The sequence below is a fragment of the Sedimentibacter acidaminivorans genome (assembly GCF_017873955.1).
Classification (GTDB): domain Bacteria; phylum Bacillota; class Clostridia; order Tissierellales; family Sedimentibacteraceae; genus Sedimentibacter; species Sedimentibacter acidaminivorans.
Genome location: NZ_JAGGKS010000001.1, coordinates 1 through 57,671 on the forward strand (window position 1 = coordinate 1; position 57,671 = coordinate 57,671).

The window sequence follows — 57,671 nt, forward strand, 5'->3', positions numbered from 1 at the left end:
TCGTCGCCTTGGTGAGCCATTACCTCACCAACTAGCTAATCAGACGCGAACTCATCCTATACCTCTTAATCAATTTGACTTACTCACCATGCGATATGTAAGTGTTATATGGTTTTAATCCCAGTTTCCCGAGGCTATTCCTTTGTACAGGGTAGATTGTTCACGCGTTACTCACCCGTCCGCCACTAAGTTTATTCCGAAAAACAAACTTCGTTCGACTTGCATGTGTTAGGCACGCCGCCAGCGTTCGTCCTGAGCCAGGATCAAACTCTCGTTTAATATTTTTCCTGATGCCCAAGCTTACGCTTAGCATTACTTCATTGTTTATTACTTTTTTGTTCAAATTTACTTTAGAACTCTCAAAGGTTTTTCTTATGCTGTTTTATTGTCTATGTGCTGTTTGTTATTTGTTTGTTGCTGTTCTTTATTGCGACAGCTTAGATAGTTTATCACGCTTGTCGTTATTTGTCAAGAACTTTTTTTATTTATTTTTTCTTTGTTCCAGTCACTCATCAAGAGCAACTTTGTTAGTCTATCATATGATTGTCTAATTGTCAATCACTTTTTTCAAACTATTTTCAAACTGTTTTTTTAAATTGATAATTTATTTTTACTCCATCGCTGAAGTGCTTTTGTATTATAGCTCACTTATTAACCTTTGTCAATCCCTTTTTTTGAATTTTTTTTATTATTTATAAACATGATAATATACTACTCTATTTCCATTATAATATCCATATTTTAAGAATTCCATACCTAAACTTTCTAAAGATTTCAATGCTTTAACATTATCAGGATCTGTCATAGCTATTATTTCATTTATTTTCAGTTTTGTTAATCCATAATTAATTATTGCTATACCCAATTCTGTAGAATACCCGTTTCCCCAATAATCAGGAATTAATTTTGTTCCTATTTCAGTTTTCCTTATTGTTGATAAATGCCTAAACCCTGTAACGCCAATGAATTCATTTGTACTTTTCAAAAAAACAGGCCATCTACCTAAATTGCTTGTTTTATAATCATAGATATACTTTTTTATTTCTCTCCTACATTCATGTAAGGAAAGTACTTTACTTCCTGGAATATATTCAATTACTCTCGGGTCACTTTCTAATCTATATAAATCGTCGACATCTTGGAAAATAAATTCTCTAATAATCAATCTATCAGTATCTGCTATTATTTTCAACTTAATTGCCCCTTAATAATATTTGTCAAACATAATTTTGTCATATTTGTTATTATGCTTGTCATATAACTATGTTATGAATACGATTAATTTTTGTTAACTATAAAATCAAAACGAGATAAATAAAAAAACAACCACGTTACCATGATTGTTTTTCTAAAAGATTTTATTAATTAAAGTTTTTAATTGCCATAATATCAGATTTTAATAACCTAGCCAAAAAATCAGCCATTTCATCTCTACTAGCAACTTTAACAGGAAATATGGCTTTGCTTTCATTTGCAAGAATGTTATTTTGAGTAAAATATGATATTGCTTCTACTGCATAATCAGATATATTATTTTTATCAACATATCCATCAACCACAGAACTATCTATATCTGTATTAATCATATTTAAAACTTGCATTGCCCTATATGTCATAACAAAAATATCTTGCCTAGTAATTTGACCTTCTGGATTAAATTTATTATCCCCTACTCCTAATATCAATCCATTTTTTCTAGCTGTAGCTAATTCTTTATAATAATAATCTTCAACTGAAACATCATCAAAACCAGTTAGTCCTTCCAAACTTTCAATTTCAAATAATCTTGAAAGCATTAAAACAAAATCAGCTCGTTTAATACTTTGCTCCGGATTAAATCTACCATCGTAACCAACAACAATACTCCTAGAAGCCACATATTTTATATTTTCTTCGTATGGATTATTTTCAATATCACTAAAATACGTTCCATCATTTGTCGGATCTTCTTTATTCGATGTTTTTAACATTGCATACAACTTATCATTTTTCAAAAACGATTTATATGAAAACATACAATATCCATTAACAAAACTACTATTTCTATTTAAATCAATTTGCCTTTTTATTTCAGACCCACCATACCAGATGCTACTTGGTTCTACACCAACAGTTCTATATGCCGCTTGTCCTATATAAAGTTTCACTCCCGTACCCTTTACTACATCACTCCACCACGATACCAAAGTTTCGTAATCAGCAATTCTAAATCCAATATTCCAATAAATTTGTGGTACAATGTAATCTACATATCTCTCTTTAACCCAATATCTCGAATCAGCAAATTGATTCACATATGTTCCCCAACCATCAGTATCACTTCCAAGATGCGAGGTTGATTTATTTGCCCAAATACCTGCTGGGCTCACTCCAAATTTTACTTTAGAGTTTTTAGTATGTACTATTTCTCCAATTTCTTTTATTAATAAGTTGTTATTATTTATTCTCCATTGATTTACATCAGTAAAATCGCTACCATATTTAGCATATGTATCTTCATCTTCGAAATTTTTATCCGGATAAAAATAATCGTCTAAATGAATTCCATCAACATCATAGTTGTCCAAAATTTCTTTTACGCCACTAATTATCAACTCTCTAGCACGCGGCTCTCCTGGATTAAAATATAACTTACCATCAGAATGAAGAACAGTTAATTCAGGATTTAATACAGCTGGATTAGTAGCATATAATTTAGAATTATCGGTTGGTGTTGCCGTTATTCTATATGGGTTAATCCAAGCATGAAGTTCTAAACCTCTTTTATGTGATTCTTGTACGAAAAATTCAAGGGGATCAAAACCATTTTCGGGCGCAACTCCTTGAGTTCCTGTTAAAAATCTAGACCATGGATAAATATCTGACTTGTATATCGCATCTGAACATGACCTAACTTGTAAAAAAACCGCATTGAATCCCATATCTTTTATATTATCCAACATCTCAATAGCATCTTTTTTCAATTTATCTTCATCTGTTGTTGCCTTGCTTGGATAGTCTATCCCCCAAACTGTGGAAACCCACACACCTCTAAATTCTTTTTCTACTGCATTAATTTCACTTGATGTTACAGTGCTAAAAACAAACACCGTCATCAACAACATCAGCAATGAAGTGCTGATTATTTTTTTGTTTAATTTACGCATACTCATCTCCTTATTATCCAATTCTTTTCTATGGTGTTCTATATCAATTATACAATTTTCTACAATTTTTTTAAAGAGGTAAATAATTGATATTTACCAACGAAGCAAATATCAATTGAATTAAATACAGAAAAAATGTATTTTTAATTCAAGTTATAAACAAACATAAAAAAACACAGAATATTAAACTTGTATATACGGGCTATATTTGATATAACTCATATTAATAAAAAGTTCATTATTCTGTGTTAACTGTTAGTTGTGACAAAAGTCACATATTTGGTGCGGATGACAGGAGTTGAACCTGCACGTCATAAACGCTAGATCCTAAGTCTAGTGCGTCTGCCAATTCCGCCACATCCGCAAAGTATATGTCCAACAGCAAGATTTATTATATTACATAGAATACACTTTGTCAAGCACTTTTTCAAAAGATTTTTCTTTAAATTTTTCTAAAGAGTCAAAGCTATTTATAATGTCTATATTTTCTTGGTAAACTGATTTTTCTTGACTGAAATCCGTTGAAATATCAGCCATACTTGTATATGCTACTGGTTTGTTGTATGTATTTGCAAACCTAACGGTATGTGATGTACCACCTTTTTTTCCGCCTTCGATTACAATTATTCCTTCCGATAAAGCAGCTATTATTCGATTTCTTTCAATAAAAGTATGCATTTCTGCTTTTGCATTTGGTGGAAGTTCAGAAACTATAGCCCCATTATTTAAAAGTATCATATTATAAAGAGTTTTATTTCCTTTAGGATATATACAATGATGACCTGATGGTATTACTGCAATAGTTTTTCCTTTAGTGGAAAGGCAACCTCTATGAGCAGCTTCATCGCATCCTGTAGCAAAACCACTAACTACACAACATTCTTCTTCCGCAAGCCTTTCTGCAAGTATTGAACTCACTTCGTATCCCTTTTGAGACGGTTTTCTTGTTCCAACTATTGCTATGTTATTATAGTCATTTAAAATTTTCAAATTTCCATCAACATATAAAATCAAAGGTTTATCTTCAATAGCTCTTAACTTGTCAGGATATTCTTCATCATATATTCCAACTACATTAATTTTAGATTTTCTACATAATTCAAATATCTTTGATGATTCTTCCTCTATTTTTTCTAAATCAAATTTTAGTTTTTTTACTCCTAATGATTTTATAAGTTTAACAATTGATGAAAAATCATTTAGTTCCATGTTCTGAGAATCTATATAACTCAATATCTTACTGATTGTCTTTCTACCCAGTCCGTTAACAAGTTGTAACCTGATTATATTTTCATTACTTACCATTTAGTTTGCTCCTTATTTATTATTCTTGGGCAACAGAACATATCTAATGTTAGTGAATAAATATGTTCTACAAAATATATTGTAACATATTATCTCAAATAAAAAAACTCTTCTTTTTTAGTAAAGAGGAGTTTTTTATTTGAAATAATAAATATATAGTTTTACTAATTAAGCTATTGTAACTAATATATCACCTGTGCTTACTGCTGTTCCTTTAGAAGTATGAATTTTGGCAATTGTTCCATCAGTAGGTGCTACTAATTCATTTTCCATCTTCATTGCTTCTAATATTAATATAATATCTCCTGCTTTTACAGCTTGACCTTCTGATACTTTAATATCTAATATAGTTCCTGGCATTGGTGCTTCCATTGATTCCCCTGCTACTGGCGCTGATGGTGCCGCTTTAGGTGCAGGTGCTGCTTGTTGTACTGGTGCTGGTGCTGCCTGTGGTGCAGGAGCTGCTTGTTGTACTGGTGCATAAGTAAATGTTGGTTGAGCTGAACCTACTTCTTCTACTTCAACCGCATAAGCTTTTCCATTAACTGTTACATTAAATTTTTTCATTTTATTCCTCCATATTATCATAATTATTGTTGTAATTACTATTTTTTATCTCATTAATTTTGTTCTTCCTGCATATGCCCATATAGAGTCTAATTCAGGTGTTCTTCTTATATTTCTGACTACGAAATCACTTGTACTTTTTCCAAGCATACAAGCTATTGCCGCTGATATGGCTGCAACAGTTTCTTCATCATCCATCGATGCTAATACAGCTGCAATTACCGCTGTTATTTCATCTTCATCAGCATTGGAATGGTTTGATTCTATTTTACTGCTTGAAGGTACAACTTCTTTTTTATTAAATAAATTTTTAAACAAACCCATTTCATCACTCCTATCTTAAAGGGGAATATTTCCATGCTTTTTCTCAGGTCTTAGTTCTCTTTTTCCTAACAACATGTCAAACGAACTAATTATCCTCTTTCTTGTATCGGCTGGTTCAATTACTCCATCTATGTAGCCTCTAGCTGCAGCAATGTATGGATTTGCTACTGTATTTCTGTATTCAGCTATTTTTTCACTTCTCTTAGCAATTTTATCTTCTGATTCTTCTATTTCTTTTTTAAATATAATATTTGCAGCTCCATCAGGTCCCATAACTGCTATTTCCGCTGTTGGCCACGCTAGCACCATGTCTGCTCCTAACTCTTTTGAACACATTGCCAAATATGAACCACCATATGCTTTTCTAGTTATTACTGTAATCTTAGGAACTGTAGCTTCAGAATAAGCATACAACATTTTTGCTCCATGTCTTATTATTCCACCATACTCTTGATGCGTTCCTGGTAAGAATCCTGGTACATCCATCAACGTTAATATTGGAATATTAAATGCATCACACGTTCTAATGAATCTAGATGATTTATCTGATGCGTTAATATCAAGACATCCTGCTAATACTTTTGGCTGACTTGCAATAACACCTACGCTTCTTCCATTTAGTCTCATAAATCCAGTGATTATATTTTTAGCGAAATATGGCTGATACTCTAAAAATTCTTTATTATCAGCTAGCGTATAAATAACATCCTTCATATCATAAGCTTTATTTGGATTATCTGGTATAATTTCATTTAAAGCTTCATCTATTCTATTTATATTATCATTAACTTCCACAACAGGGGTTGTTTCTAAATTGTTCTGAGGCAAGAAGCTTATTAACTTTCTAATATTTGCCATACAAGCTTCTTCTGTATCATCAACAAATTGAGCAACTCCACTTACACTATTATGTGTCATAGCTCCACCAAGTTTTTCTGCAGATACTTTTTCACCTGTAACTGTTTCAATAACTTGAGGTCCTGTAATAAACATCTTGCTGGTTTTCTGAACCATGAATATAAAATCTGTTAATGCTGGAGAATATACAGCTCCACCTGCGCATGGTCCTAAAATAACTGATATCTGTGGGATAACACCTGAAGAAATAGTATTATTATAGAATATCTTGCCATAACCAGACAAAGCATCTACACCTTCTTGAATTCTAGCTCCACCCGAATCGTTAATACCAATAATTGGAGCTCCAACCTTAAGTGCCATTTGTTGAGCTTTAACTATCTTGGCCGCGTGCATTTCTCCTAAGGATCCACCTATAACTGTAAAATCTTGTGCAAATACATATACTAACCTTCCATCAATAGTACCGTATCCTGTTATAACACCTTCACCAGGAGCTTTTTTATTTTCCATACCAAAATTAACGCATCTGTGTTCAACAAATTCATCAATTTCTACAAAACTACTTTCATCTAATAGCATCAAAACTCTTTCTCTAGCAGTTAGCTTTCCGCCACTATGCTGTTTTTGTATTGCCTTTTGTCCACCGCCTAATTCTATCTTCTCGCTCTTTTCTCTAAGCTCAATAAGTTTTTCATTTGGCAATTTTGTTACCTCCTACTTTATTTATTTCAATGTATAATTTAAAATGACATACATATAAAATATACAATTTCGTTGGTAAAGTCAACCCTTTTTATTAAATTGCAAGACACTTTTATTAATTTGCATAATTTAATTATCTTTAATTATCAATTTGCTTTTTTTCTTAACATTTCTGTAATAAAATGTACAGGTTATTTTTATACTGCAAGTTTTATTTTTACTACCGTCTTGTTTTTTTCTTGATAGCTTTTATATAATGTCAATTCAAAGTAAGCAAAATACTTTTTATTGCATATATTAAATAATATGTAGTAAACCTAATATGGAAGGAGCGGCTATTTTAATGTATAACTATAATCCGTTTAATAGTTCTTGTATAAAAGAATACAAAAATATGAACAAAGCAAGTAAGCCATACAATGCACAAAACATGATTGTCCAAAAATCTGAAGTGCCAGGTATAAATGAAAACATAAATAATAATATTCCGCCAACTCAAGATAATAACCAAATAGAAGAAGCACCAGCTGTAACTCCGCCAGCAAACGAAGAAACTCCAGTAACTGAAACTCCAATAATTGAAGAAACACCAGCTGAAATTATTCCAATAGTTGAAGAAACACCAATTTCACAAATTGAGGACGACATAAAAACAGGCTATCTATCTGTTGGTGTTTTCACAGCGCTGCAAGCTCTACCTGTTCCTGATGCTGTTGTAACAATTTATCTTTTTAATAGCGATGACGAAGAAGAAGCACTATACATTTTAGTTACAGATGAAAACGGTAGAATCCCAGATATAGAATTACCTGTTTTTTATAACCCAGATGACCCATTTTCAAGTTCAGAATATTACTTTACACAATACAACCTAAGAGTTCAAGCAATAAACTACTATACAGTCAATATTCTTGATGTTCGAGTTTTTCCTGACATAACTACTGTTTATAAAATAGATTTAATCCCAGTAATGGCTGGAACAACAAGAGAGTCAGAACAAACAATTGTTATTCCTCCAAGTCCAATAGATGAATCAAATGAATAAGCGAGGTGATTATTAATGAGTATATCCATTCCAGGACTAACAACAGTACAAATTCCAGAAACAATTACGGTTCATTTAGGGGCACCTGATGAACCAGCACAAAATGTGACAGTATCCTTTATAGATTATATTAAAAACGTTGCTTCTAGTGAACTATACCCAACATGGCCCGAAAGTGCTCTAAGAGCTAATATATATGCTATAGTTTCAATTACTTTAAATAGAGTTTTTACTGAATGGTACAGAAGCAGGGGATATGATTTCGATATAACTAATTCAACACAATTTGATCAATATTTTGTCAAAGATAGAGGTATTTTTGATAATATCAGCGATATAGTTGATGAAGTTTTTAATGACTATGTAGTAAAACAAGGGCAACTACAGCCTTTCTATACACAGTACTGTGATGGTAGAATATCGCAATGTGATGGTATGTACCAGTGGGGAACTGTAAATTTAGCTAAAGAAGGCTATGTTCCTTATGAAATCCTTCAATACTATTATGGTGAAGATATTAACATTGTTCAAAATGCACCAATCGGAGGCGTTATAGAGACATATCCAGGCAGTCCACTAAAATTAGGTGATATGGGACCTTATGTTTTATTAGCACAAGTAATGCTAAACACTATATCCATTAACTATCCTGCAATTCCTAAGATTTATCCCGTTGATGGAAATTTTAATTCCACTACAGAGTCTGCAGTAAGGGAATTTCAAACAATATTTGGCATAAACCCTACAGGAATTATAGATAAAGGAACTTGGTATAAAATAAGAAATATTTATACTTCTGTAAGAAAACTCGCTGAATTGACATCTCAAGGTATATTAATAAGTGAAATTCCTAAAGAATTACCTACTGATTTAAGTACCGTAGTCCCTAGAGTACAGTTAGTACAATATTTTTTAAATGTTTTGTCTGCATTTTATAGTACAATTCAACCAGTAGATATAGATGGAATATTAGGACCACAAACAAGACAATCAATAATAGCATTTCAAAAAGCTGTAGATATACCAGTAACTGGATTAATAGATAACCAAACATGGACTTCTATGTATAATAGTGTAGTAGGAATTTTAAATACCCTACCACCGTCTGCAATTGCATTGCCAAGCTTATTATATCAAAACATATTATACAAATTAGGATCTGAAGGTCCAGGTGTTTATATAATACAACAATACTTATCATATATTTCAACGTTTTTGACAGATATACCAGAAGTTACACCAGATGGAGAATTTGGTCCTAATACACAAGCAGCTGTTATTGCATTTCAAAATAGATTTGGGCTCACACCAGATGGTATAGTAGGTCAAACCACATGGGATAAAATAGTTGAAGTTTATCGAGATTTAAGATTTGGTGAAAGAACAATAATTACACAAAGTAAGGCAAGATAAAACAAGGAGGAGTTAAAATGTCAGTACGCATACCTGGTGTTACATATGCAAACATCGTTGACAAAATAGTGGTTCACCTTGGAAAGCCTGACGAGCCAGCAGAAAATGTAACCATTAATTTTATAGATTATATAAAAAATGTTGCCTCCAGTGAACTCTATCCTACTTGGCCTGAAGAAGCGCTAAGAGCTAATATATATGCCATTGTGTCAATTACATTAAATAGATTATTCACTCAGTGGTACAGAGCTCAAGGGTACAATTTTGATATAACTAATTCAACTCAATTTGATCAAGCTTTTGTAAAGGACAGAGGAACATTTGAAAATGTAGATGAAATAGTAAATGAAATATTCGATGAGTATATACGAAGAGAGGGCAATATCGAACCACTTTTTGCTCAATACTGCGATGGACGTATATCGCAATGTGATGGAATGTATCAGTGGGGTAGCGTTGATTTGGCCAACCAAGGCTACACTCCACTGGAAATCTTGCAATACTATTATGGAAACAATATTGAAATTGTAACAGCTGTACCACTGGATACAATCGATGGAAGTTTTAGGGGGTCGCCTATTAGTAAGGGTGATTCCGGAGTCGATGTTTTAGTATTACAATACAGGCTAAATAGAATTTCAAACAATTTCCCTGCAATTCCCAAAATACCTGCTATGACAGGATATTATGGAGATTTTACTGAGGCAGCCGTTACACAATTTCAAACAATATTTAAACTAAACCCTACAGGTATTGTTAACAGGGGAACCTGGTATGAAATACGACATATATTTAATGCTGTTACAAAGATATCTGAATTAGCTTCAAAAGGTCTCTCACAAGAAAATATATCCAGACAGTTTTCTGGAATTACAATTGAAGGAGAAGCCACTCCACGAGTAGAACTCCTTCAATATTTTATCAATATTTTGTCAGCTTTTTATGCATCTATTCCTTCTGTTGTGCTTGACGGTTACTTCGGTCCCGAAACAAGAACTGCAATATTAGAATTTCAAAAAACTATGAATTTACCAATGACAGGGTTAGTGGATAAAACGACATGGGATGTTCTATTTCGTAGTATTTTAGGTATTGTTACAACAATTCCACCGTCATCATTATCTGTACCTCTTGAATTGTTAGATATAGCTGATTATCCAGGAATAGACTATGAACGAGGAATGGGAACTGAATATCCTGGAGTATTTGTAATACAAGAATTACTAGCTTATATATCTTCGAATATACCTGACATAACTTATGTTCCATACAACCTTATTGATGGTGTATTTGGTCCAATTACTGAATCTGCTGTAATCACCTTCCAACAGTATTATGGGCTTGAACCTACTGGAATTGTAGATGAAATAACATGGAATAAATTAGTAGAAGTATACCGTAACCTTAGATATGGTGAATCAATTGAATTGCAACTAGAATCATAAAATTAATATAATTAAATTAGATATTTAATATGATGGAGGTAAGTAATGAGTGAAATAAATGATATTATAAATATTAACCCTGTTAAAGAAATACAAATGTATTTAAAAGAAATTTCAAAACATAATTCAAACATAAGTATAAAACACACAGATGGTATATTTGATTCGGAAACAAAAGAAGCAGTGACTATATTTCAAAGAATATATGGGCTTCCACCAAATGGAACGGTTGACCTAGCTACATGGAGTAAATTATTATATGAATATAACAAAATAACAAGCACAGACAATATTCCTAACAAACTGGATTGTTTCCCAGATAATGTTACAGAAATTAAACTAGGTGATAAAAAATCTATAGTATATATAATACAAATATTAATTAATGACTTAAGTAAAAAATATAATAATATCAATAATATTGATATCACAGGAGTTTATGATGAAGCAACAGAAGCAGCTGTTAAACAATTTCAATCTATAAACAAATTACCCATTACAGGTATTGTAGATATAAAAACTTGGAATTCCTTAACCTGTATAAACAATGTATGCAGAATGCAAGATAAATAAATAATTGTTATTTTATAATATAACTTGATAGTTTTTCAGTAATGCAGTAATTACTGAAAAACTTTTTATTTGCTACAATAATTAAAGTATTAAGACTAGAAATAAATTTTAAGTATTTTCCTTTAACCTATTGACAAATTATAGCCATTTGTTACAATATAATTAGCACTCATTAGTCAAGAGTGCTAACAAATTCAATTAAAAATAAAAATATTATAAAAGATAAGAAAGGAATGATAAAATGGCAAAAAAACAATTTAAGGCTGAGTCAAAAAGGCTTCTTGATTTAATGATTAACTCAATCTACACTCATAAAGAAATATTTATAAGAGAACTTATTTCAAATGCAAGCGATGCTATAGACAAAAGCTATTATAAATCTCTTACAGATACCAATATTAACTTTAATAAAGATGATTTTTTTATTCGAATTTCTGCTGATAAAGAAGATCGAACTCTCACTATATCCGATACTGGTATAGGAATGACTAAAGAAGAATTAGAATCTAATTTAGGAACTATAGCTAAAAGTGGTTCTTTTGATTTTAAGGAAAAAAATGAAACAAAAGATGGTATTGATATTATAGGTCAATTTGGTGTTGGGTTTTATTCTGCATTTATGGTTTCAGATTTAGTAATAGTTACAAGTAAAGCGCTTGGGTCTGACACAGCATACAAATGGCAATCAAGTGGTGCTGATGGATACAGCATAGAGCCTTGTGAAAAAGAAACAACTGGTACACAAATTACTCTTAAAATAAAACCTAATACTGATGATAATAACTATGATGAGTATTTAGATGAATATAATTTAAAATCATTAGTGAAAAAATATTCTGATTTTATTAAATATCCAATTAAAATGAATGTTGTAAAAAAGAAACTAAAAGAAGATTCTGAAAAAGAAAAAGAAGATTCAGAAAAAGAATATGAAGAATATATTGAAGATGAAACATTAAATAGTATGGTTCCTATTTGGCGCAGAAATAAAAGCGAATTAAAACCTGAAGATTATGATAATTTTTATATGGATAAACATTTTGGTTATGAAAAGCCTTTAAAATATATTCATGCAAGCATTGAAGGTATAACAAGCTATAATGCAATAATGTACATACCTGCAAAAGCTCAATACGATTTCTATACTAAGGAATTTGAAAAAGGCCTAGAATTATATTCAAACGGTGTAATGATAATGAATAAATGTAGTGATCTTTTACCTGATTATTTTAGTTTTGTTCAAGGTTTAGTTGATTCAGCTGATTTATCTTTAAATATATCTAGGGAATTGTTACAACACGATAGGCAGCTTCAATTTATTGCAAAGAAAATTAAAGAAAAAATCAAAAGCGAACTTTTATCAATGCAAAGAGATGAAAGAGAAAAATATAATGAATTCTTTAATAATTTTGGTAGAACTCTAAAATATGGTATATATCAAGGTTGGGGAGCAAACAAAGAAATACTTCAAGATTTACTCATGTTCTATTCTTCTAGCGAAAAAAATCTTGTTACTCTAGATGAATATATTTCTCGCATGAAGGAAGATCAAAAATATATCTATTATGCAACAGGCGATACTAATGATAAAATTTCTAAGCTTCCTCAAACTGAAGTTGTCCTCGATAAAGGATATGAAATACTATATTTCACTGATGAAATAGATGAATTTGCTATAAAGATGCTTATGAATTATAAGGAAAAAGAGTTTAAGTCTGTTTCTAGTTCTGATTTAGGCATAGAGCCTGATGAAAAAGAAAGTGAAGAAGAAAAAGAAGATAACAAAGATATTTTCAATTATATGAAAGATTCATTAAAAGGTAAAGTTAAAGAAGTTAGGGCATCAAAGAGACTGAAAAATCATCCAGTATGTCTTGCAAGCGAAGGTGAATTATCTATAGAAATGGAAAAGGTACTGAGTGCAATGCCTGATAACAAGGGTGATATTCATGCAGCTAAAATACTTGAAATAAATACTAGCCACGAAGTTTTTGATAAACTCAAAAATTCATTTAATGGTGATAAGGAAAAATTAAAGAAACTTACTAATGTTTTATATAATCAAGCATTGCTTATTGAAGGTTTGACAATCGAAGACCCTGTTCAATATGCAAATGATATATGTGAATTATTGCAATAGGAATAACAACTTGAAAGCAACAAAAGAATATAAAAACAATTGTTATAACAATTTTGGAACGGGTAAACCGTTCCTTTTTTATGAAATTATTTATTGTTATAAATTTTTCTTTTATCTATTGAATATAATTGGTAATATTGGTATACTTGAAAATATTATATATGGAGGTAATTATTTTGATAGAAATTTTAAAAGCGGTATTACTAGGTATTGTCCAAGGTATTACTGAATGGCTACCTGTCAGTAGTACTGGCCATATGATTTTAGTTGATGAATTTATTAAATTAAATTTTTCTGATTTATATGTGAACACATTTTTAGTTGTAATTCAGTTTGGTTCAATACTTGCTGTTGTTAGTTTATTCTTTCATAAACTAAATCCATTTTCAAATAAAAAATCATTGAAAGAGAAAAAGGATACTATATCACTTTGGATAAAAGTTATTATAGCTATTATACCATCTGGTGTCATTGGAGTATTGTTTGATGATAAAATTGACGAATTGTTCTACAACCCTGTAACTGTTGCTTTAGCGCTAATTGTGTATGGTGTTATCATGATTTATATTGAAAGCGGAAACAGAACGTCAAAAGTAAAAGATTTTTCTGGACTTTCTTATAAATTAGCCTTTGCTATTGGTGTGTTTCAGTGTTTAGCTTTGATACCAGGAACCTCTCGTTCAGGTTCAACTATTATAGGAGCAGTATTACTTGGAACATCCCGTTTTGTTGCTACAGAATTTTCTTTTTTCATGGCTGTACCTACAATGCTTGGAGCTAGTGCTCTAAAGCTTATGAAAGCTGGTTTTGCATTTTCTAGTTATGAGTGGATTGTACTTGGAATAGGTTCACTAGTCGCTTATATTGTTTCTATATTAGCTATCAAATTTCTCATGGATTATATTAGAAAGCATGACTTCAAGGCATTTGGTTATTATAGAATAATCTTAGGTTTCATAGTTCTAGCCTACTTCTACATATTAATGTAAAATGGTGCGCATGAATGCGCACCATTTTTTATTGTTCAAATTGTTCAAATTGTTCAAAATATTCCTCTAGTGTCAATTGACTTTTATATATTTCTTCAGCTAATGATGGTCCCACATATCTTAAATGCCATGGCTCGTATTGATATCCTGTTATTTCTTCTTTTCCTTTAGGATATCTTACAATAAACCCAAATTTGTGAGCATTTTCTGCTATCCATTTACCTTCCTCTTTATCACCAAATGTAGTATCTAATTGATAATTCATAGTTGGGCAAGTTATATCCATTGCAAGCCCAGTTTGATGTTCACTTTGACCTGGTCTTGCACTAAATTTATCTGCAGCCTCCTGTCCATGATTTGATACATAGGATGAATATAATGATACTTGTGTATTATATGACCTGTATCCAGAACGAGCATATAAGTCAAAAGATTGTTCTTCCTTTGCTGCAGCGAATAATTCTTTCAAGGCATCATATGCAACTTTCCTAAGTTGATTAACTTCAGGATTTTGCAAACTTTTAGGAATGTCATCTAGAGGAACTAAGTCGTCTGGGATATATGAACTTGGTATATTTCTTGATTTATTTACTACCATGTCATATGAATCAGGGTTAGTTACTACTTTATTTTCATCTATAGTACTTGCTAAGTCATTAAATATTTTTATTGTTATATCACTGTTGTATTCTTTATAATTTACAGTTACCGTAGCAGTATCTGCTGTCAATGCTTTATCAGATACAGTAATAGTGTTATTAACAATTTCTAATAAATCACTGTCTGTTGAAAACAAAATATTATTATTTAACTCTTCTTTTTTCCCGGACTTATTTATTGCCTCAACTTTAAAATTATTCAAATTAATTACTGCACCTGTATTTGTTGTGCAGATATTAGGTGATACTTTTATTTCTGATATTTCATTATTATTTGTACTTTGAGATTGTTCTTTTTGTTCATTTATATCATCTTGCGATGATTGAGAACTATCTAAATCCTGTTTTGAATTTCCACTTATTGACTTTACCATTAATACTAATAATAATATAAATACTGATGTCACTATTAATAAAAATCTTTGTTTTTTTTGTTTTCTTTTTCTGCTCATGTTTTCTCCTGCTACTTTGTTAGTTTTTATTATTGCTCTATTTTCTTCCACATGATTACTGCACTTTCAGTAGGTTTTTGATAATAATTAGGACGTTTTCCAGCTGACTCAAACCCAAATTTTTCATACAGATGTATTGCTTCTAAATTTGATTCCCTTGCCTCCAACGTTACATTATATATTTCACTACATTTGCAAACTTCAATCATTTTACTTATAAGCATAGATGCAATTCCCTTTTTTCTATACTCGGGCAATACTGCAACATTAGTAATATGACCCTCATCACAAATTTTCCACATTCCCATATAACCAACTAATTTACCATCAATTATAGCACATTGATAATATGCCATTTTATTTAACAATTCTTGTGCAATTAATTCTTTTGACCAAGGTATGGAAAAACATATTTTTTCGATTTCAGCAACTTCATCTATGTCACTAAAACTTATTTCCCTAACCTCAACTTCCATATAGTTCCCCCGCCTTTTTAAAATTTAATTTATTTTATTTTATTTCTTTCTGCCTGTGATAATCTTAAATACTTAGGATAAAATTCAGATGAATCTATTGTTTCGCCATTCAAATACATATTATAACCTAAACAAGCCAGTGGTGATGCACTTAGTATATTAAATTGTTTTGGTGAAAAGGTATATTCAATTTTCAGTTTTTCTATAAATATACTTTTATAATTTTCAGAACCATCACCTGATAAAATTATAGGCTTTTTTAAGTCATTTAGAAATTCTATCAATTCATCAATAGTTGATGGAAATTGCTCTTTAACAGTAATTAAATTATTATTCACCCAAGTATATATACCTGAATACAATCTGCCTGATTTCGCATCCATAACTGGTACTATATATTTATCTATAGAGTATATATTAGCTGCCAGTGATTTCATTGTTGGAACATTGGCTATTGGTACATTTATAGCATAGGCAATACTTTTCGCTATACTAGCTCCAATTCTCAAACCAGTATAAGAACCTGGACCTTCTGATATTGCTATCAGTTCAATATCTTTTATATTTATCTCCATATCTTCTAAAAGCTTTTCTATTAAAGGCATTAGCTTTTCTGAATGAGTTTTTTTATGACCTATTGAATACTCTCCTAAAACCATATCATTTTCAGATACAGCACAAGAGGCAATAATTGAAGCTGATTCAATTGCAAGTATTTTCATGTTTTTTTAGCTCCTCTAATATTTTTTCATAAGCATGACCTTGTCCTTTGATTGAAAATATTCTTGTATCTTCATCATTAGTTCTTTGTATATATATATTTATTCTATTAGCAGGTAGCATGTTACTAATTTTTTGTGACCACTCTATAATACATACTCCTTCTGAATAAATGTAATCTTCATAACCTAAGTCATACATGTCATCTTCTGAATTTATTCTATATACATCCATATGATAAAAAGGTAAAATACCTTCATATTCTTTTATAATAGTGAAGGTAGGACTTGTTATATATTCTTTTATTTCAAACTCCTTCGCTATATATTGTGTCAATGTAGTTTTACCAGCACCTAAATCCCCATCTAAACACAACACAGTACCTTTCACCAGATTTTTAGCGATTATTTTTCCAATTAATTTTGTATCTTCTAAATTGCATACTTTTATTTCCATATATTTTCCTTTTGTTTGATTAATATATTTGCTTATTGCAAATGCATATGAAATACTCACCCTACAAATATTGATTCCTTATAATATTTGATTTTTTAAGGTACGCATTTTATGCATATTGTATGCTAATTATATCTTTTTAGACTTAAAAAATCAAGGAATATTCACTAGAGTCGATAAAATTAATTGAACAAAAATTTTATACATGTTATAATATTGCAAGAATTTTTAAATTATTGCTAATTATTCAATAAAAGCTGTATTATTAATATATAGAAATGAATAATATTAATAATACATTATAGTTTTGTTTTAAAAAATATTCGAGGAGATAATTTATATGAAAAATAATTTTAATAATATATATTTTATAGGCATTGGTGGAATAAGCATGAGCGGCTTAGCTGAATTAATGCTAGATGAAGGTTTATTCGTAGCTGGTTCTGATAAAAACGACTCACATATTGTTAAAAAACTTGCTAAAATGGGAGCAAAAATCCATTTAAATCATAATTCAGATCATATTACGGATGATATTGACCTGGTTGTTTATACATCTGCTATTTCTAATGATAATCCAGAATTGTTGAGAGCGTTGCAACTAAACTTAGCAATTATGGATAGAGCTGAATTTTTAGGATATGTAATGAAAAATTATCATAATTCTATTTGCGTTTCAGGTACTCATGGAAAAACAACTACTACTGGTATGTTATCATCAATACTTATTGAAACTGATTTAGAGCCTACAATTTTTTTAGGTGGAGAAATGGATTCAATTGGGGGTAACATAAAACATGGTTCAAATAATTTATTGCTAACTGAAGCATGCGAATATAAAAGAAATTTTCTAAAGTTTAACCCCACAATGGAATTAATACTAAATATCGATGTAGATCATCTTGACTATTATAAAGATTTACAGGATATAAAAAATGCCTTCTTAGAATATGCAAATAAGCTTCCGAAAAGTGGTGTTTTAATAGCTAATGTTGAAAACGAGAATCTTTTTAAAGATTTAAAATGTAATGTAGCAACATTTGGCAAGGAAAACAATGCAGATTTCTATGCAACAAACATAAAATATTTACCAACTCCTTCATATATGCTTATGAATAAGGGAAATAAACTTGTAGAAATAAATCTTCAAGTTTTTGGTGAACACAATATATTAAATTCAATTGCAGCTTCTGCAGCATGTGTAATGTTAGGAATAAGCGTAGAAAGCATAAAAAAAGGATTAGAAAATTTCAAAGGAACCCATAGAAGATATGAGTTCAAAGGTTTCTATAAGAATGCAGTAATAATTGACGACTATGCTCATCATCCAACAGAAATGAAAACAACCCTTCTCACAGCAAAAACTTATTCTCAAGGCAGAGTAATAACTATTTTTCAACCCCATACCTATTCAAGAACCATAGCACTGCTTGATGAATTTGCAGAAGCGTTGAAACTATCAGATGAAACTATACTACTTGATATCTATGCCGCTAGAGAAACTGATACTAGAGCTGTACATTCAAAAGATTTAGCAAATAAAATTAAAGAAGTAGGCGGAAATGTTATATATGCAAAAAGTTTCGAAGATGCCACTAACATATTAAATGATATGATAAGCAATGGTGACACAGTTATAACAATGGGTGCAGGAAATGTAAATACTATAGCAGAACATTTAATAGTAACTGAACAATAAGATAACAAAGGGACATATAATGTCCCTTTGTTATCTTATTTAGTGGTCCCTATTAGTTAAATATTTTGCTAATTCTATCAGTTTTTTTGCTTTTTCTCCAAATATTTGTAGACTATCTATTGCTTCTTGTGTAAACTTATTTACATCTTTTCTTGCCTTTTCAATTTCTACAAATGATAAATATGTCACCTTATCATTTGCTATATCGCTACCAATTGGCTTCCCAATTTTATCTTGTGTACCTTCAACATCTAATATATCATCTTCAATTTGAAATGCTATACCAATTTTCTCAGCGTATATCTCCAAAGCTTCAATTTCTCTTTCAGTTGCTCCACCTAAAACAGCACCTGCTAATACACTGCTTTTTATAATCGCACCTGTTTTGAGATAATACATATACTTTAATTCATCAACAGTTTTTATTTTTTCATTTCCATAAATATCAACTACTTGCCCGCCTATCATTCCATCTGCCCCTGATGACGTGCCTATAACAGAAAGTGCTTCAACTGCTTTCTTTGCATCTAAATTGTGCTTAATAATTGATTCCAATCCGATTTCAAAAGCTTTATTTAAAAGTGCATCACCAGCTAATATAGCAGTTGCTTCATCGTACATTTTATGGTTTGAAAGTCTACCCCTTCTATAATCATCATTATCCATAGCTGGCAAATCATCGTGTATTAGCGAATAAGTATGTATCATTTCCATAGCACAAGCAAAGGGAAGAATTGTTTCATCATTATCTTCAAAAATTTCATAGGTACCTAGCATAAGAATCGGTCTTAATCTTTTCCCTCCAGACATTAAACTATAAATCATTGATTCATAAATTAATTTTTGAGGATTATCTTTTAATTCTATAATATCCTTTAAACATTCATCAACTCGACTAACTTTTTCGTTCATCCATTTATTAAATTCCATTTATTATCAACCTCATTTATTAAAAATATCTCTAACTTTAATACAAGTCCAAACCTTCAATAATTTTTAATATTATAACACACATAGTTATAACTGTAAATGTGATAAATAAATTAAAAATGTATAAAAAAAAACAGGAGTTTTCCTGTTTTTTTCGCTCATACTCTATACTATATTAATTATTTCTAATTAATTATATTCTAGTTACGTTAGCTGCTTGGTCGCCTCTGTTGCCTTGTGTAATTTCAAAGCTTACCGCTTGACCTTCTTCTAATGATTTAAATCCATCTCCTTGGATAGCTGAGAAATGTACAAATACATCATCTCCGTCTTCTCTAGAAATAAATCCAAATCCTTTTTCTGCGTTGAACCATTTAACTGTACCTTTATTCATGGGGTACCTCCTGATTTTTATTTTTTTATACTCCATTGTAAATAAAAATTCACATATTTTTACAAATCATATATATACAAACAATATATATAATCTCTAAAAACATGTGAAATCTATAAATACATCTGTAATACATTTATATAATACCACAGATATTTGCATTTGTCAAATAGTTTTTTATATTTTTTTTAAATTTTAATGTGCTCAAGGCTTACTGTTTTCAACATATAAAATACATTTCATCACTTATAATATTTACATTTAAAAAAGACAATTCTTATAAAGAATTGTCTTGAATTTGCTTAATTATTTCAATTATATTCTTGAAACGTTAGCTGCTTGGTCGCCTCTGTTGCCTTGTGTAATTTCAAAGCTTACTGCTTGACCTTCTTCTAATGATTTAAATCCATCTCCTTGGATAGCTGAGAAATGTACAAATACATCATCTCCGTCTTCTCTAGAAATAAATCCAAATCCTTTTTCTGCGTTAAACCATTTAACTGTACCTTTATTCATGGGGTACCTCCTAATTTTTATTTTTTTATACTCCATTGTAAATAAAAATTCACATATTTTTACAAATTACATATACACTTAACATATATATAATCTCTAAAAACATGTGAAATCTATAAATACATCTGTAATACATTTATATAATAACATACTTTAATTTATCTGTCAATAGTTTTAATGAATTTTTGAAATTATTTTTTAAAAATTATTTTTGCTTATTTTTTTGTAACAATTCCATCATTATCAAATATTATATAGTGATATAAATAAATAAAATAAAAATATATTTTATGGAAGTGATTAAATGAATGTATTAAAATTTAAATCTTTTGATGATGTTGAAGATCAATCGTATCCAAGGACAGACATAAACAAACATCCCATTTGGAGTTCTCCACAATTTACCGATAACTCTAATTATCTTCAAGAATACTTAAAATCAATGATAGGAAGACTTGTAAAGGTAGATTTTTTAATTGGTAACGACAATCTAGTGTGTAAGGAGGGAATACTTAAGGAGATTGGTACAGATTACATAGTTCTCGAATTACTACAATCAAACGATTTGTTAGTAGGAGATTTATACTCTATAAGGTTTGTTCAAATAATTTAAAATGCAACGGGGACTGTCCCCGTTGCATTTGCTTATGCTTCCCAATCAGAATCATATTTGCCAAATTCTCCAGCTAACAACTCATCTGTATAATCTAGTATAATATTCTTTACTATAGTGTCCATAGTTCCCATGTCATCATCTTCGCTAAGCTCAGATTCTTTTAATATATCTTTAAATATACTGTATGCCCTATTGTACGAAATATTCATTTTGGATAGTTCATTAAGCATTTCTGGTGTTATAGATTTTTCAAATTCATCAAAGCTCATATTTTGAGCATACTTCTTTAACATAATTCACCTTCATTATTTATTTGTAATTATTATATTTATTTTCTCTCTAAATATTCATCATATGTCATTGATCTATCAAACATTCCATCTGGAGTAAGTTCAATTATCCTATTAGCTATAGTTTGTATAAATTGATGGTCGTGAGATGCAAATAATATAATTTGTTTAAAGTCAATTAGCCCATTATTTAGTGCTGTAATAGATTCAAGGTCTAAATGGTTTGTTGGTTGATCTAAAATCAACACATTTGATCCTGAAAGCATCATCCTAGAAAGCATGCATCTAACTTTTTCCCCACCTGATAATACATTCGCAGGTTTTAGTGCATCATCACCTGAAAATAACATACGTCCTAAAAACCCTCTTAAAAAGCTTTCAGATTGATCTTCGGAATATTGTCTCAACCAACTAACAAGGTCTAACGCACATCCTTCAAAAAATTCTGTATTATCCTTAGGAAAGTAAGATTTAGATATTGTTTGACCCCATTTTATCGTTCCAGAATCTGGTTCAAGTTCTCCAACTAAAATTTTAAATAATGTTGTCTGTGCAAGTTCATTTTCTCCAACAAATGCTATTTTATCATCGCGATTTATTCTGAATGATATATCTTTTAAGATTTCTACACCATCCATAGTTTTAGAAAGTCCTTCAACAGTTAAAATCTCATTTCCAACTTCTCTATCAGGAGTAAAACCTACAAAAGGATATCTCCTTGATGATGATGGCATTTCATCCATTGTAAGTTGATCCAACAACTTTCTTCTAGATGTTGCTTGTTTAGCTTTTGATTTATTAGCAGAGAAACGCTGAATAAAACTTTGTAAATCTTTAATTTTATCTTCTCTTTTTTTGTTTTGGTCTTTCATAAGTCTTTGCATCAACTGGCTTGATTCATACCAAAAATCATAGTTACCAACATACATCTTAATTTTTTTGAAATCTATATCTACTATATGAGTACAAACCGTATTTAAAAAGTGTCTATCATGAGATACAACTATTACTAAACCTTCAAAATCCATTAAGAAATCTTCTAACCATCTAACAGAATCAATATCTAAGTTGTTTGTTGGCTCATCTAGAAGTATTATCCCTGGTTTTCCAAAAAGTGCTTGAGCAAGCATTACTTTTACTTTATCTCCACCGTTCAAATCTCTCATATAAGAATAATGCATATCAGAACCGATTCCAAGTCCTTGCAATATTTGAGATATTTCAGTTTCAGCATCCCAACCATTCATTTCTGAAAATTCTCCTTCTAATTCAGATGCTCTAACTCCATCTTCATCAGAAAAATCTTCTTTAGCATATAGTGCATCTTTTTCAGTCATTATTTCATAAAGTCTTTTATTACCCATAATTACAGTATTCATTACAGTAAATTCATCATACTGAAAATGATCCTGCTTTAAAACTGACATTCTTATATTCGGAGGAATTGTTAATTCTCCTGATGTATAATCTATTTCACCAGATAGTATTTTTAAGAAAGTTGATTTTCCTGCGCCGTTTGCTCCTATGACTCCATAGCAGTTTCCTGGCACAAACTTAAGATTTACATCATCAAATAGTTTGCTACCCCCAAATTGGAGGCTTAAATTAGTTACTGTTATCATTTCTACATCCTTATCTTTTATTTGTATTACTATTTTTATTATAATTATATAATTTATTCTAATATCAAATTTAAATAAATTTAATATTAGAAATTGTTCTCGTTCATTACAAAAAGGATTTAGCGTGGTTCTCACACCAAACCCTATATGTTTAAAGTCAAAATCCTTATTATTGCTTATTAAAACAAAATAATGAATTATCTTGGATTTTTATTTAAAAAATCAGGTATTTTAAAATCAAATGGGTTTTCCTTAGATTTTTCTTGACTCTTACTATCTTTATTTGAACTATCTTTTACATCAATTTTGCCCTTTGAAGCATCTACTTTTATGCTATCAGCTGCTTTGGCATCGGTAAATCCTGTTGCAATTACAGTAATTTTAACAGCATCACCAACTGATTCATCAATATTAGCTCCGAAAATAATATTAGCTTCAGGGTCTGCCGCTTCCTCAATGAGTCTAGCTGCTTCATTTACTTCATGAATACCCATATTAATTCCACCTGTAATATTGAGAAGAACTCCTCTAGCTCCATTAATTGATGTTTCCAAAAGTGGACTTTGTATAGCTTGTTTAACAGCATTCAGTGCTCTATTTTCACCACTTGCTTGTCCTATACCCATGTGTGCTATACCTTGTCCCGACATAATTGTCTCCACATCAGCAAAGTCTAAATTCATTATAGCAGGTATCGCTATTAAATCTGAAATTCCTTGTATACCTTGTCTTAAAACATCATCAGCAAGTGAGAAAGCTTCAAGCATGGTAGTTTTTTTATCAGAAATTTCTAAAAGTTTATCATTTGGAATAACTACTAAGGTATCTATACTTTCTCTTAATTTTTTGAGTCCTAACTCAGCATTCTTCATTCGATTTCTTCCCTCAAACATAAAAGGCTTAGTCACGACTGCAACTGTAAGTATACCTTGAGATTTAGCAATATTGGCAATGTATGGAGCAGCACCTGTTCCAGTTCCACCACCCATTCCTGCAGTTATAAATACCATGTCTGCACCAGATACCAAATCTGCAATATCCGTTTTATTTTCTTCTGCTGCTTTTTCTCCAACTTCAGGTTTAGAACCAGCACCTAACCCACTTGTTAGTTTTTCACCTATTTGAAATTTTATTTCGGCTTTTGAAGAATGTAACGCTTGTTTATCAGTATTTACACTTATAAAAGTCACACCTCTTACGCCATCTTCTATCATTCTATTTACTGCGTTATTCCCCCCGCCACCAACACCTATGACTTTTATATTTGCTAGTTTTTCTGATGGCTCTTCAAATTGAAACATATATTGACCTCCTACACAAGAGAAATTTTTCATATTATAAAAAATATTATAGCATATATTTTTACATTTTCATACATCTTTTTATTGCCAATTACATAATATTATACTTTGTTATCACAAAGTCTAACATAATTTTAAAATTTTTATAAATATTATTACCAAAAGCGAAAACTGCCGCTAAATAAATAGGAAGACCGAGACGTTCTCCTATATATCCTAGAAATAAAGCAAATACTAAATCTGATACTAGATATAATGCAGATTTAAATATTTTAATTTCACCTTTTAGATTTTCACATAATATATTAAATATTGTATTTATCATAGCTAATATAGTAAGAGAAATATATACTATATATTCAGGATTATATGATACATTAAACTTCAACCCAACTACTACTCCTAATACTACACCCGCAATTACATAAAGCAAAAAAATCAACCCCTTTTAATTTATAATTTCCGTATATTTTATTTCATGCTCATCACCATAAAATTTTGGCATGACTAAATCATAGCTCATCATTGTTGTCACTTCCATTCCCCACTGATTCTTCAAAACATAAGCATATGTTCCTTCATCATTAACTGCGCTATATAAAGCATCTTGGTCACCAATGGCTCTAATAACAAATGGCGATGGAACTCCTTCTCCATTTATTTTCAAAATTGGGCCTGCACACACTACTTCTGATATATTAATAATTCTTTTTCCATTAACATCTATGGCTTCTGCACCAGCATTTTTTAAATCATTAAGTAAAACAGTTATATCAACATCATGTACTATTTTATCCATTATATCTATAGATTGGTCTTCACTTGTACTATCTGAAACCCTGAGCATAATACCTGGTCCCCTCACATCTGTAAATCCATTAAAAAATTTAAGTTCTTGTATTTCACTATTTATATTTATTATTTCATCTAAAAAATTGGAATTTACATCGCCTTGAAGTTTAGAATTTTCTTCTTCAATTGAAGCTCTTAAATTTTCAACTATCTCTCTCACATCATTTATGTTGCTTTCATATCTGTACAAATCTCTTAAATTATATATGCTATTTTCATCAATATCTGCATATGCACCTTTAACAATAAAGATGGTTGAAATAAATACAATGAAAAACATAAAGATTCTAGATGGTTTAATTTTAATTGTTACTCCCTCCCTTTGAACAATTGATTATTTTCTAATTATCAATTATTATTCAAGTTCACTTGAATCAACTGGAACTGCATACTTAAATTCTTTTTCACCATCATACCTATTTACCACTATCTCACTAAGATACTCAGTATTTATAGTAAATCCTATTTCATTCATCTGAGTTACAATTCCACCAACAAAATTCAACGAAGCCTCTATTGTCCTTGAGTTACCAATTGCCTTAATTTCAAGAGGTAATACTAATGCTACACCATTTACATTAATATGATCTAGAACCGGTACTATTTCTGTATAATTTGTATATCTTTGGCCATTAATAGATATCGCTTCAACTCCAGCATTATTTAAATAACTAATTAAAGCCAATATATACTGATGGCTATATGCGAGATTTACATATGAATTAGTATCTGAATCTATTGTAATTACTGCACCTGGACCTTTAACATCGTAATATCCTGACAAAATTTTTTGTTTACTTAATTCACCTTTTACTTCATTAATTTGATTTTCCTTAGCTATTGATTTTTCTTCACTAATTTTCACTTCTTCTCTCAGTCTATCTATTTCTTCCCTTAGTTTACTCTTTTCAACACTTAGTTCTGCGAGTTCTTTATTTAAGTTTCTTGTTTTTTCATCCTGTGTCGTATTGTCGCCAAGTATATTTTGAGTTGTTTGATATTGCATTATTATAAAAATACCTAATGCAATGCTTATAATAAATAATATTGCTTTTTGAACTGCTTTTTTCATTAAATATCCTCCCATTGAAAATCCTCTATGTATACAGGACTATCCCCTTTTGTAAAATCTATTAAATCTAATGTTACCGTTAAATTATTATTAAGTCTTTTATTAATAATTTCCATAGCAAATGAAATTTGATATTTTGCATCATCTTCTAAATTAATTTTTATTTTAGCTCCATATTCAGTATCTAAAAGAACTGCATTATCACTTAAAACTGTCAATTCATTAATTGTATCGCTACCAAATTCACTAAAACTATATTCTAAAGTTTTAAATACTGTATTTATATCATCTATTCCTTTAAACTCTACTGGTTCCCCTACATTGTATATCACATCAGTGAAACTTTCAATAGTTATTAATTTGCTTTTTTCATTATATACATTTAAAATTACACCATCTTTATCTATTATGATATATTCATTATTAAAGCTTATTTGATATTGTTCTTGTCTTTCATTTATTTCAATATATATTCTATCAGGAAGCTCATAGACTATTCTAGCTGTTTTAACATATATTTCTTTTTCAAGATTTTCCCTTACTTTAGATCTATCTACTTTAAATATTTTTTCTCCAAGTTCTATTCCTGATTTTTCAATTATATAGTCAGTTTCATAGGAAAAATTACCTACTATATCTATACCTTTGATATCTAAATAATCTGTTTTAAATGCAACATGGTAAATACAAAAAACAATAAATACAGCAGCTGAAAAAAAAGCTGCCGTACTAATAAAAGACTTCCTAATTTTTCTCTTTTTCTTTCGCTTTTTCTTTTGTTCCTTGCTTCTCTTAGCCATCGCTTTATCCTTGTTTATCTTTTGTTTGTCTTTGTTTTTGTTTTTCTCTTTAGTATTTTTTAATATTTAACTTTGTACATGTGAGAGAAATATAATATTTCATTCTGACTCAACGCACATTTTGTGAAATTGTACGAAATATTTAAAACAGTTTTGGCATCTTTAGCGTAGCGGATGATGCCATTGTTTTAATTATTGAAGTTACAATTTCCAAAATTTTAGTAGGAGGAATTAAATATTATATTTCTCACTACCTTCTACGTTAGGAGGAATTAAATATTATATTTCTGTTATTATTACTCCTAAACTCCTTAATTTATCCATAAATTTTTCATAACCTCTATTTATATGATAAATATCATTTACCTTTGTAGTTCCTTCAGCACCTATAGCTGCAATTACTAAAGCAGCACCACCTCGTAAATCCTTTGAATCAACTTCAGCACCATAAAGCCTTGGCACACCATTAATTACCGCAACTCTTCCTACAGTAGTTATATCAGCACCCATTTTTTTTAGTTCTGGCACATGCTTATATCTACTATCAAATACAGTCTCTTCAATAATTGTATTGCCATTTGCAGTTGCCATAGATGCCATAAATTGCGCTTGCATATCAGTAGGAAAACCTGGATAAGGTTGAGTAGAAACTTTTTCTAGAGAACGAAGGCGACCTCTATTGGTCACTACTATGGTTTCATGAGTTTCTCTAATTTCTAATCCTGCATCTTCATACAAGGATGTAATTGATTTAAAATGCTCTTTTTCAATATTTTTTATGTATATTTTACTCTTTAACGATGATGCAGCACTTAAATAAGTTCCAGCTTCTATACGATCCGAAATAATTTTGTATTCTAATATATCTTTTTCTTCATTCTTTTTACCTTCAATAACAATAGTTCCTGTACCTGCACCTCTTACAGAAAATCCACTTTTATTCAAAAAATTCTGCAAATCAACTATTTCAGGCTCTTTAGCAGCATTATATATAGTTGTATTGCCAGGTGCACTAACAGCAAATAACATTATATTTTCTGTAGCGCCTACACTTGGATAATCAAGCTGTATTTCGCATCCCTTTGGATTATTTACAGAACCAAATAATATTCCATTTTTCTCATGTATTTCCGCCCCTAATTTTCTTAATCCTTTCAAATGTAAATCAATTGGCCTGAGTCCAATTTCACAACCACCTGGAAATGCAACTTCAACATTTCCTGTTCTAGATAACACAGCCCCCATTAAAATAATTGAGGATCTAATTTTTTTTACTAGATTTTCTGGTACTGAGTGCGTATTCAATTCTCTTGTGTCAATTAAAGCAATACCATTATCATACTGGGTTTTACAACCCATGCTTGAAAGTATTTCAAACATCATCCTTACATCTTCAATATCGGGTATATTTTCAATTATGTATTCTCTACCAACAATAACAGTACTTGCTATAATAGGAAGTGCAGCATTTTTTGAACCACCTATTTCTACAATTCCTTCTAAATTATTTATTCCTTCTATAATAAAGCTTCCCATTTTATCCCTCCGCAACAAGTTACATACATAATATATGTTATGCAAACTTTCCTCACTTGTTACTTCATATAGCTTTACTGTTTACCAGATTTTGCATTGCTTCATATATTTTATCTTCCACATTAGTATTGCCAAGTTTCTTTGAATTCAAAGCCATTGTATTAAGTGTATTTTTATTTTCAATAATTTCCTCGATTGAGTTTATAAGAGTTATACCATCTAAATTCTTTTCAAGAATCACTTTAGCAGCACCCTTTTTTTCTAATGCCCTTGCATTATATTCTTGATGATTTTCTGCAGTATATGTTTTTGGAATTAATATAGAAGGAACTCCCACAGCTGTTATTTCAGCTATTGTAATCGCACCTGCGCTCCCAATGACAATATCACTAGCAGATAAAGCAGTTGGAGCATCATACATATAGTCCTTAATTTCAATATTATTTTTTATATCTAAGTTTCTTTGCTTTAGTTCTTCATTAAAGCTATCATACAACCTTTTTCCAGTTACATGAATAATCTTTATATTAATCTTACCACTATATCTTTTTATAACCTCTAACATTGCATTATTTAAGCTTACCTGTCCACCACTTCCACCAAATGAATATATTAAAATATCATCACTTTTTAAGTTGTAAAACTTTCTAGATTTTCTTCGATCTGCAACCAAGATATCTTTTCTCACAGGATTTCCTACCATAATTAATTTATGTCTAATATTTTCCGGGAAATAATTTCGTGCTTCATTAAAGCTTATTCCTATTAAATCAACTACCTTTGCTAGCAATTTATTTGTAACACCTGGAAAAACATTTTGTTCATGTATCATAGTTGGTATTTTCTTTAATGATGCTGCAAGAACAACTGGTCCACAAACATAACCACCAGTTCCTACAACTATATCTGGCTTAAATTCTTTAATTATTTTATTTGCTTCTATAACACCTTTAGCTGAAGCAAATAAAGTTTTTATATTCTCTAAACTTATTTTTCTACGTAGAAATTTAGCCGTTACTGACTTAAACTCAAAACCTTCTTTTGGAACAAGTTCACTTTCCATTCCTGTCTTTGTGCCTACATACAACACAATATTTGAATCATCCTTAGACTTAACTTTTTGAGCAATAGCCAAAGCAGGATTTATATGTCCACCTGTTCCTCCACCTGTTATTAAAACTCTCATAATTAATCCCATTCCTTCGTGCATAGCACAATAATTATTTATTACGAATTGGAATACTTAGAAATATTTAAAAGTATTCCCATTGATATCAGCAAAAACAAAAGTGACGAACCTCCAGCACTTATAAAAGGTAATGCTCTCCCGGTTGGTGGCATTGATGATGTTGAAACTGCAATATGTATTAAAAATTGAACTAAGACTAATGTAGTCATCCCAAGTGCTACCATTCCACCATAAAAATCAATATTATTCAATGCAATTCTAAGCCCTCTCCAAGCAAATATCACAAACAAAAGCATAATTACAACACACCCTATAAAACCTAATTCTTCGCCTATTATAGAAAAAATAAAATCATTATAAGGCTCTGGTAAATAAAAAAACTTTTGTCTGCTTTTTCCTATACCCATACCAAAAAGTCCTCCGGTACCTAAAGCATACAAAGATTGAACTATTTGCCATCCTTCATTTTGCATATATTTAAATGGGTCAAAAAAAACAATTACCCTAGTAATTCTATAAGGCTGCATGGCAATCAAAACAACAACACCTGCAATACCAGCCAAAACCGTTCCTACTAAATGACGTATCTTAGCTCCAGCACAAAAGAACATTACTATCAAAGTCAATCCCAAAATAATAGATGTACTTAAGTCATCTTGAATAGCTATTAATCCACAAAACAATCCTATGGCAAGCATAGATGGAATAAAGCCTTTTTTAAATTCACCAATATGTTTTCGATTTCTATCAAAGAAATCTGCCATATATAAAACTCCACCTATTTTTATTATTTCAGATGGCTGAACATTTAATCCTGCAATATTTATCCATCTTTGAGCACCATTAGAAGCTACACCGATAACTAGCGTTAACAATGCTGAACCAACGCAAGTAAAAAGTATAATTTTATTTAATCGTCCATATATTTTATAATGTATGTTTGAAACAAATATCATGGCTACTAATCCTAAAACGGCTGCAAATACCTGTTTTTTTAAGAAATAAAAAGGTTGACCATTAAATTTATAATAACCATCAGGATAGCTCGAACTATACACCATCAAAAAGCCAATTAAAACTAATACTACTATTACAAGCACTAAAATCCAATCAACAGATTTTTTATTAACTTTTCGTGCACTCTCCATAATATTTTACCCTTTCCTTAAAGTCTTTACCTCTTACCTCATAGTTAGGGTACATTCCCCAACTTGCACATGCGGGAGAAAGTACGACATTATCACCTTTACAGCTTAATTCAAAACATTTTTTTACTGCTTCATCCATATTACAAACCCTGTGTATATTATCAAACCCGTGTTTGCGAGCACATTTTTCAATTTCATCTGCTGTCTGACCCAATAATACCAATGCTTTTACTTTATTATCAAAAGAATCTATAAACTCATCATACTTAGATTTTTTATCATACCCTCCTGCAATAAGAATTATTGGTTTTTCAATACCCTGAACTGCTTTTATAGAAGCGTCAGGATTAGTTCCTTTTGAATCATTGTAAAACTTAACTTCATTGTATTCACCAGAAAACTCTAACCTATGTTCTACACCTTTAAACTCTTTTAATACTAGAGCTATAGTTTCAGGTTTAATGCCAAGCGCTATAGACGCACCTGCAGCTGCAAGAGCATTTTCAACATTGTGTTTACCTGGTATAAATATGTCACTAATATCAACAATAAAAGAAGTAGCATTTTCATTTTTATATATCATTTTACCATCTTTAACAAAAATTCCATTTTCTAAAGTTCTTTCTGCACTAAAAAATATTATTTTTGCTTTAATATTTTTACTATAATTTCTAATGGTTTCATCTTCATAATTTAGTATTGCATAATCATTTTCATCTTGATTTCTAACATTATTAAACTTAGTTTCTATATAATTTTCTATAGTATTATGGAAATCTAAATGATCCGGGCTTATATTAGTTAATACACTAATATGTGGCTTAAAATTATATGTACCTGCTAGTTGAAAACTACTTGTTTCTGCAACTAGAATTTCATCTGATCCTGCATTTAAGGTATCATAAAACATACCATATCCAATATTGCCTGTTAGCTTATATTTTTTACCACTTTCTTTTATTATTTCTCCAATTAAAGTTGTTGTTGTCGTTTTACCATTTGTACCTGTTATAGATACTATAGTAGATTTGTTAATCATATACGATGCCTCAATGTCACTTATAACTTTGATGTTTTTTTTGTTTAATTTTTGAATCAAAGGCATATCATACTTTATTCCGGGACTTTTAATAGCTAATTCTACATCTCCTATATTTAAATCATCATTTGCAAAATAGTACTTTGCATCTATGCCCTCAAGCTCATTTAACCTTTCAGTTAATTTTTCTTTTGGTGATTCATCATAAACAAGAATTTGAGCATTAAGTGCATTTAATCCCTTTACGCATGCAACTCCCGAAACACCAAGACCTATAACAAGTATTTTTTTATTTTCTATACACATTTTAAACCTCTCATCTCCTATTAAAAAAGCCGTCTAATAAATTTTATGTTGTTAAATAAAATAAATTCCTATAAACGCTAATATTACTGTAATAAACCAAAAAACACCTACAACTTTTGTTTCTTTCCATCCACACATTTCAAAATGATGGTGAAGAGGTGCCATTTTAAATATTCTTTTTCTAGTTTTCTTAAAATACGCAACTTGAATTATAACTGATAAAGCCTCTGCAAAATATATTCCACCTATAATTGGAATAACAAGTATTAAATTAGTCATAACAGCAACTGCTGCCACTGCTCCACCCAATGCAAGTGACCCTGTATCACCCATAAAAACTTTAGCTGGATGCGCATTATGTTTTAAAAATCCCAAGCACGAACCTGATACAGAAGCACTAATTATTGCTATGCCTTGATACGCTTCGTTAGTAGATATCCGAGTGTTTGCAATTAAGCTAAATGCAGCCATAACTATTAGTGTAACACCAGTATTAAGCCCATCTAACCCATCTGTTAAATTTACTGCATTTACTATTCCCAAAACAACAAATACAGTAAATGGTATATACAATACTCCCAAATCTATATATGTATTAATAAATGGAATTAATAGTATTGTTTTATTTACACTGAATCTCGAACCGTAAACAGCAAGCAAAACTGCAAAAATCAACTGTCCAATAATTTTTTGATATGCCCTTAAACCTAAATTTCTTTTTAGTACTACTTTAATGTAATCATCAACAAACCCAATGAAACCAAATCCTACTATGAAAAATGTTACTACAATTATTTCTTTTGAATAATATCCGCTTGTTGCTATTGATATTACAATTCCAAGTATTATTAAAACTCCACCCATTGTAGGCGTACCTGATTTAGCTAAATGTGACTTAGGTCCCTCCTCTCGGATGCTTTGTCCAACTTTTAATCTCTTTAATAAAGGGATAATTACAGGACCTAAAAATAATACTATTAAGAATGAAACTGTAATTACCCTAATGACTAGTATGCTATCTTGCATTTTTCTCTCCTTAATTCGATCTTAGTTCTTTCTTAAGCCATGTTTTTGTTCAATTTCTTTAATCGCCCTTTTAGCAATGGTTGTTTCATCATATGGAATTTTTTCGACTCCCATATCCTGATATGGCTCTGTTGATTTTCCCGCTAGTAATATTACATCTTTACTCTGGTAATTGTCAATAGCATAATATATCGCTTCATCGCGCTCAATTATAATTTTATATTTACCACCTGATTTTTCAACACCTTGTGCAATTTCCATACATATATCATACGGATTTTCAAATCTTGGATTATCTGATGTCAATATACTTAAATCGCAATATTTACCAGATATTTCACCCATTGGTGCACGCCTTGATAAATCTCTTTCTCCTCCAGCCCCAAACATAACTATTTTTCTTGCTTCAGCAAATTCATTTATAGTATCCATTACTTTTTGCAAACCATCTGGTGTATGTGCAAAATCTAATATTACTGTGCAATCCAAAGCTGTTTCTAATATTTGAAATCTACCTGTTACACCTTTAAATTCACTTAGTGAATTAACTATATCATTTAAATCTACTCCAAGAGAATATGCTGCCCCAAGAGCACCTAAAGAATTCAGCACACTAAATTTACCTGGAGTTTTTACATGAATCTTTTTAATTATTCCTTTAATATTACAATCAAAACTTGTTCCCTTCATTGTAGTAATGAGATTAGATGCCTTTATATCTGCCTCATTATCTATTCCATATGACATAGCTTTTATACCATCATCTATAAGTTCTTTATAAAGTCTTTCACCATATGGATCATCAATATTTATAATATTATTTGTCTTAGTTTTATAAAAAAGTTTTTTCTTAGCATTATAATAATTTTCCATAGTTTTATGAAAATCTAAATGATCTCTTGTTAAATTAGTAAATATTCCAACATCTATTGAAATTTCGTCCACTCTATTTAATTCAAGGGCATGCGATGAAACTTCCATAAAGCAATGTGTAATTGATTTTTCTACCATTTTACTTAAATAATTTTGATTATCTGTTGACTCAGGAGTAGTATTATCAGTTTTTATTTTTTCGCCATCAATTAAAGTACCCATTGTACCAATTATACCAGACTTTTCTTTTAAATAATCATATATTCCCTTTAACAAATATGTTGTACTTGTCTTACCATTAGTTCCTGTTATTCCTATAATATTTATTTTTTTCGAAGGATAACCATATATTACATTTGCAACTGATGCCATGGAAGCTCTTGACGATTTTACTAACAAGAAATTACTAATATCTTTTAAATTATCTGGAATATATTCACATATTACAGCTGATGCTCCATTTTTTATTGCATCACTTATATACTTGTGTCCATTGGCTGTGAATCCTTTTATAGCAACAAAAATATCTCCTTGTTTTACCTTTTTAGAATCACAAGATATTCCGGTAATATCTATTTCATTATTTCCAGTATAATTTTCATACTCTATTTCTTTTAACAAATCAATTATATACATATTTGAACTCCTCTTTTTATTGTAAGCTATTTTAGCAATTTTATCATATTTAAAATGCAACTTCAATTATGAAATTAGTATTTCAAAAATAAAGTTGCATTACTCTAGTTTAATATTAATGTAATAACAGAATTTTTTACAACTTTCTCTCCTGCTTTAGGAAATTGAGATTTAACAATTTTATCTGCTTCTATTTCTATTGTTATGTTGCTTGTCAAATTCGCTTTTATTAATTTTTTGGTTGCTTCTGCAATTGTAAGTCCCAATAAATTAGGCACTTCAACAGTTTGAGCATCAACTCCACTTAGCTCCTCTTCAGTATATACAGGTTCAACATCATAATATTTCATTATATTCTCTAACAAATCTGCCGCAACAGGACCTGCTACTATACTTCCATAATATCCAATATTTCTATCTGGTTCATCAACCATTACCAATACTACAGCTTTAGGATCATCAACAGGGGCTACCCCTACAAAAGATGATATAAACTTGCCATCTGGATAAGTTCCATTTATAACTTTTTGTGCAGTTCCTGATTTACCACCTATTCTATAACCCATCCTATATGCTTGCTTTGTTCCTGCTTCAGCTGATTCCCTCATAAGTTGAAGCATTGTCTTTGAAGTTTGTTCTGATACAACTTTTCTTCTCACCACTGTATCAAAATTTTCAACTACATTTCCATCCTCATCAATTAGTTGTTTAACAATCCTAGGCTCTAATAAATTTCCACCATTAGAAAGTGCTGAAACAGCTGTAACCAACTGTATTGGTGTAAGTGTAACTCCTTGACCAAATGCCTGTGTAACTACATCTACATCTTTCATATTTTCAGGATGCTTCACCAGACCTGGTGCCTCACCATTTAATTTAATACCTGATACTTCTTCAAGTCCAAAGGACCTTAAGTATTTGTAAAATGGGTCTTTACCTATATCTAAACCTATCTGTGCTAATGCATCATTACATGAATGTTGTAACGCTTCTGATAATGTCTGCTTACCATGCGGATTATAATACCTCCAACATTTAATGTTTTCTCCTGGAATTTGTTTAACATAGCCATCACAAAAATAAGTTGATTCTAAAGTTGCTGCATTTTCCTCAAGAGCTGTGGCAACTGTCAACAATTTAAACGTTGAACCAGGTTCATATATATCATTAACTGCAGGATTTCTCCACATATCAAACCAAGATTCTTGAAGTTCTTTTCCAGATAATGATTTCCACTGTTCTTGCAAATCTTTATCTGTAGGTATTTTGGGATCATTTGGGTCATAATCTGGTTTACTTGCTAATGCGAGTACATCACCATTATTTGGATCCATAACAACTATTGTGGCCCTCTTTGCATTATAATCACTTTTTACCTTTTCTGCAGCTGACTCTGCAAAATGTTGTATAACTTCGTCTATGGTCAAAACAACACCTAGACCATCTTGCGATTCATAATATTCGTTGTAACCAAAAGGAAGTTCTCTTCCATTAGCATCTGTATTTACAACCATCCTACCTGGAATACCCGTCAAATATTCGTTATATGTAGCTTCTACACCATATAGCCCGTCTTGGTCAACATTTGTAAAACCCAAAACATATGGAGCAAAACTCCCATATGGATAAACTCTTTTATTATCCTCTATTATGTTAATACCACTTAGCTCTGCTTCTCTTATTTGAGCAGCCTGCTCATCTGTTATCCATTTTTTCAAAATAACATATGAAGTATTAGAGGTTATTTTTTTAAGAATTTCATCATAATTCATTTCTAAAATCGAAGCTAAACTTTCTGCGATTTGCTCTGGAGTTTTAATGTTTTTTGCTACTTCCTCTTTATTAGAGCTCTCTTCTTGATTAAAAAACGATTTATTTATACCTCTTAAAATTGAAGTAATGAACCCTCCCTTTGAAGATGAAGATTCCGCCTCAATTAATTTCGAGCCTTTTTTTACATCTGCAGGAAAGCAAGTTACTGTATTTGAATTCACACTAACAGCTAATTTCTTCCCTCTTGAATCGTATATAGTTCCTCGTTTTGCACTTATTGTAATGTCTCTTGCCCAATTTTCCATGGCTGCTTTTTTATATTCATTTCCTTTAATTAGTTGAATATAACCTAATCTTATAATCAAAGCAACTGTAGTTAAAAAAAAGCAAACTAAAAAAACCAACATTCTTTTTTTATTTCGAAGGTCAGTACTTCCTCTTTCCTTACGCCTTCTCATATGGAAGCCTCCTTTACTGAATAAATCCAATCACCTTGTCTATTAATCCATATAGTTGATTTCGACTGCTTTCTACAGTTATATCAGTATTTTCTTCAGTTTGACCATATGCAAAATCTATAAAAACTGTTTGTTTTCTAGTTGGGTAGTTCATACCTAAATAAGTTTTTGCCATTTCTTCAATCTTGTTTGTGTTTTTGATACTTTCCAAAGATACATTGTATTCATCTATATCGTTATTTAGTGCTGCAATTTCTTCATTAATTTTGTTGATTTCCATTTTCTTATCTGTTATAACAGCATAATTATAAATAATTATAATTCCTAAAACAAATGCAATGGCAACCATAGCTGTATTTTTAAAGCTTTCTATAACTATTCTATTTTTATTTTTAGTTTTTATTCTCTTTTTCTTTAGATTATAATCAAGATGCTCCTGTTCATATACAATTGTTTCTTTCCTCAAAGCAGACATTTAACTCACCTACATCCTTTCGCCTATTCTAAGCTTTGCACTGCGTGATCTATTGTTTTCATTAAGTTCATCTTGCGATGGCACCATTGGCTTCCTTGTAATAATCTTTAATTTTCGCCTATGATCACAAATGCACTTTGGAAACTCTGGAGGGCAAATGCAATCCTTATTCAAGTCAACAAATGTATTTTTTATTATTCTATCTTCTAACGAATGAAATGTTATGACACATATCCTACCACCTACATTTAAGAAATCAACTGCTTTTCTCATTGTATTTTCAAGTATTTCGAGTTCCTTATTAACTTCAATTCTAATTGCTTGAAATGTCCTCTTGGCAGGATGAGAACCTTCTTGTCTAACCTGTTTTGGTATTGCTTTTTTTATAATGCTTACTAACTGTCCTGTTGTTTCTATAAATTCATATTCTCTTTCTTGAACTATAAACTTAGCAATTCTAGCTGCCCAATTTTCTTCTCCATAGTCCCTTAATATTCGTACAAGTTCATTTTCCTCATAACCATTTACTATATGACGAGCAGTCGTAGTTTGATTCTTGTCCATCCTCATATCAAGCGGCATATCATGGTTATAACTAAATCCTCTTTCTGGTATATCTAATTGAAAAGATGAAACACCTAAATCAAATAAAATTCCATCTACTTTATCTATTTTCAGTTCATTTAATACTTCATCAATATTGTGAAAGTTGTTTTTCACTGGTATAAAATTCTTAAAATCCTTCAATTTTTCTGATGCTTTTCCTATAGCATAATCATCTTGGTCAATCCCTATTACTTTCCCATTTGTTACTCTTTTTAGGATTTCGTAAGTATGTCCTCCCCCGCCTAAAGTTGCATCAACGTAAATTCCATCAGGTTTTATATTTAATCCATCAATTGATTCCCTTAATAAAACTGATTTATGGGTATACTCCATGCCAATTCCTCCTTTATAAACCTATCCCCAATTCTGACATTTTTTCTGCGATTGAATCAAAATCTAATTCATCATTATTCGAATAATCATCCCAACTATCCTTATTCCAAATTTCAATTCTGTCTATAACCCCTATTATAGTAGCTTCGTTATTTAATCCGCTAAACTCTCGCAGTGTGGGCGGCACTAATATTCTTCCCTGTTTATCAAAACTACATTCACTAAACCCAGAAACAAATTGCCTTAAAAAAAATCTTTCTTGTTTGTTAAAGGTAGATAGACTTCTAAGTTTACCCACGAATTCCACCCATGTTTCAATAGGATAAATGAATAAACATTTATCCAAACCTTTGCCTATATAGAAAGTTTCACCTAGCTCGTTTCTAAATTTTGACGGGATTATAACTCTTCCCTTTTCATCAAACGAATGTATGTATTCACCAGTAAACATTTTCTACCACCTACTGGGCATATTATACCACAAAGTGGGTTAAAAGTTCCACTATTATTTTTTAAAATGCAAAAAAAAGTTTTTGTCCCCACTTTCATTATTTACAAATTTTTTATTCACAACCCTGTAACACACAAAACACAACGTTCAAAAAAACAAAAAAGGTACGCATAAAATGCGTACCCAAATATAGTATTTCTTTATTTTTTACTTTTTTTTCTTAAAAGTACAAATATGATAATTCCTAACAGCACCAATCCCAAACTTAATAGCTGAGCGATTCTCATATTCATAAACATTAGACTGTCGGTTCTCATTCCTTCAACAAAAAATCTTCCTATTGAATATAAGATTAAATATAAAGCTATAACTTCACCTTGATTTTTTCGTTTATTCTTTCTATACCACATGAGAAAAATAAAAACTGATAAATTAATAATAGATTCATATAGAAATGTTGGATGAACCTTGACACCATTTACCATTATTCCCCATGGCAGGTTAGTTGGCCCTCCATATGCTTCCTGGTTTATGAAATTTCCCCATCTACCAATCGCTTGGCCAAGTACCACACTTGGCGCAACAATATCAAGAATCTGCCATATATTTATTTTCCTAACCTTACAGAATATTACCCCAACAATTACGCCTGCAATCAATCCGCCATGTATTGCAAGACCACCATTTCTAATATTTATAATCTGATCTAAATTCTTACTATAGTAATCCCACGAAAATATTACATAATATGTTCTCGCACCAATTATCCCTGCTGGTATAGCAAACAACAAGAAATCTAACAAATCTTCTTCTTTAAAACCTACTCTTCGACATTCTCTAATGGCAACTAAAACTCCTACGAGAACACCTAGTGATATTAAAATGCCATACCACATTATATCTATACCAAAAATACTAAAAGCTACTGGATTCATTACTATCTCCTATCTTATCTGAGAGTTGCACCATATTTTGTTTCTAAAGCTTCTAGAATTTTTTTATGGATGCTTTCAACTTCTTTATCCTTTAAAGTACGCTCTTTATTTCTATAGGTTACCGAAAATGCTGTACTTTTATACCCATTTTCTATATGTTCACCTCTATATACATCGAACAATTTTACACTTTCGATTATATAAGGATTTATAGTTTTTATAGTTTCTTCCATATCCCCTACTAAAACTTCATCTTTAACTTTAACTGCTATGTCACGAGTCATTGCTGGATATTTAGGTAGCGGTTCATATTTCCAATTAGTATCTTTACATTCTACAATTTTCTCTATATCTATTTCTGCTAAATAAACGCTGTGATTTAATCCATAATTATCTAAAACCTCAGGACTTACTTCACCATATATTCCAATACATTCATCATTTAAATACATGCCTGCAGTTCTTCCTGGATGGAATGTTTGATTATCCTTAATTGGTTTTAAAGAAATAGGAATTCCAAATCTAGACAATATAGCTTCAACTACACCCTTCATATCATAGAAATCATACTTGCCATAAAGCCCAATACAAAGTTTACTTTTTTCCATAGGTGGTTCTGTTATTGGTAATTGTAATGGAATAAATACATTTCCTACTTCAAATAACTTAGCTCCTTCAACACCTCTAAATGAATTCCTTTGAATTACATCCATCATATTAGCCATAAGAGTTGTTCTCATAGAGCTGTAATCTTCTCCTAAAGGATTTAAAATTCTTATATATTTTCTTAACTCACTGTCTTCCGAAGCACAAATATTATTATATGATTTAGGACTTATGAAAGAATATGTAGTCAATTCATATAATCCAATACCTGTTGCAATATTTTTTATTTCATCTTCTACTTCTCTTCTTAAAGATTTTCTGCCTTTTTTTATTTTCCCTTGCAAAGGTTGAGATACAATATTTTCAAAGCCATACATCCTGCCTACTTCTTCAATTAAATCAGCTTCTTCTACAATATCAGCTCTAAAAAACGGTATTTCACTACTAATTTGTTCACCATCAAAAGTACTTTTAATTTCTAGGGAATTTAACGACTTAAGCATATCTTCTACTGGAATTTCCACTCCCAAAAGTTCTGCAGCTCTATAAGGACGCATAGTTACAATTGAAGGAATATATTCACTTTTTCCAGCCTCCATATATCCACCTACAACTACTCCCGCACCAATCATTTCAATTAGCTGACACGCTCTTTGACTTGCAAATTCGGCCATTTTATAATGCATTGGCTTTTCATTTCTAGCTGAAGCTTCAGACCTCAATCCAATTTTTTTAGATGTTTCCCTTACAGATTTCGGATTAAAGTTTGCACTCTCCAAAACCATAAATTTAGTACTCTCACTAATTTCTGTGTTAAATCCTCCCATAACACCAGCTATACATGCAGGATTTTCTTCATCTGCTATTACAAGCATACTCTCTGACAATTCTCTTTCATTTTGGTCAATAGTGATAACTTTCTCACCTGTTTTTGCTCTTCTAGCTATTAATTTTCTTCCATTTAATTTCTCTAAATCATAAGCATGTAAAGGTTGACCAAGCTCTAGCATAACATAGTTTGTTACATCAACTATATTATTTATAGGTCTCATACCTGCATCCATCAATGCTCTTTGCATCCAAAGAGGTGATGGTTCTATTTTTACATCCTTAATAACTTTTGCATAAAATCTGCTACATAACTCTTCGTTTTCTATTTCTACACCATTTAAGTAATCTTTAATGTTTTCTGTTTCGTTTTTAATTTCTATATTAGGAAATTTAAATTCTGTATTGAGAGTAGCAGCAGTTTCTCTAGCCATCCCTACAATATTTAAGCAATCTGGTCTATTGAAAGTAATCTCTATATCTAGTGTTTTACCATTTAGTCCTACTACTTCTTTAACATCTTTTCCAATTTCAGTATCTTCAGGCAATATAAGAATACCATCTCTAAATTCTTTAGGAATTACTTTATCTTCAAAACCTAACTCTTCATAAGAGCACATCATTCCATATGATGGAAGTCCTCTAAACTTAGTTTTTTTAATACGTACACCACCTGGAAGCTTTGCTCCTTCTAGTGCAACTGGTACTACATCACCTTTTTTAACATTCTTTGCACCAGTAATGATTTGTAATGGTTCACCATCATTTATATCTATTTGTGTCACTACTAGTTTATCAGCATTTGGGTGTTTTACTACTTCTAGAATTTTTCCAGTTATAACATTTTCAACTTCTCTTTCATTATTTATAATAGAGTCAACATGAGAGCCTGTAAGTGTCAACTTATCTGCCAATGTTTTTTCATCTGTATTAATATCAACATATTGACTCATCCATTTAATAGGTACTAACATTTTAAACCTCCTTAGAATTGTTTTAAGAATCTTACATCATTTTCAAATAAAAGTCTTATATTTGGTATTCCGTATTTTACCATTGTGACCCTATCTATCCCCATACCAAATGCATATCCAGAATAAATCTCAGGGTCAATACCACAGTTTCTAAGTACATTTGGATGTACCATCCCACAACCCAAAAGTTCCATACTCCATCCTGTTCCATTACAAGAAGGGCAACCCTTGCCCATGCATTTCAAGCATGATACATCAACCTCAGCACTTGGTTCTGTAAATGGGAAATTATGAGGCCTGAATCTAGTTTTCATTTCACTTCCAAATAATTGTTTTACAAATTCATCTATTGAATCCTTTAAATTAGCCATAGTAACACCTTTATCAATAACTAAACACTCCATTTGGTGAAACATCGGTGAATGTGTGTCATCAACATCATCAAACCTAAAAGTTCTTCCTGCTGAAACCATTCTAATTGGAAGTTTTCCTTCCTTCATTACCCTTATTTGAACTGGTGATGTCTGTGTTCTTAAGAGCAAGTTATCTGCTAAGTAAAAAGTATCTGACCAATCTCTAGAAGGATGATCAAATGGCGCATTTAAAGCATCAAAATTATTTTCAACAGTATCAATTTCTGGACCATCTACTACGTCATATCCCATATTCATAAACAAAGTTTCAAGCTCTTCTTTAACCTTCATAAGAGGATGACGTCTACCTATTTCAGGAACATTGCCTGGCATAGTAATATCTAATGTTTCTTTTTTAAGCTTTTCTGCGCAAGCACGCGAAGACACTTTTTCTTTAAATTCCTTGATTTCATTTTCTATCAGCTCTCTCATTTCATTTGCAAGCTTACCAATTTGAGGTCTTTCCTCTTCTGATAAACTACCCATAGACCTTAATAGTTGAGTAAGTTCACCTTTTTTACCGAGAAATTGAACCCTTATTCTCTCAATATCAGAAGCATCAACGCATTCCATTAATTGCTTTAATGCTTCCATTTTTACATTCAACAATTGTTCTTTCATTTATATTACTCCTTTCATAATTTGCAATATTTTGTATTTTAAAGACAAAAAAACCCCACCTCAAAAGAGGCGAAGTTCGCGGTACCACTCTTATTTGCTTTCACATAAATAATCCATATGCTTTATGTAAAAGCCTCATTTCATATAACGGATTTTACCGTACAAAACTACTCCTATTTCATTTTGTAAGCTCCAAAGTGAAACTTCAACATACTTCATTTAAAACCATTTTCAGCCAAGATGATTTTTCTCTAAAAAATATAGATATGCTTACTACTCTTTTTCATCGCTACTTAATATTTATTTAATTACAATAATATATGTATAACTACGTAATAATCTACATCAGTTCGAGACGATTATATCAAATACGTCATAAAATTACAATAGTTTTTTTCTAATTTCATATATACAAATACCCGCTGCTATTGAAGCGTTTAAAGATTCTGCTCTTCCAGCCATATTTATAGTAATGTTGATATCAGAAGAATCTCTTATTTCCTGAGAAACACCATGACCTTCATTTCCAATTACTACACAAATCTTTTCTGATTTATCTATGTTGTCAAATGAATAGTCAGAATGAACAACTGTAGATATTATTTTATAACCAAATTCTTTTAAATATTTTAATATTTCTTTGGTTTCATCACCAATTATAAATGGAACCCTAAAAATTGACCCCGCCGATGCCCTGACAACTTTTGAATTATACAAATCAACACAACCCTTATTTAAAATTACCGCTGCAGATCCAAAAGCATCAGAAGTTCTAATTATAGTTCCTAAATTACCTGGGTCTTGAATTCTATCACACAAAACAATAAATTTATAATCAGTTAGTATATCTTGTTTTTTTTGCTCCAATTTACATATAACAGCTATAATACCTTGTGAATTTATTGTTTCTGATATACTGTTAAAAATAGCATCTTCACAAATAAAAAAGTCTATACCCCTTTTTTTAAAAATTTCCATTAAATTATTTGTTTCAGGTTTTTCTAATATATTATTACTTATTAAAACAAATTTAATATCAACTTTCTCTGTTATAGATTCATTTACGAATTTAATTCCTTCCACAACAAAAACATTATCACCATTTCTACCCTTTTTAGAGTTTAAAGATCTTAAATATTTTATTTTATTATTATCTTTACTTGTAATTATTTCCATTATAGTCTCGTTTTATTCCAATCTTTTTTATTAATCATATTATAACACTTTATATCTATTTTTAAAACAATATTGTGTTTTCTTTGTCCATTTTTTTAATAAAAACAATAAATATCAAAATTAATATTGCACCCTTTAATATACTTGATATGGTTATACTCCACCATATTCCATTTAATCCTAACCCCACATACACTAAAACGGCTGCTAGTGGTAATCTAAGCCCTGTTAAAATTACACTTATCATCGAAGGATACATTGTTTTTCCAAATCCTGCAAATGCTCCTGCTGTGATAATTTCTATACACATAGGTAACTGTGAATATCCGAGTATAACCAAATAATCTATACCATAAGGGATAGCTTCAGCTTCATTTATAAATATTGTAAAAAGATTTTTAGGAATAAACACTAATAAGCAAGTAGATATAATACCCCATATTGAAATTATTACGAGTGATGTTTTATATCCATCTTTGGCTCTTTTATAATTATTGGCACCATAATTTTGTCCTACAAATGAGTTAACTGCAGATGCAAATCCTTCTGATGTCATCCAAGAAATTGATTCTATTTGACTTCCAACTTTTTGCACTGCAATAGCTACATCTCCCCAATTTGCAACCATACGTGATATAAACATGGATACTGTTGTAAAAAAAGTCCCCTGAATTGCTACAGGCAATCCTATTTTAGTAATAGTCAACATATGTGTTAAGTCAGGTTTTGAAAATATTTTTATTCCTAAAAATAATAAATCGTCATTTTGAGCATACCATAAAAACAATATAAACACCAAAATTTGTGAAATAACAGTTGCCAAAGCTGCACCTGCTACATTCATAGGAGGTATTTTAGCAAACCCAAAAATAAATATCGGATCAAGAATTATATTAATAATTAATCCAACTGTATTTGCAAAAAAAGGTGTTTTACTATTTCCAGAAGCAGTAATAATACCAGTCATTCCTTGATTTAAAAATGCAAAAACAATTCCAATCGAAATTATTCTTAAATATATATTTGCATCATAAATTACCTTATTGTCAGTTAAATTAAAAAAACCTATAAGAGGTTTTGTAAAAAGTAACATAACTAGAGCATATAACAAACCGAGAAATGCACAAAGCTGCAAAGAATTTTTAGCAAAAACTCTAGCGTCCTCATGTTTTTTAGCACCTAAGCTATGGGCAACTTTAACTTGTCCTCCCATCCTTGCCAAAGTAGTAAATCCATTAGACAACCACATATACATACCTGCTACTCCTGTGGCTGCAACTGATCCACTGCCAAGTTTACCTATCCATATCATATCAACCATATTATAAGCCATTTGTATAAATGATGTTGCCATAATAGGAATTGCTAATTTTGTCAACGTAGTAAAAATATTACCTTCTAATAAATCTATTCTTCTATTCATTTTTCACTAAGATTCCTTTATTCTTCTTAAATTATCACTATCTCCTAGAATTACAACAACATCATTTTCTTTAATAACATCATCCGCATATGGAGATATGTTTATATTGTCTCCCGTCTTAATAGCAATAACAGTCAAGCCATAAGTATGAGACAATTTAAGTTCTCTTAGAGTCTTTCCTCCCCATTCATCCAATGCAACAATTTCTATTATACTATAATCCGATGAAAATTCTATAACGTCTAATATATTAGGAGTTACTAAATTATAAGCAATCCTAACTCCCATATCACGTTCAGGATATATTACCTTATCTGCTCCTACTTTACCTAATACTTTGCCATGTATTTCATTTTGAGCCTTAGCAACAACAGTTGGTACTCCCATCTCTTTCGCTATTACAGTTGCCATTATGGAAGCTTGAACATTCGAACCTATAGCAATAACAGCTACATCAAAGTTTTTAATTCCTATTGATTTGTATGATGCCTCGTCAGTTGCATCCATTTGAACTGCATGAGTAACATACTCCGAAAGCTCCTTTACTGTTTCAGCATCATTATCTACTACCAGCACGTCATATCCAAGTTTAGTTAATGTTTTTGCAACTGAAGTTCCAAACCTTCCACATCCAATAACTATTATTTGCTTCATATATATTCTCCTCTATTAACCAACTATTATTTTTCCTTCAGGGTAAGTATAATTTCCCTTATTTTTATGTCTCTTCATAAAAGCTAACGCCACTGTTAATGGTCCCAACCTTCCAATAAACATAACTACCGATAAAATTATTCGTCCTACATCACTGAGCGATGGTGTTAATCCCCTCGATAAACCAACGGTTCCAAAAGATGATACTGTTTCAAATAGTATATCTAAAAAATCAAATCCACTATTTACTTCGGTTATTGTTAGAATAAATGTTACACCATTTATTAAAAGCATACCAATTCCAACTATTGAAACCGCTTTGATTATTGTTGTATATTCTATCCGCTTCATAAAAACTTCAACATCTCTCTTGCCTCGAACAAAATTATAAATCGATATTATAATTACACCTACTGTAGTGATTTTAACTCCACCTGCCGTTGAACCAGAAGATCCACCAACAAACATAAATATCAACATTAAAACTACTGTAGGAATTCTTAAACTTGCAATATCAAGCGAATTGAATCCTGCAGTTCTAGGTACTACAGATTGAAAAATCGATGCTTGAATTTTGCCTAATATAGATAAATTTCCTAAAGTATTTGAGTTATTATATTCTAAAATAAGGACAAACACAAATCCTAAAATTAAAAGTACACCAGTAATTATCAATACAAGTTTAGAATGAAGAGAAAGTCTTCTAAATCCTTTACTATCATAAATATCCCAAAATACAAAATACCCTATACCGCCAATTATAACTAATAAAGAAATTGCAAAGGTGATAATTGGGTTATTTACATAATTCATCATACTATTTCCAGTGATATCAAAGCCAGCATTACAAAAAGCTGATATAGAATGAAATATAGAGAAAGCTATTCCTTTACCAATACCATAATCTTTTATAAACACAAATGATAATAAAACCGCTCCTATAAATTCAATTAAAAAAGTATATACAAGTATAGATTTAGTAAGTCGAACTACACCTTGCAACTCATCTACATTTCTTTCTTCCATAATAAAAACTCTTGTTTTCAATGTAATTTTCTTTCCAAGAAAAAAAGAAATCATGGCAGACATTGTCATTACACCAAGTCCGCCCATTTGTATTAAAATTAATATTACTATTTTCCCAAAATTGGTCCAATACTCTGCTGTATTTACTACTGTTAACCCCGTTACACACATAGCAGAAGTAGAAGTAAATAAAGCATCTACAAAACCAATGCTTTTCCCACTATTGTTCGAAATTGGCAAATTTAAAAGTATTGCACCTATAAATATAATAACTGCAAACGCCATAATAAAAACCATATATGGATTTTTTTTTATAGATTCCAATTTTACATAAAAATTTTTCATTTTGTTCCTCGATCTTTACCTTAAATAGTTCTTTTTAAGTACGCTAGATAATATTTTTTATTATATCACTTAATTCAATTTTTACAATAAGTATTAGAATAAAAAAAGACTGCATACATCATCACAGTCTAATTTATCGAATTATATATATTAACTAACTTTTACTTGCTCTACTAAGTTTGTAAACCCAGCTGGATCATAAATTGCCATTTCAGAAAGCATTTTTCTGTTTATGTCAACATTATTTACCTTTAATGCATTTATGAACTTACTATAAGACATTCCATTTATTCTTGCTGCTGCATTAATTCTAGCTATCCACAATTGTCTGAATTCTCTTTTTCTTAATTTTCTTCCCACATAAGCATATGAAAGTGACTTCATTACTGCTTGATTAGCAGTTTTATATAATTTACTCTTTGCTCCATAATAACCTTTAGCAAGTTTCAATACTTTTCTATGGTTTTTTTTAGAATTTACCGCTCTTTTAACTCTTGCCATTTTGAATTTCCTCCTTTATGTTAATAATCCTATTTATATGGTATTATTTTACTTATCCTTTTTTCATCTGCACTTGATACTAGAGTGCCTTTTCTTAAATTTCTTATTGATTTTGAAGCTTTTTTACCTGTGAAATGATTTTTTCCAGCCTTTGACCTCGTTATAGCTCCGCTACCAGTTTTGTTAAATCTTTTTGCTGCTGATCTGTTAGTTTTAACTTTAGGCATAACAGTTCCTCCTTTTAATTTTAAACTTTTAATGTTATTTTTTAGGGACTAAAAACATAGTCATGTTCTTGCCCTCAATCATTGGATATTTATCTATGCTTGAATAATCTTCTGTCATCTTAGCAAATTGCAATAACACTTTGCGTCCAACGTCAGTATGACCTAATTCTCTTCCCCTAAATCTGACAACTACTTTTACCCTGTCACCATCTTGCAAGAATTTAGATGCATTTTTCGCTTTGACACCAAGATCATGATCTTCAATATTTGGAGTCATCCTAATTTCTTTTACGTTAATTACTTTTTGTTTCTTTTTTGATTCTTTTTCTTTCTTTTCCATTGAGTACTTGTATTTTCCATAGTTCATAATTCTACATACTGGTGGTACAGCTGTAGGTGAAACTACTACCAAGTCCATTTTTTTAGTTTCTGCAAGTTTCAAGGCCTCTTTAGTTTCTATAACGCCAAGTTGGCTACCATCAGAGTCAATAACTCTTACTTCTTTTTCACGAATCTGTTCGTTAAGCTGAAGTTCTTTTATAATTTACACCTCCTAGATTTTGTTGCTATAGGGATACTACCCTTCTTTAAATTAAACGGAAATCCCATATAATAAAAAAGATAGCTAATTTTCACCGCTATCAATAGAAAACACAATTATATTAATTATAATGTATTTATATTTAACCCTACTAACAGTTTTTCAAACGCCATAAGGTGAGAAGCGGTTACTTCTTCTTCGTACTTTACTAGTATACACAACATTACATAAAATGTCAATAATAATTTATAATTTCATGTAATAACTTTTAGTGTTATGGTAAAGCTAAATTTAGACATTACATTCCTCTTCTCATATTTTGCGAGTGATATTTTGAGGAAATTAACATAATAAATTTACAAACACGAGGAGCTAAAATGAAAAAAAAATATTATTATTTTGCAACATTTTTTATTATATATAATATTGTTATCTTAATGATATCAAAAAAATATTCTTTATCAATACTTTTTTATTTGCCTGTATTAGTATATACCATTTACATATTAAAAAATACCGTTCCAAATAAGAAAGATAATGTTAATATGGAAGAATCTCACGAAACAGTAAATTCCGCTACTTGTTTTGATAAAAAAAAGCCAGAAGAACCAAAAGTACCAATTAGTTTTAACGATGTTGCTGGTTTAGATGAAATAAAAGATGATTTAATGGATGTAATTGACTTTCTAAACAATGAAGAAAGATACAAAATAATGGATGCAAAAGTACCAAGAGGTATACTTTTATATGGACCTCCTGGAACAGGTAAAACTTTAATAGCAAAAGCTATTGCAGGTGAAGCAAAAGCAACATTTATATACTCAAGTGGTTCTGAATTCGTAGAAAAATATGTAGGTGTTGGAGCCAAAAGAGTAAGAATGATATTTGAAAGGGCAAGAAAAGAATCTCCTAGCATTATTTTCATAGATGAAATTGATGCACTTGGTTCAAAGCGTAATTCTGAGAGTAACAATGAAAAAGATCAGACACTAAATCAACTATTAATTGAATTAGATGGATTTAACAATACTAGCAACGTAATTGTCGTTGCAGCAACTAACAGACTCGATCTATTAGACGAAGCACTTTTAAGACCAGGAAGATTTGATAGAAAAATATATGTTGGTAATCCAAATTATTATTCAAGATTAAAGATTTTAGAAGTTCACACAAAAAATAAACCACTTGATAAAAAAGTAGCATTAAGTGAAATTGCAACTAAAACACACGGGTTCTCAGGAGCACAACTGGCTAACATTGCAAACGAGGCCGCTCTTAAAGCTATAAAAGATAAGTCAAAGAAAATAAATAACGATAATTTTGAATTTGCAATTGAGAAAATAGCAGCAGGGCTTGAAATTAAACACTCAACCGTATCAGAAAGTGAAAAAAGAACCGTAGCTTATCATGAAGCTGGGCATGCAGTTGTATCAAAGATGTTAAATATAGATAAAATACAAAAAATATCAATTATACCTCGTGATAAATCTCTAGGATATGTTTTAAAATTTCCTACAGAAGATAAATTTCTCTACACTAAAAAAGAACTGAGCAATAAAGTTACAGTACTTCTAGCAGGAAGGGCATCAGAAGAAATTTTTATAGGAGAAATATCCACTGGTGCTTCAAATGATATCAAAGAATCTACTAACATCATATTTGAAATAATTTGTAGTTATGGGATGGGAAAAAATACAGAAAATACTTGTATAGATGAACGTCTATTTAAATACTACCTAAGTAGCATAAGAGAAGAAGCTTCTGAAATGACAAAAGAATCTTATAATAGAGCTTTGCAAATTATAAAAGAAAATGAAAATTTAGTCCAAAGTGTAGCAGAATATTTAATAGTTAACGAAACAATAAATTCAAAACAATTAGATGAAATTATTATTGAAAATAGCAAAAAAGCGCTTATGTCGTAAAATTAATAACCAAATAAAATTATATAAACCAAAAATAGAATCTCTCATATCACAGTCATGATACGGGAGATTCTATTTTTACATACTTTCTCTTTTTATAAATTTACCTATTGTATTATTTGCTAAGTTTTTATTTTTAATTGCTACTTTTCCATCTATTATAACACATTCAATTCCATCTGGTTTTAATTGTGGATCCTCAAACGTAGCCTTATCAATTATAGTATCGTAATTAAATATTACAATATCTGCATCATAACCTTCTTCAAGAAGACCTTTTGATTTTAATCCAAGCCTCTTTGCAGGCATATAAGTCATCTTATAAATTGCATCAAAAAAATTCATTACTTTTCTATCCCTTACAAAACTACCAATTACTCTTGGGAATGTTCCTGCTCCTCTTGGGTGTCCTTGATGATTTCTATATAATCCATCACTGGCTACCATTACCAAAGGATGATTCAAAGCCTGAATTATTTCGTCTTCATTCATAACATAAGCTACTGCAAGCATTTCAGGATAATCTCTCCTAGCTTTCTCAAACAACTCTTTATTACATCTCATACCTTGAAATGGTTTTTCTGCAAGCATTATAGAATTATAATCCCTATTCCACAATTCCAAGCATCCATCATCAAACACTGCCGAACCAATATATGTACTAAACGCATCATATGGATATGCATCCACCTGCAAATCTAAACCACTATTCACCAATTCATCTATCGTGACAAGTGCCTCTGTCATATTTCCATACGCACTACAGCTTGATAAATGTGAAATTTGAAATGGAATATCCGTTTCACGACCTATTTGACCCATTTCTTTTATTGCATCTATTGCATAAATTGAATCCTTTCTGTAATGTGCTGATAAAAGCAAATCACGTCTTCCTTTAATCCCTTTTGTAATAGATATCGCTTCTTCAATATCTATACCTGGGCAGTATTCTAATCCATAAGATACTCCAACAGCCCCAAAATTAATAGCATCTTCAACCATAGACTGCATTTTTTCAATTTGACTTTTAGTTGATTTCTTGTATATATCAGTACTCCCTACTTGATTTCTTAGATAATTATGACCAATAAAAGACATATAATTAACAGGATTTCCTTTTTCTTCTATGAAATCATGTAGATCTCGAATACTCTGCCTATTATTCCCGCAATTCCCTGTAGCACAAGTTGTAACTCCCATATTCAGCATAGTTTGAGAAATATCGTACTCCATTTTTTTAGTAAGCAGCAAATCTTCTTCATGCATGTGAATATCTATAAAGCCAGGAGAAATATAATTACCTTTTGCATCTATTTCAACATATGCACTTGATAATACCTGCCCTATTTCTACTATTTTAGATTCTTTTATTCCAATGTCACCTTCAATTATTTTTTTGTTTTTAATATCAATTATTTTCCCATTTAATATTTTTATATCTAGCATATTTTAATTCCTCCATCTTTTTCTGTGGTGAGGTACGCATGTAATGCTTGTTATAATAATACTAAAAAATTAATATTTTGTACAGTTTTTTTATTTTAAATATTTCATTGGATCTGTTCTTACACCATTTATTCTAACCTCAAAATGCAAATGGTTGCCAGTAGAATATCCAGTTGAACCAGCTTGAGCTATTTTTTCACCCCTAGCAACTGCTTGACCTTTAGTTACAAGTAATTTTGAATTATGCGCATAAACAGTAGCAATTCCACCACCATGATCAACAATTACATAATTACCATAAGAATAGTGCCATCCAGCAAAAATGACTACCCCATCATTAACCGATATAATACTTGAACCATATGGTGTCGCAATATCTGTACCTCCATGACTAGACCAAACACCAGTTATAGGGTCGCTCCTCTTACCGTACTGAGAAGTAATCCTGTAGTTGCCCGGTGCAGGCCAAAGCATTTCTCCTCCTGCATACTCAACTTCACGTTGAGCAGCTAATATATCCTTTTCTATTTGAGCTGCTTGGGCTTCTTCTTGTGCTTCTAAATATTGAATTTGTTTAATATCTTTTTCTAATCCAGACATATATGATAATTTTTCTTGCGAAGCCTTAAGAACTTGTCCTTTTTTGGCCAGCACATTTTCTTGAATTACAACAACTTGAGTTCGTTCATCTTCCAAACTAACTTGTATCTCTTCAACCTGCTTTTTTTGAGACTCTATACTTTTTAATAAATCGACATCGCTTTTTACAATCAACTGTATCATATCTACACGAGTTAGAGCATCCATTAAATCCTCTGAATTTAATATTACTTCCAAATACCCTGCAGTTCCCTTTTTGTACATTGTGCGAAGTCTCTCTTCAAGTGCTATATTGTTTTCTTCAATTTCTTTTGTTAGTCTAACAATATCCTGTTCCTTTGCTGCAATCTGCATGTCTAACTCTTGTTTTTGAAGTTCATAACCTTCTATTTCTAAATTCATAACATTCATTTGGGAATCAAGTTTATTAATTTCTGCTTGAACTGTATTTTTTTCATTTTTTAATACATTAGCCTGTTGTTTATATTCTTTTATTTTATTTTCAATAGATTTTTGTTTTTGTTGCAAATCAGCTATACTTCCACCTACTCCTACTGGAAAAATAGTTCCTAACATTAAAACCATACTTAATATAAACAAAACACATTTTTTAAACATATACCCACCTCTATATACTTAAGAATTTTTTCAAAGAAATTAAGCTACCCAAAATACCTATACCTATACCTATAGTTAAAAATATAATTGTTAAATCCATAAGAATCATATCTAAACCAACAATATAACCAGAAAGACCTGACAAAAGCGTAACATAGCGCCCAGCTAAATATTCTATAAAATAATTATATCCCATCATCAAAATAATGATTGCAGCAAACGACCCTAATAATCCAAGTATAACTCCTTCAATCATAAATGGTCCTCTAACATATCCATTTGTTGCTCCTATATACTGCATTAGCTCAATTTCCTTACGTCTATTTAAAACTGTAATTTTAATTGTATTAGAAATAATAAAAATGCTAATCAAAAGTAATATAATTATAAGCCCAGAACCAACCCTTTTAATAAAATCAGAAATAGAAATCAAGCTATTAACAGCATCTTTATAAAATCTAACCTCTTCAACACCATCATGCTGTTTTAACCGCTTTATTACTCTATCTGAATTTTCAACATCAGTAAGTTGCACTATATACGTGTTAGGCAACGGATTTTCCTTAAGCCCGTCCAATAATGAAGCATCATCACCCCAATCGCTTTTCAATTTTAGAAGAGCATAATCTTTAGTCTGAAAACCTACAGACAACACTCCATCAATTTGTCGAAAATCCTTATCCATCTGTTTAATTAATTCTATATCTGCATCATCATCTATATAAACCGCTATTTCATCAAATGATTCTTTTGTTACCAAAGCTAGATTATTTATATTAAGTACAATAAGCAAGATAAATCCTAATATTATCAAAACCGCCATAACAGACCCGACAGAAGCTAGTCCCATCATGCGATTTCTCCATATGCTTTTAAAAGCCTGTTTAAAAATATATTTAGTCTTTTTTAGGTTCATTTACGCGACCTCCAGACTTTGTGTCTCTTAGAATTAAACCGTTTTTCAATTCAACAACTCTTCGTTGATAATTATTTACTATTTCTCTATCATGGGTTGCCATAATTACAGTTGTGCCCCTTTTATTAATTTCATTAAATATTTTCATGATTTCACTAGATGTTTCTGGATCAAGATTACCAGTAGGTTCATCAGCTATTATTGTTTCCGGTCTATTTACAACAGCCCTAGCAATAGAAACCCTTTGCTGTTCTCCACCCGACAGCTCGTCCGGATAAGATTTAGCCTTATCACTAAGTCCTACCATGCTTAATACTACAGGTATCTCTCTTCTTATATTTTTAGAAGAACAACATATCATCTCCATAGCAAAAGCAATGTTTTCATAAACAGTTAGTCTAGGAAGCAACCTATAATCTTGAAAAACAAAACCAATTTTTCTTCTATATTCAGCTAAATTTCTTTTTCTAATTTTAGTTACATCTTGTTCATTATATTTAATACTTCCCTCAGTAGGATTAATTTCTTTTAGCAATAATTTTATAAGAGTACTTTTTCCTGCACCACTTTTACCAACTATAAAAAGAAATTCTCCCGCTTCTATATGAAGATTAATATTTTTAACCGCTGCAAAATCCTTTTTATATATTTTACTTACATTATTAAATTCAATCACTTTTTCACCCCTATTACCCATGAATATTTATTTTTATCTATATTATTATACTCCCGTTATCAGAGTTTCCTATAACCGTTGACAATAATCTACACATTACTATAATATTTTACTCTATTTTCAATAAAAATGAAATGTTTTTTTTTGGAAAGTTTATATTAGCTACAAAAAAAATAGATTGAGCCAACACTATGACCTAATCCATTCATGATATTTTTATAAATAAAAAAAGAAAGTGTTGTATTTTAGTCTGACACAGCGGACATTATATAACACTTTCCTTATTAACATCAGTGAGTGTATTCTTTTTCAAGGACAACTTTATCAGGTAGTTCCGTCAAATCAGTTTTCACTACAATAAACGGATAAGTTAAGATCTGAGCAGTTACATCCCCAGGCTTAGGATCAGTATACTCAGCATACACGGTCAACACCTTTTGTCCATCAGCTGTATCTAATGTTATTTTTTTAATTCCAACATCATAACCAGCTGAATTTTTTTCACCCCTAGTTACCACAACAAATATTTCATCATTAATTCTACAAACCAGAGCTTTTTCTTTTACTCTATAATTTGGTAATACTTCATTTATCTGAGCAGGTATATTATCTGTTTCTATTTCATCAAATCCCACGTTTTTTGCTCCCTTCCCCTTAAAATACCTGAAAAAATATAAAAGAGCGGCAATAAATATTATCAATGCTACAACTGTAAGTATTTTCTTCATAAACATCCCCCTAATCAAATATATACTCTTTATATTTTATTCTATCACATAGATTTTATGCTTTGTTTATTTTTTTGATTTAAATATGTTTTTAAAATAAAGTTTGACATCGTAGCTTGTCTTTAAGTATAATTGATATAAGAGATAAACATGTTTATTAAAATACAAGGAGTTGATATTATGTCTTGCGATTGTGCTGAATTTCAGGATCATGCAGCAAATTTGCAACTGAGAAACAAAAGTATATTAGATATTGTAACAAAGCTTGGTGAACAGAACTCTTTACTTAATAGAGCTGTTTTTAAATCTGCAACCCACTGCGGATGTATAGAAATAAATGCTTCCAAACAAGTTTATTCAGAAAATAAAACATTAGAAGAAAACAAGGAAGATTTCAGCAATCACATAACAGGTGAATTATGCCCAAAATGTAAAGAAAAAATAGAAGAAGAAATAGGAGATGTCTTGTTTTATCTAGCAACATTATGCGATGCACTAAACCTAGATTTAGAAGATATAATGGACCAAAAACTAGACCACCTAAAAACCCTAGGAATATACAATCTACTATAACAATAAACACCAGTTGCAAAGTAATTGGTGTTACAAGGTTTGAAGGTTTTACAAGGTTTACAAGGTTTGAAGGTTTTGAAGGTTTTGAAGATTTTGAAGATTTTGAAGGTTTTATACAGGAGCACAAAGTGCTCCTTATCTTTTATTTATATATATATGTTGAAATGACAAAAGTAGGAAAGTGTTATATTTTATTCTGACTTAGCGAACATTTTGTGAAATTGTACGAAAGTTAAAAAAACAGTTTTGGGGCATTTAGCGAAGCGGATGTGCCCCATTGTTTTTTTAACCGAAGTTACAATTTCCAAAATTTAAGCAGGAAGAATAAAACATAACACTTTCCTTAATAACCCATCTATACTCACATCTTTTAATCTTTAAAATGTTGAAATGACAAAAGTAGGAAAGTGTTATATTTTAATCTGACTCAGCGAACATTTTGTGAAATTGTACGAAAGTTAAAAAAACAGTTTTGGGGCATTTAGCGAAGCGGATGTGCCCCCATTGTTTTTTTAACCGAAGTTACAATTTCCAAAATTTAAGCAGGAAGAATAAAACATTACACTTTCCTTATCTTTGGCAAAGCTCTACTAAAACCCCAGAAGTACTCTTTGGATGACAAAAAGCAATTTTCGCTCCACCAGCACCATATCTTGGTTTCTCATCAATCATTCTAACGCCCTTTTCCTTCATTTCAGCTATAGC

Annotated in this window: 56 protein-coding genes, 1 tRNA gene, 1 rRNA gene and 1 other annotated feature (1 of these 59 running past the window's edge); of the genes, 10 read left to right on the forward strand and 48 right to left on the reverse strand. The window is 30.6% G+C overall.

The features are described 5' to 3' along the window. From J2Z76_RS00005 to J2Z76_RS00040, 8 genes are all read right to left on the reverse strand, one after another. Nucleotides 1-279, reverse strand: a 16S ribosomal RNA gene (locus tag J2Z76_RS00005); the annotation flags it as partial. A gap of 409 nt (nucleotides 280-688) precedes the next feature. Further along, the gene (locus J2Z76_RS00010) at nucleotides 689-1,192 is read right to left on the reverse strand and encodes a GNAT family N-acetyltransferase (protein ID WP_209509937.1); all 504 of its coding nucleotides are present in this window, start codon (nucleotides 1,190-1,192) and stop codon (nucleotides 689-691) included. A gap of 169 nt (nucleotides 1,193-1,361) precedes the next feature. Then, nucleotides 1,362-3,146, reverse strand: a complete 1,785-nt coding sequence (locus tag J2Z76_RS00015) for a family 10 glycosylhydrolase (protein WP_209509938.1) — start codon at nucleotides 3,144-3,146, stop codon at nucleotides 1,362-1,364. Between the two features lie 280 nt (nucleotides 3,147-3,426). Continuing rightward, nucleotides 3,427-3,510: transfer RNA gene (locus tag J2Z76_RS00020), tRNA-Leu, on the reverse strand. A 32-nt stretch (nucleotides 3,511-3,542) separates the two neighbouring features. Further along, a complete protein-coding gene (locus tag J2Z76_RS00025; protein ID WP_209509939.1) occupies nucleotides 3,543-4,451 on the reverse strand; it encodes a DNA-processing protein DprA in 909 nt (302 codons plus the stop codon). A gap of 168 nt (nucleotides 4,452-4,619) precedes the next feature. Beyond that, nucleotides 4,620-5,018, reverse strand: a complete 399-nt coding sequence (locus tag J2Z76_RS00030; protein WP_209509940.1) for a biotin/lipoyl-containing protein — start codon at nucleotides 5,016-5,018, stop codon at nucleotides 4,620-4,622. A gap of 45 nt (nucleotides 5,019-5,063) precedes the next feature. Next, a complete protein-coding gene (locus J2Z76_RS00035; RefSeq protein ID WP_209509941.1) occupies nucleotides 5,064-5,342 on the reverse strand; it encodes an OadG family protein in 279 nt (92 codons plus the stop codon). A 15-nt stretch (nucleotides 5,343-5,357) separates the two neighbouring features. Beyond that, nucleotides 5,358-6,905 carry an acyl-CoA carboxylase subunit beta gene (locus J2Z76_RS00040; protein WP_209509942.1) on the reverse strand — a complete coding sequence of 516 codons (1,548 nt, stop codon included), beginning with the start codon at nucleotides 6,903-6,905 and terminating at the stop codon, nucleotides 5,358-5,360. 343 nt (nucleotides 6,906-7,248) lie between these two features. Here J2Z76_RS00040 and J2Z76_RS00045 point away from each other — a divergent pair, with 343 nt between their 5' ends. The 6 genes from J2Z76_RS00045 to J2Z76_RS00070 all read left to right on the forward strand — a co-directional run bounded on the left by J2Z76_RS00045 (nucleotide 7,249) and on the right by J2Z76_RS00070 (nucleotide 14,510). Further along, entirely contained in the window at nucleotides 7,249-7,950 is a 702-nt protein-coding gene (locus J2Z76_RS00045) for a hypothetical protein (protein WP_209509943.1), read from the forward strand. Nucleotides 7,951-7,965: 15 nt separating this feature from the next. Then, entirely contained in the window at nucleotides 7,966-9,363 is a 1,398-nt protein-coding gene (locus J2Z76_RS00050) for a peptidoglycan-binding domain-containing protein (RefSeq protein WP_209509944.1), read from the forward strand. 17 nt (nucleotides 9,364-9,380) lie between these two features. Further along, complete coding sequence (locus J2Z76_RS00055) at nucleotides 9,381-10,808, forward strand: peptidoglycan-binding protein (RefSeq protein WP_209509945.1); 1,428 nt, start codon at nucleotides 9,381-9,383, stop codon at nucleotides 10,806-10,808. Nucleotides 10,809-10,853: 45 nt separating this feature from the next. Next, nucleotides 10,854-11,381: a peptidoglycan-binding domain-containing protein gene (locus tag J2Z76_RS00060; protein WP_209509946.1), complete on the forward strand. Its 528-nt coding sequence runs from the start codon at nucleotides 10,854-10,856 to the stop codon at nucleotides 11,379-11,381. A gap of 241 nt (nucleotides 11,382-11,622) precedes the next feature. Beyond that, entirely contained in the window at nucleotides 11,623-13,521 is a 1,899-nt protein-coding gene (gene htpG / locus J2Z76_RS00065; RefSeq protein WP_209509947.1) for a molecular chaperone HtpG, read from the forward strand. Nucleotides 13,522-13,682: 161 nt separating this feature from the next. After that, complete coding sequence (locus tag J2Z76_RS00070; RefSeq protein ID WP_209509948.1) at nucleotides 13,683-14,510, forward strand: undecaprenyl-diphosphate phosphatase; 828 nt, start codon at nucleotides 13,683-13,685, stop codon at nucleotides 14,508-14,510. A gap of 28 nt (nucleotides 14,511-14,538) precedes the next feature. Here J2Z76_RS00070 and J2Z76_RS16920 read toward each other — a convergent pair whose 3' ends face one another. Genes J2Z76_RS16920 through tsaE form a run of 4 tightly spaced genes read right to left on the reverse strand, consistent with a single transcriptional unit; the run spans nucleotide 14,539 to nucleotide 17,273 of the window. Next, nucleotides 14,539-15,672 carry a M15 family metallopeptidase gene (locus tag J2Z76_RS16920; protein WP_342454995.1) on the reverse strand — a complete coding sequence of 378 codons (1,134 nt, stop codon included), beginning with the start codon at nucleotides 15,670-15,672 and terminating at the stop codon, nucleotides 14,539-14,541. Further along, on the reverse strand, nucleotides 15,651-16,097 hold the full coding sequence (gene rimI, locus J2Z76_RS00080; RefSeq protein ID WP_209509949.1) for a ribosomal protein S18-alanine N-acetyltransferase: 447 nt from the start codon (nucleotides 16,095-16,097) through the stop codon (nucleotides 15,651-15,653). Before rimI ends, J2Z76_RS16920 begins: the two co-directional genes overlap by 22 nt. A 29-nt stretch (nucleotides 16,098-16,126) precedes the next feature. After that, nucleotides 16,127-16,819: a tRNA (adenosine(37)-N6)-threonylcarbamoyltransferase complex dimerization subunit type 1 TsaB gene (gene tsaB / locus J2Z76_RS00085; protein ID WP_209509950.1), complete on the reverse strand. Its 693-nt coding sequence runs from the start codon at nucleotides 16,817-16,819 to the stop codon at nucleotides 16,127-16,129. After that, nucleotides 16,800-17,273: a tRNA (adenosine(37)-N6)-threonylcarbamoyltransferase complex ATPase subunit type 1 TsaE gene (tsaE, locus tag J2Z76_RS00090; RefSeq protein ID WP_209509951.1), complete on the reverse strand. Its 474-nt coding sequence runs from the start codon at nucleotides 17,271-17,273 to the stop codon at nucleotides 16,800-16,802. The genes tsaB and tsaE overlap by 20 nt, the downstream gene beginning before the upstream one ends. Nucleotides 17,274-17,613: 340 nt before the next feature. On the opposite strand from tsaE, the gene murC reads away from it, so the two are divergent. Further along, the gene (gene murC, locus J2Z76_RS00095) at nucleotides 17,614-18,972 is read left to right on the forward strand and encodes a UDP-N-acetylmuramate--L-alanine ligase (protein ID WP_209509952.1); all 1,359 of its coding nucleotides are present in this window, start codon (nucleotides 17,614-17,616) and stop codon (nucleotides 18,970-18,972) included. A 39-nt stretch (nucleotides 18,973-19,011) separates the two neighbouring features. On the opposite strand, the gene J2Z76_RS00100 is transcribed toward murC, so the two are convergent. The 3 genes from J2Z76_RS00100 to J2Z76_RS00110 all read right to left on the reverse strand — a co-directional run bounded on the left by J2Z76_RS00100 (nucleotide 19,012) and on the right by J2Z76_RS00110 (nucleotide 20,812). After that, nucleotides 19,012-19,902 (reverse strand): polyprenyl synthetase family protein, encoded by an 891-nt coding sequence (locus tag J2Z76_RS00100; RefSeq protein WP_209509953.1) that lies wholly within the window; start codon nucleotides 19,900-19,902, stop codon nucleotides 19,012-19,014. Between the two features lie 193 nt (nucleotides 19,903-20,095). Further along, a complete protein-coding gene (locus tag J2Z76_RS00105) occupies nucleotides 20,096-20,296 on the reverse strand; it encodes a cold-shock protein (RefSeq protein ID WP_209509954.1) in 201 nt (66 codons plus the stop codon). A 315-nt stretch (nucleotides 20,297-20,611) separates the two neighbouring features. Next, a complete protein-coding gene (locus J2Z76_RS00110; RefSeq protein ID WP_209509955.1) occupies nucleotides 20,612-20,812 on the reverse strand; it encodes a cold-shock protein in 201 nt (66 codons plus the stop codon). A 304-nt stretch (nucleotides 20,813-21,116) separates the two neighbouring features. Between J2Z76_RS00110 and J2Z76_RS00115 the strand changes: the two genes are divergently transcribed. Continuing rightward, nucleotides 21,117-21,425, forward strand: a complete 309-nt coding sequence (locus tag J2Z76_RS00115) for a hypothetical protein (RefSeq protein WP_209509956.1) — start codon at nucleotides 21,117-21,119, stop codon at nucleotides 21,423-21,425. 32 nt (nucleotides 21,426-21,457) lie between these two features. Here the strand turns inward: J2Z76_RS00115 and J2Z76_RS00120 are convergent, their stop codons facing one another. The 27 genes from J2Z76_RS00120 to infC all read right to left on the reverse strand — a co-directional run bounded on the left by J2Z76_RS00120 (nucleotide 21,458) and on the right by infC (nucleotide 49,487). Continuing rightward, complete coding sequence (locus J2Z76_RS00120) at nucleotides 21,458-21,721, reverse strand: hypothetical protein (protein WP_209509957.1); 264 nt, start codon at nucleotides 21,719-21,721, stop codon at nucleotides 21,458-21,460. A 35-nt stretch (nucleotides 21,722-21,756) separates the two neighbouring features. Next, nucleotides 21,757-23,340: an ABC-F family ATP-binding cassette domain-containing protein gene (locus tag J2Z76_RS00125; RefSeq protein WP_209509958.1), complete on the reverse strand. Its 1,584-nt coding sequence runs from the start codon at nucleotides 23,338-23,340 to the stop codon at nucleotides 21,757-21,759. 197 nt (nucleotides 23,341-23,537) lie between these two features. Then, nucleotides 23,538-24,641, reverse strand: a complete 1,104-nt coding sequence (gene ftsZ / locus J2Z76_RS00130; RefSeq protein WP_209509959.1) for a cell division protein FtsZ — start codon at nucleotides 24,639-24,641, stop codon at nucleotides 23,538-23,540. Between the two features lie 91 nt (nucleotides 24,642-24,732). After that, a complete protein-coding gene (locus J2Z76_RS00135; protein ID WP_209509960.1) occupies nucleotides 24,733-25,074 on the reverse strand; it encodes a DUF1290 domain-containing protein in 342 nt (113 codons plus the stop codon). A 15-nt stretch (nucleotides 25,075-25,089) separates the two neighbouring features. Continuing rightward, complete coding sequence (locus J2Z76_RS00140) at nucleotides 25,090-25,773, reverse strand: DUF881 domain-containing protein (protein ID WP_209509961.1); 684 nt, start codon at nucleotides 25,771-25,773, stop codon at nucleotides 25,090-25,092. 75 nt (nucleotides 25,774-25,848) lie between these two features. Further along, on the reverse strand, nucleotides 25,849-26,565 hold the full coding sequence (locus J2Z76_RS00145) for a DUF881 domain-containing protein (protein WP_209509962.1): 717 nt from the start codon (nucleotides 26,563-26,565) through the stop codon (nucleotides 25,849-25,851). Continuing rightward, nucleotides 26,565-27,365: a cell division protein FtsQ/DivIB gene (locus J2Z76_RS00150; RefSeq protein WP_209509963.1), complete on the reverse strand. Its 801-nt coding sequence runs from the start codon at nucleotides 27,363-27,365 to the stop codon at nucleotides 26,565-26,567. The genes J2Z76_RS00145 and J2Z76_RS00150 overlap by 1 nt, the downstream gene beginning before the upstream one ends. A 279-nt stretch (nucleotides 27,366-27,644) precedes the next feature. Further along, entirely contained in the window at nucleotides 27,645-28,901 is a 1,257-nt protein-coding gene (murA, locus tag J2Z76_RS00155) for a UDP-N-acetylglucosamine 1-carboxyvinyltransferase (RefSeq protein ID WP_209509964.1), read from the reverse strand. 64 nt (nucleotides 28,902-28,965) lie between these two features. Further along, nucleotides 28,966-30,087 (reverse strand): undecaprenyldiphospho-muramoylpentapeptide beta-N-acetylglucosaminyltransferase, encoded by a 1,122-nt coding sequence (gene murG, locus J2Z76_RS00160; RefSeq protein ID WP_209509965.1) that lies wholly within the window; start codon nucleotides 30,085-30,087, stop codon nucleotides 28,966-28,968. Between the two features lie 41 nt (nucleotides 30,088-30,128). Beyond that, a complete protein-coding gene (gene ftsW / locus J2Z76_RS00165; protein ID WP_209509966.1) occupies nucleotides 30,129-31,238 on the reverse strand; it encodes a putative lipid II flippase FtsW in 1,110 nt (369 codons plus the stop codon). Next, a complete protein-coding gene (gene murD, locus J2Z76_RS00170; protein ID WP_209509967.1) occupies nucleotides 31,216-32,583 on the reverse strand; it encodes a UDP-N-acetylmuramoyl-L-alanine--D-glutamate ligase in 1,368 nt (455 codons plus the stop codon). The genes ftsW and murD overlap by 23 nt, the downstream gene beginning before the upstream one ends. 51 nt (nucleotides 32,584-32,634) lie before the next feature. Then, nucleotides 32,635-33,609, reverse strand: coding sequence for a phospho-N-acetylmuramoyl-pentapeptide-transferase (mraY, locus tag J2Z76_RS00175; protein ID WP_209509968.1), 975 nt, complete (start codon nucleotides 33,607-33,609; stop codon nucleotides 32,635-32,637). A 21-nt stretch (nucleotides 33,610-33,630) separates the two neighbouring features. Next, complete coding sequence (locus J2Z76_RS00180) at nucleotides 33,631-35,118, reverse strand: UDP-N-acetylmuramoyl-L-alanyl-D-glutamate--2,6-diaminopimelate ligase (protein WP_209509969.1); 1,488 nt, start codon at nucleotides 35,116-35,118, stop codon at nucleotides 33,631-33,633. 104 nt (nucleotides 35,119-35,222) lie between these two features. Then, nucleotides 35,223-37,349, reverse strand: a complete 2,127-nt coding sequence (locus J2Z76_RS00185) for a penicillin-binding transpeptidase domain-containing protein (protein ID WP_209509970.1) — start codon at nucleotides 37,347-37,349, stop codon at nucleotides 35,223-35,225. Nucleotides 37,350-37,362: 13 nt separating this feature from the next. Beyond that, nucleotides 37,363-37,824: an FtsL-like putative cell division protein gene (locus tag J2Z76_RS00190; protein WP_209509971.1), complete on the reverse strand. Its 462-nt coding sequence runs from the start codon at nucleotides 37,822-37,824 to the stop codon at nucleotides 37,363-37,365. Nucleotides 37,825-37,833: 9 nt separating this feature from the next. Next, nucleotides 37,834-38,763, reverse strand: coding sequence for a 16S rRNA (cytosine(1402)-N(4))-methyltransferase RsmH (gene rsmH, locus J2Z76_RS00195; RefSeq protein ID WP_209509972.1), 930 nt, complete (start codon nucleotides 38,761-38,763; stop codon nucleotides 37,834-37,836). A gap of 13 nt (nucleotides 38,764-38,776) precedes the next feature. Further along, a complete protein-coding gene (gene mraZ / locus J2Z76_RS00200) occupies nucleotides 38,777-39,214 on the reverse strand; it encodes a division/cell wall cluster transcriptional repressor MraZ (RefSeq protein WP_209509973.1) in 438 nt (145 codons plus the stop codon). 200 nt (nucleotides 39,215-39,414) lie between these two features. After that, nucleotides 39,415-40,149, reverse strand: a complete 735-nt coding sequence (gene lgt / locus J2Z76_RS00205; protein WP_209509974.1) for a prolipoprotein diacylglyceryl transferase — start codon at nucleotides 40,147-40,149, stop codon at nucleotides 39,415-39,417. A 14-nt stretch (nucleotides 40,150-40,163) separates the two neighbouring features. Further along, nucleotides 40,164-42,557: a phenylalanine--tRNA ligase subunit beta gene (gene pheT, locus J2Z76_RS00210; RefSeq protein ID WP_209509975.1), complete on the reverse strand. Its 2,394-nt coding sequence runs from the start codon at nucleotides 42,555-42,557 to the stop codon at nucleotides 40,164-40,166. A gap of 11 nt (nucleotides 42,558-42,568) precedes the next feature. Continuing rightward, nucleotides 42,569-43,591 carry a phenylalanine--tRNA ligase subunit alpha gene (gene pheS / locus J2Z76_RS00215; protein ID WP_209509976.1) on the reverse strand — a complete coding sequence of 341 codons (1,023 nt, stop codon included), beginning with the start codon at nucleotides 43,589-43,591 and terminating at the stop codon, nucleotides 42,569-42,571. 62 nt (nucleotides 43,592-43,653) lie between these two features. Then, nucleotides 43,654-43,887 (reverse strand) — a binding site (T-box leader). 85 nt (nucleotides 43,888-43,972) lie between these two features. Further along, nucleotides 43,973-44,767, reverse strand: coding sequence for a TrmH family RNA methyltransferase (locus tag J2Z76_RS00220; protein ID WP_209509977.1), 795 nt, complete (start codon nucleotides 44,765-44,767; stop codon nucleotides 43,973-43,975). Nucleotides 44,768-44,828: 61 nt separating this feature from the next. After that, nucleotides 44,829-46,190: an MATE family efflux transporter gene (locus J2Z76_RS00225; protein ID WP_209509978.1), complete on the reverse strand. Its 1,362-nt coding sequence runs from the start codon at nucleotides 46,188-46,190 to the stop codon at nucleotides 44,829-44,831. A 6-nt stretch (nucleotides 46,191-46,196) separates the two neighbouring features. Beyond that, entirely contained in the window at nucleotides 46,197-46,844 is a 648-nt protein-coding gene (locus J2Z76_RS00230) for a potassium channel family protein (RefSeq protein ID WP_209509979.1), read from the reverse strand. A 15-nt stretch (nucleotides 46,845-46,859) separates the two neighbouring features. Beyond that, entirely contained in the window at nucleotides 46,860-48,215 is a 1,356-nt protein-coding gene (locus tag J2Z76_RS00235) for a TrkH family potassium uptake protein (RefSeq protein ID WP_209509980.1), read from the reverse strand. 150 nt (nucleotides 48,216-48,365) lie between these two features. After that, complete coding sequence (gene rplT / locus J2Z76_RS00240; protein ID WP_209509981.1) at nucleotides 48,366-48,716, reverse strand: 50S ribosomal protein L20; 351 nt, start codon at nucleotides 48,714-48,716, stop codon at nucleotides 48,366-48,368. 29 nt (nucleotides 48,717-48,745) lie between these two features. Beyond that, nucleotides 48,746-48,943, reverse strand: a complete 198-nt coding sequence (rpmI, locus tag J2Z76_RS00245) for a 50S ribosomal protein L35 (protein ID WP_209509982.1) — start codon at nucleotides 48,941-48,943, stop codon at nucleotides 48,746-48,748. A 34-nt stretch (nucleotides 48,944-48,977) separates the two neighbouring features. Next, nucleotides 48,978-49,487 carry a translation initiation factor IF-3 gene (gene infC / locus J2Z76_RS00250; RefSeq protein WP_209510525.1) on the reverse strand — a complete coding sequence of 170 codons (510 nt, stop codon included), beginning with the start codon at nucleotides 49,485-49,487 and terminating at the stop codon, nucleotides 48,978-48,980. A 374-nt stretch (nucleotides 49,488-49,861) separates the two neighbouring features. Between infC and J2Z76_RS00255 the strand changes: the two genes are divergently transcribed. Beyond that, on the forward strand, nucleotides 49,862-51,409 hold the full coding sequence (locus J2Z76_RS00255) for an ATP-dependent metallopeptidase FtsH/Yme1/Tma family protein (protein ID WP_209509983.1): 1,548 nt from the start codon (nucleotides 49,862-49,864) through the stop codon (nucleotides 51,407-51,409). Between the two features lie 78 nt (nucleotides 51,410-51,487). Here the strand turns inward: J2Z76_RS00255 and J2Z76_RS00260 are convergent, their stop codons facing one another. From J2Z76_RS00260 to J2Z76_RS00280, 5 genes are all read right to left on the reverse strand, one after another. Beyond that, nucleotides 51,488-52,855, reverse strand: a complete 1,368-nt coding sequence (locus J2Z76_RS00260) for an N-acyl-D-amino-acid deacylase family protein (protein ID WP_209509984.1) — start codon at nucleotides 52,853-52,855, stop codon at nucleotides 51,488-51,490. A 90-nt stretch (nucleotides 52,856-52,945) separates the two neighbouring features. Further along, entirely contained in the window at nucleotides 52,946-54,073 is a 1,128-nt protein-coding gene (locus J2Z76_RS00265; RefSeq protein ID WP_209509985.1) for a murein hydrolase activator EnvC family protein, read from the reverse strand. Nucleotides 54,074-54,083: 10 nt separating this feature from the next. Further along, the gene (gene ftsX, locus J2Z76_RS00270) at nucleotides 54,084-54,989 is read right to left on the reverse strand and encodes a permease-like cell division protein FtsX (protein ID WP_209509986.1); all 906 of its coding nucleotides are present in this window, start codon (nucleotides 54,987-54,989) and stop codon (nucleotides 54,084-54,086) included. Further along, a complete protein-coding gene (gene ftsE, locus J2Z76_RS00275) occupies nucleotides 54,970-55,665 on the reverse strand; it encodes a cell division ATP-binding protein FtsE (RefSeq protein WP_209509987.1) in 696 nt (231 codons plus the stop codon). The genes ftsX and ftsE overlap by 20 nt, the downstream gene beginning before the upstream one ends. 290 nt (nucleotides 55,666-55,955) lie before the next feature. Then, nucleotides 55,956-56,393 (reverse strand): protease complex subunit PrcB family protein, encoded by a 438-nt coding sequence (locus J2Z76_RS00280; RefSeq protein ID WP_209509988.1) that lies wholly within the window; start codon nucleotides 56,391-56,393, stop codon nucleotides 55,956-55,958. A 150-nt stretch (nucleotides 56,394-56,543) separates the two neighbouring features. On the opposite strand from J2Z76_RS00280, the gene J2Z76_RS00285 reads away from it, so the two are divergent. Continuing rightward, nucleotides 56,544-56,966: a MazG nucleotide pyrophosphohydrolase domain-containing protein gene (locus J2Z76_RS00285; protein ID WP_245210250.1), complete on the forward strand. Its 423-nt coding sequence runs from the start codon at nucleotides 56,544-56,546 to the stop codon at nucleotides 56,964-56,966. A 570-nt stretch (nucleotides 56,967-57,536) separates the two neighbouring features. On the opposite strand, the gene mce is transcribed toward J2Z76_RS00285, so the two are convergent. Further along, nucleotides 57,537-57,671, reverse strand: the 3' portion of a protein-coding gene (gene mce / locus J2Z76_RS00290; RefSeq protein ID WP_209509989.1) for a methylmalonyl-CoA epimerase. 264 nt of this gene lie beyond the right edge of the window; the window shows 135 of its 399 coding nt (coding positions 265-399); its start codon lies beyond the right edge, outside the window; its stop codon occupies nucleotides 57,537-57,539.

Excerpts from the sequence above, each read along its gene's own strand:
- J2Z76_RS00105 (WP_209509954.1), bottom strand. The coding sequence starts at position 20,296 with ATGAATAAAGGTACAGTTAAATGGTTCAACGCAGAAAAAGGATTTGGA.
- J2Z76_RS00115 (WP_209509956.1), top strand. The coding sequence starts at position 21,117 with ATGAATGTATTAAAATTTAAATCTTTTGATGATGTTGAAGATCAATCG.
- J2Z76_RS00015 (WP_209509938.1), bottom strand. The coding sequence starts at position 3,146 with ATGCGTAAATTAAACAAAAAAATAATCAGCACTTCATTGCTGATGTTG.
- J2Z76_RS00055 (WP_209509945.1), top strand. The coding sequence starts at position 9,381 with ATGTCAGTACGCATACCTGGTGTTACATATGCAAACATCGTTGACAAA.
- J2Z76_RS00050 (WP_209509944.1), top strand. The coding sequence starts at position 7,966 with ATGAGTATATCCATTCCAGGACTAACAACAGTACAAATTCCAGAAACA.
- ftsX (WP_209509986.1), bottom strand. The coding sequence starts at position 54,989 with ATGAACCTAAAAAAGACTAAATATATTTTTAAACAGGCTTTTAAAAGC.
- mraY (WP_209509968.1), bottom strand. The coding sequence starts at position 33,609 with ATGCAAGATAGCATACTAGTCATTAGGGTAATTACAGTTTCATTCTTA.
- J2Z76_RS00060 (WP_209509946.1), top strand. The coding sequence starts at position 10,854 with ATGAGTGAAATAAATGATATTATAAATATTAACCCTGTTAAAGAAATA.
- rpmI (WP_209509982.1), bottom strand. The coding sequence starts at position 48,943 with ATGCCTAAAGTTAAAACTAACAGATCAGCAGCAAAAAGATTTAACAAA.
- rsmH (WP_209509972.1), bottom strand. The coding sequence starts at position 38,763 with ATGGAGTATACCCATAAATCAGTTTTATTAAGGGAATCAATTGATGGA.
- J2Z76_RS00030 (WP_209509940.1), bottom strand. The coding sequence starts at position 5,018 with ATGAAAAAATTTAATGTAACAGTTAATGGAAAAGCTTATGCGGTTGAA.
- rimI (WP_209509949.1), bottom strand. The coding sequence starts at position 16,097 with ATGGAAGTTGAGGTTAGGGAAATAAGTTTTAGTGACATAGATGAAGTT.
- J2Z76_RS00280 (WP_209509988.1), bottom strand. The coding sequence starts at position 56,393 with ATGAAGAAAATACTTACAGTTGTAGCATTGATAATATTTATTGCCGCT.
- J2Z76_RS00220 (WP_209509977.1), bottom strand. The coding sequence starts at position 44,767 with ATGGAAATAATTACAAGTAAAGATAATAATAAAATAAAATATTTAAGA.
- murA (WP_209509964.1), bottom strand. The coding sequence starts at position 28,901 with ATGGGAAGCTTTATTATAGAAGGAATAAATAATTTAGAAGGAATTGTA.
- J2Z76_RS00070 (WP_209509948.1), top strand. The coding sequence starts at position 13,683 with ATGGAGGTAATTATTTTGATAGAAATTTTAAAAGCGGTATTACTAGGT.
- murD (WP_209509967.1), bottom strand. The coding sequence starts at position 32,583 with ATGTGTATAGAAAATAAAAAAATACTTGTTATAGGTCTTGGTGTTTCG.
- J2Z76_RS00120 (WP_209509957.1), bottom strand. The coding sequence starts at position 21,721 with ATGTTAAAGAAGTATGCTCAAAATATGAGCTTTGATGAATTTGAAAAA.
- J2Z76_RS00150 (WP_209509963.1), bottom strand. The coding sequence starts at position 27,365 with ATGGCTAAGAGAAGCAAGGAACAAAAGAAAAAGCGAAAGAAAAAGAGA.
- J2Z76_RS00235 (WP_209509980.1), bottom strand. The coding sequence starts at position 48,215 with ATGAAAAATTTTTATGTAAAATTGGAATCTATAAAAAAAAATCCATAT.
- J2Z76_RS00185 (WP_209509970.1), bottom strand. The coding sequence starts at position 37,349 with ATGAGAAGGCGTAAGGAAAGAGGAAGTACTGACCTTCGAAATAAAAAA.
- J2Z76_RS00190 (WP_209509971.1), bottom strand. The coding sequence starts at position 37,824 with ATGTCTGCTTTGAGGAAAGAAACAATTGTATATGAACAGGAGCATCTT.
- tsaE (WP_209509951.1), bottom strand. The coding sequence starts at position 17,273 with ATGGAAATAAAAGTATGCAATTTAGAAGATACAAAATTAATTGGAAAA.
- J2Z76_RS00035 (WP_209509941.1), bottom strand. The coding sequence starts at position 5,342 with ATGGGTTTGTTTAAAAATTTATTTAATAAAAAAGAAGTTGTACCTTCA.
- rplT (WP_209509981.1), bottom strand. The coding sequence starts at position 48,716 with ATGGCAAGAGTTAAAAGAGCGGTAAATTCTAAAAAAAACCATAGAAAA.
- pheS (WP_209509976.1), bottom strand. The coding sequence starts at position 43,591 with ATGAAAGAACAATTGTTGAATGTAAAAATGGAAGCATTAAAGCAATTA.
- J2Z76_RS00025 (WP_209509939.1), bottom strand. The coding sequence starts at position 4,451 with ATGGTAAGTAATGAAAATATAATCAGGTTACAACTTGTTAACGGACTG.
- pheT (WP_209509975.1), bottom strand. The coding sequence starts at position 42,557 with ATGTTAGTACCTATTAAATGGATGAGTCAATATGTTGATATTAATACA.
- J2Z76_RS00110 (WP_209509955.1), bottom strand. The coding sequence starts at position 20,812 with ATGAATAAAGGTACAGTTAAATGGTTTAACGCAGAAAAAGGATTTGGA.
- J2Z76_RS00045 (WP_209509943.1), top strand. The coding sequence starts at position 7,249 with ATGTATAACTATAATCCGTTTAATAGTTCTTGTATAAAAGAATACAAA.
- J2Z76_RS00265 (WP_209509985.1), bottom strand. The coding sequence starts at position 54,073 with ATGTTTAAAAAATGTGTTTTGTTTATATTAAGTATGGTTTTAATGTTA.
- J2Z76_RS00285 (WP_245210250.1), top strand. The coding sequence starts at position 56,544 with ATGTTTATTAAAATACAAGGAGTTGATATTATGTCTTGCGATTGTGCT.
- J2Z76_RS00260 (WP_209509984.1), bottom strand. The coding sequence starts at position 52,855 with ATGCTAGATATAAAAATATTAAATGGGAAAATAATTGATATTAAAAAC.
- murG (WP_209509965.1), bottom strand. The coding sequence starts at position 30,087 with ATGAGAGTTTTAATAACAGGTGGAGGAACAGGTGGACATATAAATCCT.
- tsaB (WP_209509950.1), bottom strand. The coding sequence starts at position 16,819 with ATGAAAATACTTGCAATTGAATCAGCTTCAATTATTGCCTCTTGTGCT.
- htpG (WP_209509947.1), top strand. The coding sequence starts at position 11,623 with ATGGCAAAAAAACAATTTAAGGCTGAGTCAAAAAGGCTTCTTGATTTA.
- ftsZ (WP_209509959.1), bottom strand. The coding sequence starts at position 24,641 with ATGTTTCAATTTGAAGAGCCATCAGAAAAACTAGCAAATATAAAAGTC.
- J2Z76_RS00145 (WP_209509962.1), bottom strand. The coding sequence starts at position 26,565 with ATGAAAAAAGCAGTTCAAAAAGCAATATTATTTATTATAAGCATTGCA.
- J2Z76_RS00180 (WP_209509969.1), bottom strand. The coding sequence starts at position 35,118 with ATGTATATAATTGATTTGTTAAAAGAAATAGAGTATGAAAATTATACT.
- J2Z76_RS00125 (WP_209509958.1), bottom strand. The coding sequence starts at position 23,340 with ATGATAACAGTAACTAATTTAAGCCTCCAATTTGGGGGTAGCAAACTA.
- J2Z76_RS00230 (WP_209509979.1), bottom strand. The coding sequence starts at position 46,844 with ATGAAGCAAATAATAGTTATTGGATGTGGAAGGTTTGGAACTTCAGTT.
- J2Z76_RS00225 (WP_209509978.1), bottom strand. The coding sequence starts at position 46,190 with ATGAATAGAAGAATAGATTTATTAGAAGGTAATATTTTTACTACGTTG.
- J2Z76_RS00255 (WP_209509983.1), top strand. The coding sequence starts at position 49,862 with ATGAAAAAAAAATATTATTATTTTGCAACATTTTTTATTATATATAAT.
- mraZ (WP_209509973.1), bottom strand. The coding sequence starts at position 39,214 with ATGTTTACTGGTGAATACATACATTCGTTTGATGAAAAGGGAAGAGTT.
- ftsW (WP_209509966.1), bottom strand. The coding sequence starts at position 31,238 with ATGGAGAGTGCACGAAAAGTTAATAAAAAATCTGTTGATTGGATTTTA.
- murC (WP_209509952.1), top strand. The coding sequence starts at position 17,614 with ATGAAAAATAATTTTAATAATATATATTTTATAGGCATTGGTGGAATA.
- lgt (WP_209509974.1), bottom strand. The coding sequence starts at position 40,149 with ATGAATCCAGTAGCTTTTAGTATTTTTGGTATAGATATAATGTGGTAT.
- J2Z76_RS00140 (WP_209509961.1), bottom strand. The coding sequence starts at position 25,773 with ATGTTTTTCATTGTATTTATTTCAACCATCTTTATTGTTAAAGGTGCA.
- J2Z76_RS00100 (WP_209509953.1), bottom strand. The coding sequence starts at position 19,902 with ATGGAATTTAATAAATGGATGAACGAAAAAGTTAGTCGAGTTGATGAA.